The organism is Paenarthrobacter sp. 2TAF44 (assembly GCF_052114885.1).
In the GTDB taxonomy this organism is placed as follows: domain Bacteria; phylum Actinomycetota; class Actinomycetes; order Actinomycetales; family Micrococcaceae; genus Arthrobacter.
In genome coordinates this window covers 517400-564210 of record NZ_JBFRFP010000001.1, presented here as the reverse complement: position 1 = coordinate 564210, position 46811 = coordinate 517400, and the positions used below count along the sequence as shown (strand labels likewise).

The window sequence follows — 46811 nt, the reverse complement described above, 5'->3', positions numbered from 1 at the left end:
CGCGCGGGAGGCCTTGAAGACACTTCGTCGCGCCGTTGAGGCGCACTCGGATCCACAGCAGCCGGTGGAGATGAGGGTTACTGACGGCGGGCAGCTGGAGATGCCCCGTGCTGCTGCGGATCTGATGATGAGAATCCTTGGGAAGATGGCAGCTGGCCAGGGTGTCACGGTGGTCCCCATGAATGCCGAACTCACGACGCAGCAGGCTGCGGATATTTTGAATGTATCCCGTCCTTACCTGGTTGGGCTCCTTGAGTCTCAGGAAATTAAGTACCGAATGGTCGGAACGCATAGGAGGGTACTGACCGATTCGCTCTACGAATACAAGCGCCGCACCTCGGTGGTTCAGAAGGATGCCGCGGACGAATTGTCGGCGCTGGGCCAGGACCTGGGGATTATCTAGAGTGGTTTTCACGGTCATCTACGATGCGAACGTCTTGTATCCGAGCATGCTCCGCGATCTACTGGTCCGAGTCGCTCAGGCCGGGCTGGTCAGAGCGCGTTGGACGGAGGCCATTCTCGACGAAGCGTTTCGAAATCTGAAAGAGAATCGGCCGGATCTGGATCCGGCGAAGCTCGACCGCACCCGAGTGTTGATGTGCACCGCTGTACCGGATTGCATCGTAGGCGATTACCAGCCTCTGGAGCAGGTCTTCACGGACCTGCCGGATCCGGGGGATGCCCATGTGATGGCAGCGGCACTGAAGGCGCAGGCCCAGGTAATTGTCACCAACAACCTCAGACCTACAGGAATCCACCGGTGGACGTCAACGATGTCTTGGATCGGCTGGATTCGGAGGGAATGCCTCAAATAGCCGCAGCTCTTCGCCGGTAGAGCGGGGATGTTCCAGGCAAGCGCTCACGCAGGTTCCGAGTTGGGGATTACTGAGGGTCCCGCGGCCAGGTGCTGTGGGACCTTCGGCCATTAACCTCGGCTCGAACCATTCGGGATGTATCAGGGAGAACACTTGCTCGGGTCATGCGATCGTCGGTCGATCGGCCCCTCCCTCTGACGCGGGCCGCAGGGTGTGCCTGGCGCCCGGGTTGCCTCTTTCGGTTGTGGGGGAGTGGCTTCAAGGTCGTGGCTGGTGGCCCTCCGGTTGCTGGGGGTTGGGGCTATGCGGTCCTCTTGGTTCATCCGGTAGGTCGTGGTTGACCTATACCTCTTCACGGGTAGGAAGACTGAGCGCAACATGACTTCGAGGTCATTCGTTGAAGACCCTGGTTTCGACTCGCGGGCGTAAAACGGGTGCAAAGAACGCGGCGAGTTCGGTCGTTGCGGTAAGCGGCAGGATGTTTGCCACGTATTGGTCAGGGCGGACAATCACTATGAGGCCTCCGCGGTTGAGGCCACGCAGCTCGAAGATGTCCTCTGTCGGGTCTGTTGCGTAAACCTTTTCGTAGTCCGTGAGCCGGAACGGACCGACTTGAGGTTTAAATACTTCGGGAACGGCGTTGATGTCGACACCTGTGTGATCCTGCTGGTAGATCACTTTGACGTCGAACCACGCGTCAGGGTCGGCCCCCGACGGAGTGGCGGCAAGGGGGGAATCCGGCGAGTTGGTGATCCAGTTGGCGAACCGCTCGGTAGGCGAGTCGGCGCTGTGCGGCGCCGAGTCTGCGAAGACGTAGATTCGCCAGCGGCCGTCGGCCTTGGCGTGGTGGCCGAGGTGTACTCGATTGGCATCAGCGACTCGCACTACGGGTGCTGACTTGAAGCGCTTGCCGATGGTGAAGGCGGGGGCCAGACACTGGTGTTTGGCGGTGGCCACCAGCATGGACGGCGCGTACTCGGTCATGAACCCGGCCGGGAATTCGGCGGTGCGGACGTAGAAGTCCTCCAGCTCGGAGGGGTTTTCGAACTCCTCCGGTTTCCTGGCCATGAGGGTGGACCACTCTTTGTCGAAGTCGATGAGGTTCTTTGCCACTACCTGCCGCTCGGCGGAGTAGGTGGACAACAGGCTCTCCGGACTGCGGCCCTCAAGCACGTGCCCGAGCTTCCAGGCCAGGTTGAAGCCGTCCTGCATAGACACGTTCATGCCCTGGCCTGCTTTGGCGCTGTGCGTGTGGCAGGCGTCGCCAGTGATGAACACCCGGGGGATTCGGGTCCCGCGTTGCTCCGGCAGAACGTCGTCGAACCGGTCCGTGAGCCGGTGGCCCACCTCGTACACGCTATGCCAGGCGACATTGCGGACATCGAGGGTGTAGGGGTGGAGGATCGCGTTCGCCTTGTCAATGATTTCCTCCACGGACGTGCTGCGCACTGCGCCCTTGTTTTGGGCCTCTACCTCGCCGAGGTCAACGTACATCCTGAACAGGTGGCCGCCTTCGCGCGGGATCAGCAAGATGCTGCCGCCCATTCCGGACTGTATCGCGCATTTGAGTCGGATATCTGGGAAGTCTGTCACGGCCAGGACATCCATGACGCCCCAGGCATGGTTGGCCTGGTCTCCAGCGAGGGCGCAGCCAATGGACTCACGCACCTTGCTGCGCGCACCGTCCGCACCCACGACATATTTAGCCCGGACTACGCGCTCTTGCCCCGCATGCGGTCCGGAGGTGCGGACGAGGGTCACGGTGACGGGGTACTCACCCTCGTCCGAGACGCTCAGGGAACGGAACTCAAAGCCATAGTCAGGGGACATCCGTGTGGGCGAATTGGCCATGAACTCGGCGAAGTAGTCCAGCACGCGGGCCTGGTTAACGACGAGGTGGGGGAATTCGCTGATGTCGGCGGGATCATCCTGGGTACGGGCAATGCGAATGATGCGCGAGGAGTCCGCGGGGTCGGGCTTCCAGAATGCCGTCTCGGTGATCCGATATGCCTCGGCGGTGATCCGCTCGGCGAATCCGAAGGCCTGGAACGTCTCTACTGTGCGGGTCTGAATGCCGTCGGCCTGGCCAATGGCGAGCCTCGCGGGACGGCGCTCCACGATGCGCGTGGCGACACTTGGGAATTGGGACAGTTGCGCGGCCGCAAGCATGCCGGCGGGCCCGGTGCCGACGATCAGCACGTCGACCTCGTTCGGAAGTTCAACTGGCCGGTTGATGCCGACTCCTGCTGCCGGCTGGATCAGGGGGTCCCCGGATACATAACCGTGATGGTGAAACTGCACAGGAAATTCCTCACTTCGTTGTAAGTCGGTCAGCGTCGAAGCTCTTCAGAACTGGACGCGCTTGATGTACTCGTTCAGCTGGGTTTTAGCTTGTCCGTGGGGACTGCTGTTCCATTGACGCAACGAGGCGATGGCCGAATTCTTTGGCCACTTGGAGATGCTCGGGTTTCATCGTGCAGGATCTCAGGACAGTGGTGTAGTCGCTATCAACTGCGATCCAAGGATGGTTCCTCGCGAGCCACTTGCTGTCGACCCGATACAGTGCCAAGTGCCATCCGTCTTCGGCCAAGGCCGCGAACGCATCTTCTGTTGCCGCAGATATTTGCCCGGTGGTAGGACGTCGAGGGAAGGCGCAAACGATGTCCAGTTCGGGTTCGACCACGAGTTCGGCGCCGTCGGCGGCTCTGATGATGTCAGCTATTTGCAGCGCGGCCTTTCGGCCGTCGGCGATAATCGATCCCATTCCCTCGCGTGACAATCCCAGAGCTTCAACCGTGGTCCAAAATGCTGCCGCAGACGCTCCCGCTCTGGAGCACTCCAGACTGATCTCCCCAAGATGTAGGTCAGAAGAAGTGAAGTAAGTGTAGGGGGAATCGTGCGAGTAGAGCCTGCCGACAGATGGGTCAGCGAAGAGCACAGATCCGCATCCGTACGGTTGAAGTCCGTGCTTATGTGGATCTACGACGATTGAATCCGCCCGGCGTATGGCCAGGAAGGGGGCAGGATCAACCAGCGGTTCGGGACCAGTTGCCAGGAGAGTGTGGAATCCCCCGTAGGCTGCATCGATATGTAACCGGACTCCGAACTCGGCTGCCAGGTCCGCGGCCTCATGGACTTGGTCCAGCGCGCCAAGACCGGTCGTGCCTAAAGTGACGACAACGGTCCCGACCCCGCCTTGCGCGAGCCTGGTCCTGAGATCTGCCATTGAAAGACGGCCGAAGTTGTCTTCCGGAATGGTTTCGTGTGGGGTTCCGAGCAACCGGCACATGCGCTCGTGCGTGTAGTGGGCGTTCGTTCCGGACAGTATGACCTTGCCCGGATGCAATTCCCTGGCAACCCAAAGCGCCTCAAGATTTGCGATGGTGCCGGACGAGGTCAGATGGCCCAGATGTTCCTCATAACCGAACATTGCCGCAAGTTTGGCCACTACTTCCTTTTCCAGGACCGCGGTAGCCGGGCCTCCGTCCATGGCATGGTTGTTCGGATTGATCAGTGCTGTTATGGCCTGGGCAACCCAAGCCACAGGGTGCGGGGGCTTAAGGAGTTGGCCGATGTACTTCGCATCGCCGTATGGATACATGTTGGCCAGCCGTTCAACCAGGGAGGAAAGAGCAGCTGAGCCTGCTGAGTCAATTTCTGGGCCTCCGGCCCACAACGTGGAATACGCCTCCAAGTCTTTGGCGCGTTGCCTTAGCTCGGCGATCACGGTGTCGTCCAACCGGACGTCTTGAGCCCTCATGTGTATCTCCTATAGTTCTAGCTGGTTCGGGGAGCCGGGTGGTGCAGCAACAGCTTGCGCAGCAGTTGGGCCAGGATCGACGCTTCGGTTTCGGTGAGCCCCGCGGCCCAGGCTTGCTCGCGCTGGTTGTTGATCTGGAAGAGTTCGGCCAGCATTTGCTCGCCTTCGTCCGACAGCTGCACGACGGTTTTGCGCTTGTCCTCTGGATCCGGTTCTCGGGTAACGAGCCCGCTCTTCTCCAATGTATTGAGCAAGCTGGCTATGGAAGCTGTGGAAACGCTGGACAACCGGGCCAGCTCGTTTGGGTTAACCTGGCCCACCGACTTGATAGTGAACAGGAGTCGGTACCCTGCGAAGCTGATGCCCATGGGCCGGTGCACCGAGACTTCCATGTCCGTGGTCATCCTGTTTGCGGCTCGGATGAGATTGAAACACAACGCCATGGCGGGGGAATTGACGTCCGGGTACAGCTCAATGGCAGCGGCATGGGACAGTGATTCGTATTCAGAGGACCCGATGCGCTTCGCCTTCTGGACATTGGCAGTGATCCGGAAGGGTTCCTCAGCGGTTGCAGATTCCTCTGTGGCTTCAGGGATCACAGTTTCTCCAATAACGGTCAGAGGGTGGCAATAATATTGCTAGAAGTCTAGCTTAATATCATCGACCACGCCATCTAAAACCGACGGTAGTCGGGGAGGCTCGCCCGCCGCCGGCCCACTAGTGGGCGACGGAAAGCATCGAAATAGTTGTCAAACAACGGTAACTTCCCAAGCAATAATGCCTGCTGCTCTTCTGATGAATGCGGACACCCGGACGCGGCGGCTTCATCGAAGCATTGCGCCTAGGTAGCTTCCGGAATGCGAGTAAGCACGCTAGATCTCTAGTATCTGATTCGATAACCAGCGAAAGGTGAGCGTGGCGAGCGAGGCCTGATCCGGCCGCCAGGAGTGATGACAAATCCGTGATGCCCTGGTGCGGGCGGGCGTCTCCGGCCCGTTCCAACCGCTTGTGCGGTAAATCAGAATTTCGGATGGGAGCCAACAACATCATCACGTCGTTGCGTGGAAGTCACTCAGCCGCATACCGTGGGTCGGCGTGCCCATGCCTCCATGTGCACGCGGATACGCCATCTGATGTCGACCATCCTAAGGGCAATGAAGCTCTGGTCATGTTTCTTGGACTGCTTCAGTCCATGAAGGTTTGGAAGCGAGGTGATTCTGTGACATGGACGGGCACGACGGTGGGGCTTCCTGCGGTTGTCGCGTCGACGAGGGTATCGGCTTGGGCGGGAGGTGCTCGGGCACGCAAGGGTTGGTTCCTCTGCCTCACATTCCCCGGCTGGAGCCTGGCCGCCGGGGCTGGCCGGTTGAATTTGGGTGGGGGAGCGGGGGTCGGTGCCCTGGCTGGTGGGCGTTCCGCTTGCTGGGTTGTAGGGCACACACCTTTATGGCGGCACGGCGTCGTGGCTAAATGACTTCACGACGAAACTGTCCATCAGTATCAAGACACACTCACCGCGCTGGCACTCATGATGAGGGTGTTGGCATCGTGCCCACTCTGGCACCAAGGGGCGTCGTCCAAGACCGGTCTGGACATCCTGAATGTCCCATGTTTGGGGCTCGGCGCATCGCCCTGCGAAGGTCCGATGGGCGAAGGCCCGATTTCCTTCCAGTGGACACGGATGCCCGTCTCTTGTGCGAGTCGGCGGCAGCCTTCGACACGCGATCCGGCTCCTGACCGGTCCTGCCGGACCGGTTTCTTTGGTTTAGTTCAGGGCCGGGGTGTCCTTGGGGATGACGCCGGAAACGTACAGATCGGCGGCGAGATCCTGTAGGGCGCGCAAGGCGACCCGCTGGGTAAAGGGACCGTAGGAAACACGCGCAACGCCGAGTTCCTGGAGCTCGGCTGCGGGAAGCGCTCCGGGGGCGCCGATCACAGACAATTTGCCGTGTCCGAGGCCTGCGACGAGCGGCTCGATAACGTCGCGTGTCAGGGCGCCAGGGACGAATACCAACGCTGCTCCTGCATCCAGGAAGGCGCGACCACGGGCAATGGCGTCCTCAATGCTGTCCTTGATCGGGCGGTCGCCGCCCTTCGCAATGGCGTCGGTGCGTGCGTTCAGCTGGAACGCGATGCCCTCTCCGTTGGCGGCGTCGACGATCGCCTGCACTCGTGCGACGGCTTCATCGAAAGGACGCAAGCGGTCTTCGACGTTGGCGCCCACGACGCCGATGCCAATCGCCCGGCGGATGGTTTCGGCTGGGTCTTCATAGCCGTCGTCGAGGTCTGCGGTGACCGGAAGTTCAACCGCGTTGACGATCCTCTGCACGCCGTCCAGCGCGACATCGAGGGGCATGGTTCCATCGGCGTAGCCATACACGGCCGCAATCGAGTGCCCGGCGGTGGCAATGGCTTTCGTCCCAGGAAGGGCTGCCACGGTCGAGGCGCTGATGGCGTCCCACACGTTGACCACACTCAGGATTTCCGGGGCCTCATGCAGAGCCTTCAATTTCTCTGCCCGGGCATGGATACTTGATTCGGTCATGGTCGTCCTCCGTCGTCATGGTTGATCACTCGCCAAAGTCAGCCTAGACGTAAGGCGCTCTTCCAGGACAATGCGGGTGGAAAACGTAATGGGCGGCTCAGTACGAACCCGGGACGTGCAGCCCTCTGCGTGCCCGAACCCGGCTTCTGGCCCAATCAGTCAAGCGCTCAGGAATAGATGTCTGGGTTACCAATGAACAGCTGGACGAGGTGCTCCGCCCCCGGGCTTCCTCCAGTTATGGCATGCCAAGGTGGGTTTTGTAGCGGTGTCTTTGTTGGTGTTCCACCCTGCGAGGTTGCCGGCGCCGAGCATTTGGCCGCTAACGCGCGCGAAGCGTAATCGGGCTCTGTGTCCAGCGCCAGTTGCAGGTATTGGTGTGCCTTGCTGCCTCACCCCCGGCAAGCACCGCGTTCCCGACCGCGGCATCGGCCGGAACAACGCTTGGCTGCAGCTACGGACCGCGTGACTGAACCTGCGACGCCTGCTCGCCCTCGGACCGACAGAGAACTACAGATCATGGGCGCTGGGATAAACCGTTGCCCGGACCCCTGCCTATCAATAAAAATCACTGGATGGCGCTCCGGATCTGGACAGAATGAAGCCAAGCGGGCGGAATGACCCCTTTGTCGCACCCAAGGTGCTGACCAGAACACGCCGCTACACGGCCACTTGGTGGCGTTCCGCCCCGCCCCACAACCACGTTGCGCAGCAGCCTCCTGGGAACTCAACCTCTGGGACTGCTTCCCCATGCTCTTGACAAACGAGAACTACATATCAGATGTACAGAGTCAGGACGTCGGTTACATCTTGAATAGGTGAAGACTTCTCAGGTTGGTCCGTCGATCTTTGCGCAGCAGCTTGCTGCGCAAGGATCAGAGTTGCCGGGATAGGCGACGTCGGCAAGGACGCACAGGACTGACCTTTCCCGGACATACGCAAAAGCCGATAAGCGGGGGCTGGGCGAAGGGGCGGTACGCCACCTTGACCGGCAGGGGCACGTTGATGCCGAAGAGATGGATATCCGTCGGAATTGCGTGCAATTGAATATCCATCCCTTCGTTGTAAATGGCTGACTTCGTCAGGCATTCGGCATTCGCCTGAAGAGCAGCTGCGACAACACATCAAGGATGAGTTGCTGGTTGCACGGTCCCATTGTTATCTAGCTCGCGGGGCGGGGCGCTGGTGGGGTGGGGGGTGTCTGGTAGGAGTCGAGTTGTTCCGGGTCGAGCTCCGCGTATTCCATGCCCCACTTTTTGGCAATTTCGCTGTATTCGGGCAGTGTGGCCAGGTGTTTGATTGCCTGAACAAATGCTGGGGTGAGTTCTCCGTCGTGGGGGAGGCCCATGGAGAGGATTGATCCCGGGATGGTGGCAGCCAGATGAATATCATTCGGATTCTCTTCGGCTGCCCAGGCCACAGCGGGCCCGTCCATGAAGCCGGCGTCTACTTGCCCGCTCTTTACTTGGAGTAGTGCATCTTGCTGGTTCGGGACCGTGATCAGATTAATGGGGGCGGCACCGCGAGTTACACATTCTGCACTGTAGGCCGGCCCCTTGATGACTGCCTGGGTGCTTGCCAGCGTGACGGCGACCTTGCGCCCGCACATGGAATTTTCCCCGATGTTGAGGGGGTTTCCGGGTTTGGTTGCGATACCGTGTCCTCCACGGGCATAACCGACCATGTCGATCACTTTCAGCCGGTCCACCGTGACGCCCATGTCTGCGATGACAGCGTCAAAGCGTTTAGCCTGCAAGCCAGGAATCAGCGCGTCGAAAGTGGAGCCCTTGAAAGCAATTTGGATGTCGAGCACCCGCCCCAAGGCACGGGCGATGTCCGCATCCAGTCCGACGAACGTCGCCCCGTCGGAGCCTGAAAAGCTCGTAGGGGCGCCTCCTGAAGGATCGACGCCAAGGACCAGCACGCCTTTGTCGCGCAGATCTTTGGGAACGAGGGAGGACGCAGGTTCGAAAGCCTTGATGCTCTCGAGCGTGGTGTACTCCTTCACGCTCGACGGCGTAGCGGGTTCAGGAATCGCGCCCTGGACCTCAACGGATTTCTTGATGCCGGCAGCTTCGGGGGCGGCGGTGCCCCCACAAGCCGCCAGAGTCAGAATGACGCTCGCGAATCCGGCACTCAAGACAAGCCGGCGGTTGTTGGAATATTTCTGCTTCACAGTGGTAACACACCTAACATGATGGGCTAGTAGAAACTTTTGGTTGAAGACAGGGGAGCCGTCGGAGCGACGTTCCTGGATTGCTTTGCGTTCGCCTATAGCGAGACTTCTTCACCGCAGCAAGAAGGTCATCATCGACTTGTCGCTGGGGATGCCCGCTGACATGAAAACAGCGGCCCGGTTCGATCGTGGTGATCATCGGGACCGCCTACCAGTCCTTCAGAAACTCAGCCATGCCCCTCTTCCCGCGGCTGCTGCTTGCTCGGCCTTCGGCCTTTTGCCGGCGGGAGGAGGAGTTGCGCTGTTGACGTGCGCCTTCCAGCGTCGCGCTTGAGTTCTTGAGATGCCGCTCAACTTCGGCGAGATAGGCCTCCTCGTCCCGGGCATCGATAAAGTCGCGCAGCCGCTGGTGCTGGGCCAGGATGGTTTCCTTGCGTTCAAGAACGTATTGAAACTGCCGTACACACAGAAGCGTTTCGGCGGCCAGCGTCGAGAACATTCTTTCCAACCTGGGACTGCCTGCCGCCTGCACAATTGTTTGATGGAAGGTCACATCTGCTGTTGCAACGGCATGCCACGCGTCGTGTTCCAAGGCTTGAAACATGTCATCCAGGACAGCATCAAGCTTTGCGGTCAGCACGGTCGTGTCACCTCGGAGCACCAGACGGGCCGCTTCCCGCTCAATGGCGCCGCGGGCAATGTAGACATCCTCGATGTCCTCGGGGCCGAGCTCCACCACTGACGTGCCGCGGTTGCGTGTACTGACAAGGAGCCCCTCCTGCACCAGCCGTTGTACTGCTTCGCGGACTGGACTGCGGCTAATCTCGAGCTGGGCGGCCAGGTGGACCTCATTGATACTCGTCGCCGGAGCGAAGGTCCCGTCCAGGATCCGGTCGCGCAAGTATTCCGCGATGAGATCCGATGTTACTTTCCGTTGGAATGTATTGATAAGGCTCAGATAGGTGTTCGGCGTGTTCACGCTGGTGTCCGCCCTATATGCCCGCTGAACTGCTCCCCGTGCGATCCCGGCTGGGCGAGCATGCTGATGGATTCAAACATGGGTTCCTCAATGAGTCGCACTGAAACGATCGATTATCTTGGGACCGGAACGGGAGACTGATTCCATGTGGCTTCAGCCTCCCGTAACTATCTGAAGGCCGGCTACCCCCAAGGACATGCACGCATGCGTTTAGAGGTTCTGAACGAACCCAACCTTGCGAAGGGTGTCGTGAACAGTCCAACTGCCGCGCCATCCGGCCGGGGTGACAAACAGTGAACCCGGCCCAATGTCGAAGCTGCCACTATCGTCTGAAATGGTGGCCGTCCCACTCAGGATCACGCAGACCTCATTGAAACCTTCGCGAGTACTCGTGAATGTCCCCGGCGTAGCCTCCCACACTCCTGTGCGAGCACCGTTGCCTTCCCATACGGTAAAGGACACCTCGGTCTGGCCGGGTGTAGAGCTGGTTGCCTTGAGGACATGCGCTCCCAGATCCGCTGTCTGGACCTCGTTCAATACTTTGGCCTTAACCATGAATAAATCCGTTTCCGGGCACATTGCCCCTGAAGAAGTGTGCCAACCATTTTTGGCTTGAACGTGAAACCTTGAAGTTCCGCTGCAGACAAAATCTTGCTGGCCTAGCCAGCTGACTTAGAGAGCACGCCTATACGTCGATTCGACGTAAGGCTCACTTCCCAGTTTTGTCCTTCACGGGAGGTTCACTCCAATGTCCCACCAGGAGGATCAAATAAAAATGGATTCTTAAGCACACATGCGTGAGAAATATTCACCTGGTTTGCTCACTTCGCGAGCCTTCAGGAACGTACCTGGCTTCAGGGATTAGGAGTGGCGCAATTCCTCAATAAACCATTTGCGGAGTAGGTCAACCCTGGCGTCGGTGGGGTCCCTTGAAAGGAACACGTACTTGCTGCCATCTTCAACGAATCCAAAGGGTGCGACGAGACGGCCGTCGCGGAGGTCATCCGCGACCAGGAAGTAGGGGCCTATGGCCACCCCAACGCCCGCGACGGCGGCCTGCAGTGAGAGATAGAAGTGCTCAAAGGTCGTCTCACTTATGACTGGGAATTGGGATGCGGCGGCGTTTTCCTGCCAGTTCCTCCAGGCATCGGGCCGTGTAGCCGTGTGAAGGAGTGGAAGCGATCTGAGATCCTCGACCGACGAGATTTTGCTTGCCATCTGAGGACTGCAAACCGGGCCGATTCTTTCGGAAGTCAGGATGGAGCTGTTCATCTGGGGTGGCATCACGAAGTCGTTCCGGCGAACCGCGATGTCCACGCCTTGGCGGGCAAGGTCGATTTTGCCGCCTGCACCGGACAGGTGAAGATCAACGCCCGGGATGGCTTGGTACAGGGCCGGCAGCCGGGGAAGCAGCCATCGCATCAGCAGTGTGGGCTCACACGACAGGATAAGACTGTCTGTATGCCGGAGGCGCTGGACGTTCCTGGTTGCCGACGAGAGAAGGTTCAGGGCATCGGTGATCTGGGACGCATAGTCGGCCGCATCCTTTGTCGGCACGATCGCACGGTTCCGGCGCTCAAAAAGACTCAGACCCAGGGAACGTTCGAGGGCTTGGATCTGCCTGCTCACAGCGCCATGGGTTAGATGCAGTTCCGCGGCCGCCGCGGTGACGCTTCCCAGCCTGACTGCACTCTCGAAGGCAACCAGAGTTCCCAATGGCGGTAAGTCTGGCCACATCATTGAGTAATTCTCACACATGCGTGCTTAAGAATCCATTTTTATTTGGGGATCCCAGTGGGACATTTGAGTGAACCTAACGCGAAGGATGAAAAGTGCCGAACAGGGCAGTAAGTCGACGACGTCGACAATCGACTAGCAATACGGGAAGGACCACGAGCTGTGATTGACTTCAAGATCGGTGTTCTCGCTGACGATCTGACATCAGCGGGTGACGGTGCCGGCCCGTTCCGGGCGCTGGGAATCTCCGCCAGTATCTTCCTTGGCACTGTGGAGGGCGATCTCCGGGCAGGCGTCTCTGCAGTGGATGTGAACACCCGGTCCCAGGATGCTGGGACGGCCGTTTTCGAAACTGTCCGTTGTATACGGCGGATCAAAGATGCCGACGTCCTGTTCAAGACCGTTGATTCCACACTACGAGGACACGTGGTCGCCGAGATCGAGGCCGCGCTTGCTGAGAGTGGTCGAACGACCGCTGTGATTGCGCCCGCATTTCCAGCTGAAGGACGCACTACCCAAAGCGGTGTGCAACTCCTTGACGGCGTTCCGGTTTCGGATACTCATTTCGGGCTGGATGCTGCCAATCCCGCGACGGAGAGCAACCTCAAGAAGCTCTTTCCTCAGGCGAACTTGATCAATGCAAGCACCTCCTGGAACCACCGCATAGGTAAAGAACGGATCCTGATTGCGGATGCCCATTCGGACGCCGACCTCGACCTTCTGGTCGGACACCCGGATTCCCTTGCGGATGTTTTATGGGTTGGTTCGCCTGGGCTGGCAGCTGCCCTTGCCAAGAGGTGTGCCGCTTCATCACCAGTGGTGCCCGTGCCGGCCACCACACCGTCCGCGCGTGTGCTCATAGTAGTTGGCAGTCTCCATCCTTCGAGCAGGGAACAGCTTGATGTGGTCCTTGGTCTGACTTCTTCGGCGGGGCAACGCTCAACGACTGCCAAGACAGGGAGCAATGCAGGCGTGGTTGAAAGAGTCATGACGGAACTATCCGCCAACGGATATTCGGCCTTGCATGACCCTTTTGTCTCCCACACGACTGCGGAGGCCGACGACTGGCTGGCCTCGACGGTCCAGGAGCTGTTCGCCGCAGATGCGTTCGACGCGCTCATACTTACCGGTGGCCAAACCGCGCGAAGCGTGCTGGACAGACTGGGTTCACGCGAGATCGATGTCCTCTCAGAGCCCGAACCAGGCATCACTCTCGGAATCCTTGACCATCCCGCACACGTGCCGGTCCTGATAAAGGCCGGTGGCTTCGGAAATCCCCGGACCCTCATCAGGCTAAAAAACCTTCTGCTCGAGCTCCAAGACACTGAGGAAGAATCATGAAACCAATTGCGCTGACGATGGGGGACCCGTCGGGCATCGGCCCGGAGATCGTCATGAAACTGATGGCCGAGCCAGGACTGAACACCCCTGTACTTGTCATAGGTGACGTGGGCGTGCTGAACAGGGCTGCCGCGCAGAGCAACATCGCGTTGGAAGCCCGGGCCATCACCCTGTCCGAGTTCCGCCCGGATGCCGGTTATGTTCAGGTGCTTGCTGTTACGGAGTTGCCCGAAGACCTGCCCCTGGGGAAGGTCCAGGCACAGTCGGGCCAAGCGGCCTTCGACTATGTCAAGACTGGCATTGAAGCTGCCCTCGCGGGTGAGGTTTCCGCCCTGGTGACGGCTCCTATCCACAAGGAGGCGATGCGATTGGCGGGCCTTCCTTATCCGGGACATACCGAGATCCTGGCGGACCTCAGCCAGAGCGACGACTACACAATGATGATGTCCAGCGACGATCTTCGCGTGGTCCTTGTGACCATCCACGAATCCTTGAAGAACGCCATTGAGCTGGTCACCACGGAGAGCATTTTACGGTCGATCCGACTCGCTCACGCAGCCATGGTCAAGGCCGGGATCGCTGAACCACGGATCGGCGTGGCCGGACTGAATCCGCACGCCGGCGAGAACGGTCTGATGGGCACCGAGGAATTGGAGATCATTGAGCCGGCAGTCGACAAAGCCATCGCTGAGGGAATTTCTGCCTCCGGACCGTGGCCACCGGACACGGTGTTCCTGCGTGCACGCCAGGGCCATTTCGACGTCGTGATCGCCCAGTACCATGACCAGGGCCTTATCCCGTTCAAATACCTCGGCCTTGAACGTGGAGTCAACGTCACCATCGGGCTGCCGTTCGTGCGGACCAGTGTTGACCACGGAACAGCCTTCGACATTGTCGGTCGTGGCATCGCCGACCACCGAAGCCTGCTTGTAGCGCTTCAGCATGCTGTCCGGATGACTGGCCGGCAGTGACGCGGGGCGACACGGTCATCATCACTCGGAACCTGGCCTAAGGCCACATAGGGCGCCATTCCTGGCCCTCCCATTCACTATTTATCCCCTGAAAGGAAGTGACTCCTATGGAGTTTATCTTCATGCTCACCCGCGACGATCAGACCGTGAAGGACTGCCTCGACGTTCTGACCGAAATAGAGGACGTCCCCCTGAAGCACATCGGCTTCAAGGACATCGGCGTCACACCTGAGGTTCTCCGCGAGCTCCACACCCGAATCAAAGCCCGGGGTGCGGCCACCCACCTCGAAGTGGTCAGCACGGACCGCGACGCCGCCCTGCAGTCCGCCAAAATGGCAGTAGACCTGGGCGTGGATTATCTCCTTGGCGGCACCTTCGTCGAAGAGACCCTGCAGATACTCTCTGGGTCCAACGTGCAGTACCTCCCGTTCCCTGGAAAGCCGACAGGGCACCCCACGAAACTGGGTGGAACGGCGGAGGAAGTGGCCGCACAATGCACCGCATTTGAACAGGCCGGAGCTGCGGGAGTAGACCTGCTGGCTTTCCGTGCAACCGATGCAGATCCGCTGGACTTGGTACGGGCGGCCCGCAAAGCCACAGCTGGCATGCTCGTGGTCGCAGGAAGCATCGCATCCATTTCCCAAATCGAAGCACTCGCCGAAGCGGGCGCAGACGCCTTCACCATCGGACAGGCCGCCTTCACAGGACACATCTCTCCCCGGTTTGGTTCCCTGAGGAGCCAACTCCAGGAAGCCCTTACGGCGGCCGGAGCCACCACGACATCCTCCGCGCTCAACTGAGCACAAGGTTTCGCACCATGTGAAGCCGTCCGCACTAGCCACTGTTCGGGGGAAGTCGCTAGCGCGGCAACCGGACCTGCGAATGACAGTTTTCCAGGTCATATAAGTGCCTGATAAGGGCGCTTGGTTCAAGTAAAAAAATGATCAAATTTCGATTCATGGAGCCTATGCGCTCGATCGGCACCACGCAGATAAGGCACGGCAACTATGCATAGTATTCAAAGCAAAGAGAACAATCGGGATCAAGAGTCGCTGTCTCGGACGGAGGCTGCGGAAGAGTCATTCCCCATTGTTCGACAGCGCCACATCGCGAAAAAAGTGGCATCCGTCATTGTGGCAGGCGTGGCCGTCGCGATGCTCGTTTCCGTCCTGCTGAATGAGAATCTTCGCTGGGACGTGGTGGCTGAGTACTTCAAGGCCAAGACCATCCTTGAAGGCATATTTCTTACCCTCTGGTTGACGGTCGTCTGTATGGTGCTGGGGACCGTGCTCGGTGGCGTGATCGGCATCATGAGAATGTCAAGGAATAAGCTGCTAAATTCAATAGCCGGATTTTACGTGTGGTTCTTCAGGGCCACCCCTGTACTCGTTCAGTTGATCTTCTGGTTCAATTTGTCAGCACTCTATCCGACGTTGGGCCTTGAGCTTCCGTTCGGAATAACGTTCCTGCAGGTGGACACAAATACTGTCATGACACCCATTGTGGCGGCCATCCTGTGCTTGACGTTGAACGAGGCGGCCTACATGGCCGAGATCACCAGGGGCGGGTTCTTAGGCGTGGATCCCGGCCAAACCGAAGCAGCGAAAGCCCTCGGCATGGGCAGGTTGAGTACGCTCAGGATCCTCATACCGCAGGCCATGAGAATGATCATCCCGCCCACGGGTAACCAGGTCATTTCACTGCTGAAGGCCACCTCCTTGGTGAGTGTTGTTGGTATCGCTGATCTCCTGCACAGTGCACAGCTGATTTACGCCTCCAATTACCAAACCATTCCGTTGTTGACAGTCGCCGGACTCTGGTACCTGTTCATCACGTCGGTCCTGAGTTACTTCCAGAGCCGCATCGAACGGCGGCTTGCCCGGGGATTCACGCCTCGGAACGCTGTATTGAAACGGAAAACCGGCCAGCTGAGCGTGGCCCTTCAAGAAAGCAACAACAACTGATGACTGCCGATAAAGTTCTCGAAGTCAAGAACCTGCACAAATACTTTGGCGACAATACTGTATTGTCGGGGATCGATTTCTCGATGAACCGCGGGGATGTTGTCTGCCTGTTGGGGCCCAGTGGCTCCGGTAAATCCACGATGCTGCGCTGCATGAATCTTCTGGAAAAGCCAGACGGCGGAAGTATCTACGTCAACGGCGATCGCATGGGTTATGAGTTCAAAAACAACAAATACCATGAGCTGAACGAGAACGGCATCGCCCGACAACGTGCCCGCATCGGAATGGTGTTCCAAAAGTTCAACCTCTTCCCGCATATGACAGCGCTTGAAAACGTGTGCGTCGCTCCCGGCTGGGTAAAAAGGGAGAACAAGAGCGACGTCGTCAAAAATGCGCACGCCCTGCTGAAACGGGTTGGTCTGGAAAACAAGTCGTCCCACTACCCCAGCCAGCTCTCCGGCGGGCAACAGCAGCGGGTTGCCATTGCCCGGGCTCTGGCCATGAACCCCGAAATGATGCTCTTCGACGAACCAACCTCCGCACTTGACCCCGAACTCGTCGGGGAAGTCCTGGAAGTAATGAAGGAACTTGCCAGAGGAGGAACCAGCATGGTCGTCGTCACCCACGAAATCGGCTTCGCCAGGGAAGTGGGTGATGAAATCGTATTCCTCGACGGCGGAGTCATCGTCGAGAGAGGCAACCCCGCCGAGGTCCTGCTGAACCCCAAAAACATCCGGACCAGAGACTTCCTCAGCCAAGTCCTCTAGAACCTGTTAATTCCGCCGGGAAGTCATCGACGACTCTCCCGGCAGGCACCCCCTGCAGTTCGCATCCCCAACTAATTAGGCCTGATCCATGAAATTAATAAATTCCAATCGTCATAAGCTCGTCTTGACCGCCGGATTTGCCGCCGCCGTGCTCGCGCTGACAGCCTGCGGCGGAACCGCAGCCTCCACTCAGTCCGGCGGCTCCAGCAAGCGGATCGAAGTCCAGGGCGCGATGCCCGAGCCCGCTGATCCGTCGACGGTGAAGGAGTACACCAGCGTGGCCGGCATCAAGGCCGACGAATCTGTGGCTGCGCTCGTGCCCAAGGACATCCGCGATAAGGGCGTTATCGTTTTCGGTGTCAGCCCGACGGCTGCCCCCACCACCTTCGTCGGCTCGGACGGGCATAGTTATGTCGGGATGAACGCGGACATTTCGCGGGCACTGGGAAAGATCCTGGACATCCAGATTTCCCATAAGAGCACCACCTTCGATGCACTCATACCCGGGCTGCAGGCCAAACGCTTTGACGCTGCCATCGCCGACATGGGCGTGACGCTGGATCGCTTGAAGGTGATTGACCTGGTCGGTTACGCCCGCGGGGGGTTCGGAATTGCCACCAAGGTAGGAAATCCCCTCCACATCGGCGAGAAAACCATGTGCGGGCACAAGATTGCCGTGACCCTGGGAAGCACCCAGGCGGTAACGAAGGGACCGGCCTACAGTGCAGAGTGCGAGGCCAACGGTAAACCCGCCATCAACCTTATCTCTGTACCGAATCAGCAGGAGATGTACCTTCAGCTGCGCAGCGGCCAGGTCGATGCGGCGCACACAGACGCGGTAAGTGCAGGCTGGGCAGCCAAACAGGACCCCAACGAGGTCGAACTGGGAGCCAGAATCCCCGGAACCGTACTCTCCATGGCGCTGCCGAAGGATTCGGAACTGACCCCGGCGATCGTCGCAGCCATCAAGCACCTGTCCACCCTGCCTGAATACAAGGAGATTCTGGCCAAATGGGGCATGGAATCCGCTATCCTCGACGCCCAATACCTCGACTCCTACAAAGAAATTCCGAGCCCTCCCCTCCCACCGCAGCCGGCAAAGTAGCCAAACAGGAGGGCCACACCAGGGATAGGAGTGATGAATTGGAGGATTCATTGGCATTCGAAACTAATGCGATTAAAGGGAGACCTGAGCTCATGATCCAGTGCAATGCGGTGATGGCATGAGTCTGCCGCTACCCCGCACCACAAAAGAGGGCCCAGCTGTGGATCGGCTCCGCACCCTGGGTCTGGAGCTTCCCAGCCTCGCTGATAACCCGTACTACGTGCACCACCGGGCTGTGGATTCCAGCATCCACATCGCGGGCCAGCTGCCTTACAAAGACGGCGTGCTGCTGGGCACGGGGGTTGTGGGCCGGGACGTTGAGCTGGAGACGGCGCAAGAGCTCGCGCGCCATTGCGTGCTGAACTGCCTCGCTGCCGCTGTGCATGCAGTGGGGGATCTGGACCGTGTCCGGATAGTGCAGATGCTGGTCTTCGTCGCCAGTCTGCCGGACTTCGGTCTGCAGTCACGGGTGGCGGACGCGGCCAGTGGCCTGCTCATCGAAGCGTTGGGTGAGAACGGGCGGCACGCCCGCACGGCGATCGGAGTCGCCGGGCTGCCGGCCAACACTCCGGTCGAAATCCAAATGATCTGCACGGCCGTATAGCCAAGGGCGCGACGGCGGCACTGGGCTTCCTCGACTCATTAACAGAACTACAAGGAGCAGAGCGTGAACCGCATTCAACGAGCACTCGAAGGTATCCTCGAGCGGATCGACACCCCCGCACCGATCGTGCTTGCAGATGTGATGCAGGAAAACATCGACAGGATGCAGGCCTTCGCCGCCCGGAACAACCTGGACGTCCGGCCACATGTAAAGACGCACAAGTGCGTCGAAATCGGCCGGCGCCAAATCAAAGCCGGGGCGGTCGGAATCACAGCGGGCAACGTGGGTGAGGCCGAGGTCTTCGCCGCGGCCGGATTCGACGACATCTTCATCGCCTACCCGATTTGGGCCGCGGGAACGAAAGGGCCGCGGATCCGCAGGCTCGCCGAGACCACTCGGCTGCGGGTCGGCGCCGACAACCTTGCGGCGATCAATGCTCTCGCCGACGCGATGGGGGACGAACCTGGGCTGCTGCAGGTCGTGATTGAGGTCGACTGCGGTGCCCGTCGTTCCGGGGCTTCTGCCGAGGCCGCGGGCGAACTGGCCCTTGCCGCGCGCAACCGCGGTCTGGTCCCGGCCGGCGTCTTTACCTATCCGGGCCATGGCAGCGCAGGGCCGGGCGCCCGCAAGGGGGCCGCGGACGACCAGGATGCCGCGCTCGTCACGGCGGTGCGCAGTCTCAGCGCAGTGGGGATCACTCCAGAGGTGGTCAGTGCTGGCTCCACACCCACCGTGGAGTTCGCCACCAACAGCGTCATCACCGAGATCCGCCCCGGCGAATACGTGTTCAATGACCTCGGCAACGCCCGGCTCGGTGCCTGCACGGAGGACCAGATCGCACTGTTCGTTGCCGGCACGGTAGTCAGCGACTGGGTCCCCGATCAGGTTCTTTTGGATATCGGAACCAAAGCCCTCGGCCGAGAAGGCACCCCCGAGATCGGCTACGGCGGCATTGCCGGCACCTACGCCGTCCTGTCCAGGCTCAATGAGTATCACGGGTTTCTCCCCCTGCCCGACGGAGACTTCTGCCCCGGTGTCGGGACCGTGCTTCCCGTGGTGCCCAACCATGTCTGCCCGGTAGTGGTCAATTTCGAGGAATACATCGTCACCGACAGCACTGGCACGATGCTGGAACGGTGGCGAGTCGACGCCAGGGGATTCCTCAACTGACCACACGTCTGCAATGCAGTATCCCCGCCTACAGCTCAAAGAAACTACGAAGGAAAGTCTGACATGAGACTTGATAAGACCACTGCCTTGGTTACCGGTGCCAACAGCGGAATCGGGCAGGCAGTATGTTCGCACTTCCGTAATGAAGGTGCGCGGCTGCTGCTCACCGGCCGCAGGGAGCAAATCGACAGCGCCCAGCCTGATGACCTGTATGTCCCGGGAGACCTTAACAACGAGGAGTTCGTCGAAAGCCTGGCCCGGCAGGCGGCCGAGTCCTTCGGCACCGTCGACGTCGTCGTCCTTAACCACGGCCTGCAGGTCAGCAGCCCGCTGACGGAGATGGCCTATGAGGATGCGAAGAACGTGCTGCACAGCAACCTGCTCAGCTCCTTCCTGGTGATGAAGCACTTCGCGCCGCTGATGCCTGCAGCCGGTGGCTCGTTCGTCCTCGTCAGCTCACGGCTCGGCATGGTGGGCATCACTGATCAGGTCCTGTACTCCGCAGCTAAGGGAGGGCTGATCATGCTCGCCAAGGGCGCCGCAATCGAGTGGGCCTCACGCAACATCCGCGTCAACGTCGTCGCACCAGGCCTGACGGCCACCCCTATCATCGAAGCATCAATCCAGCGCAGGGACGACCCCCAGGCCTACCGCGCCCAGCGTGAGGGCCAGATCCCGCTCCAGCGTCTGGCCACCCCCGAAGAGATCGCCGACGCCGTCCTCTTCATGGCGTCGTCGGAATCCTCCTACATCACCGGAGCAACCCTCCCCGTCGACGGCGGATATACCGCCGCCTGACAATTGGAAAAGGCAAACCAGTTCAGCGAGCCGGACGCCCTCCAGGCGCCTGCAAAGACCAGTACTTCATCACGGAAAGCAAGGTAGGACCATGACAACACTCGAAACAGACGTCGTAATCGTCGGAGTCGGCTCTGTAGGGAGCATGGCGAGTTGGCAGCTCGCCTCCCGTGGTCAACGAGTTATCGGGGTGGACCGTTTTTCAATCCCCGGCCCCTTTTCTGGCTACGCCGGCGAATCACGTGTCTTCCGCAAGATCTACGCAGAGGGCGGGCATTACACCCCTCTCCTGCGGAGGGCACAGGATCTCTGGCGTGATCTGGAGAAGGTCAGCGGAACGCAGCTGCTTAAGACCACGGGTGCTGTCAGTATTCTCAACGAGGACAATCCCAGGTTCGCAGTGCTCATGGCAGCCGGGAAAGAGCATGGCCTCGACTACGAAATTCTCCGGGGCGATGAGGCCAGGACTAAGTATCCCGATCATGTGATCAAGGACACGGATGTCACGATCTTTGATCCTGAGGGCGGCTACCTGAAGTCTGAGAGGTCAGTGACGGCGGCCCTGGCGGAGGCCGCCCGGCTTGGTGCCAAATTCCTGGGAAACCGGAAAGCGCACAGCGTTGAAGCGTACGGTGACCGGTACATTGTCCGGACCGATCAGGAGGAAATCATTGCGTCCCGGGTGATCGTCTCGCAGGGCACTGGTGCGGGACCAGTATGCAAGGAACTCGGGGTTCATCTTTCCGTTCGTCCTCAGGTGCTGACATGGTTCCCGGCTGTGGACCCGTCAATGTGCAGGGAAGACCTGCCCGTCTTCCTCCGGAGGGCGGAGGATGCGGGAAGGTCGGACCGGGCCCTTTTCTACGGGTTCCCGAGCGCTGATGGCTGGACAGTAAAAGTCGCAGGGAGCGTTTACATGGACGAAGTCGAGTCCATGGAGAAGCCTCGTAGTTGGGATCCACAGTATTTGGACCCGATCCGGGCATGGGTCAAGGAATTCATTCCGGGACTGAATCCCGAACCGGTGCGGGTGGCTTTGTGTGCCGACGGTTATACGCCGGACGACACCGGGCTGCTGGGGGCGGTTCCCGGGATGGAAGGCGTTGTTGTGGCGGCTGGCTTCTCCGGCCACGGCTTCAAGATGGCCTCTGCCCTGGGGGCTGTTGCCGCCGACCTCGTGCTGGACGGAACAACGGCCACAGATGTCAGCTTCATGGACGCCGCCAGGTTCCTCGGACCGGACACGCGGCTCACGTCAATGGCTCTAAGCTGAGTTGGGGCCGTGAGTAACTCTGAAAAGACCCGAAGTTCGTTGCCCCATCCAGGACAAGCAACGAAACCCCGCGTCGTTATCCTCACCGCTCCCGGGCAGCCTCTTCCTTACAATCTGGAAGAAATCAGGGCAATTGCCCACGTCACGCTCACGGACGCAGACGGTTTGGCCGAGGCTTCGCGCGGTGCCGCTGTCCTTTTCCTGTGGGACTTTTTTTCCTCGGCGCTCCAGCAGGCCTGGCCCGAAGCTGATGCGCTCCAATGGGTGCATGTGGCTGCAGCAGGTGTGGACGCCATGATGTTCGAGGAACTGAGCGCCTCACAGGTGCTGGTGACAAACGCCCACGGCATATTCGATCAACCGATTGCGGAATTTGTGCTTGCTTCCGTGCTCGCACACGACAAGCAGCTCCACGTGAGCAAGCATCTCCAACAGCAGAACGTTTGGCGGCATCGCGAGCTTACCCGCACTAGCGGCACACAGGCGCTAGTGGTGGGTACTGGAGGCATTGGCCGTGCAATTGCCAGGCTGCTAAGGAACGTCGGTATGCAGGTAGCGGGTGTCGGACGTACAGCGCGCACGGGAGATCCAGATTTCGGCACGGTCTACCCAAGCGCCGAGCTGGCCGAACATGCACGAAAGGCCGATCACCTGGTCCTGATCGCACCGCTCACAGAACAGACTAAACACATGGTGGATCGCGACGTGCTGGCAGCAATGAAGACGTCTGCACACCTCATCAATGTGGGCCGTGGGGCCCTGGTTGACGAGTCGGCACTCATCGCGGCGCTGCGTGAGGGGCGGCTTGCTGCTGCGTCCCTTGACGTATTCAGTGAAGAGCCGCTGGCGCAGGACCACCCCTTCTGGGGCATGGGCAACGTGCATATGTCCGCCCATATGTGTGGCGACGTGGTCGGCTGGCGCGATGCGCTGGCCCGCCAGTTCCTGGAAAATCTACGCCGCTGGACGGCTGGCGAGGCACTGGCCAATGTAGTGGACAAGAGACGCGGCTACGTCAGCACTAGCTCGGCCTGATTAATTGCGCAACACATGAACCTACCCAGAAAGGTCTTTCCAGGCCATGCCCCTGAATATCTCCGATACCCCTTCTCTAGCTGCGCTGCCCTTGGCCGATCGTGCAGCCAACCTCGTCGGCTCAGTCATCGACTCCAGCACGTCGCTGCTGGCTGCGCAGACGCACGACATCGTCCGCTTCGCCATGGGGTCTCCCGCGGATGAGGCAGTGCCGCTGGCCGAATTCCGGGATATCGCTGAAAAGGTCATCGACCACAGCTCCATGACCTACGGTGCCACCGAGGGCGAGCCGGTATTGATCAAGGCGCTTGTGGACTACCTCGCCGGCACGTCAGATCCCACATCCGCCGAACGTGTCACCATCACATCCGGCGGTATGCAGGGACTTGACCTGGCCTGCAAGATCTTCATCAACCCGGGCGATCTCGTAATTGTGGAGAGTCCCACCTACACCAACGGCAGTGCCACTGCACTCAGCTACGGCGCTGAGCTGCTCGAAGCGCCCACCGACGAGAACGGCCTCATCGTCGACGACCTGCCTGGCCTCGTTGCCGCCGCGGGCCGCACGCCCAAGGCCATCTACACCATCCCAAACTTCCAGAACCCGTCCGGGACCACCCTGTCCCTGCCGCGGCGCCAGCGGCTACTGGAGCTGGCGCACGAGTGGAACGCCGTCATCATCGACGATGACCCCTATGGTCTGCTCCGCTTCGAGGGTGACGACCTTCCGTCCTTCCAAGCCCTGAGCCCCGGGGACCCCCTGATCTTCTCCGTCCGCACTTTCTCCAAGATCCTGGCCCCGGGCCTTCGCGTGGGCTGGATGGACACTGATCCTGCGATTCGCCAGCTTGCCATTAATGCCAAACAGGCGATGGATACCAGCACGAACGTTCCCGCTCAACACATTGTGGCGGAATACATACGGCGGGGCTGCCTGGACAAACATCTGGCCGGTCTGCGCACGGACTACAAGCGCCGTAAGGACTCGATGCAGGCAAGCATCCGTCGGCACCTGGGTGACCGGGTAACCACCACCGATCCCGAGGGCGGCTTCTTCATTTGGCTCACGCTCCAAGGCGAAGACGCCGCAATCTCCACGCGGAAGCTCTTCGAGACTGCCCTCGCAGAGGGTGTCGCATTCATCCCGGGCTCTGCGCTGTCCCCAGGTGGAAGGTTCGACGACGCGTTGCGGCTCTGCTTCGCGTCCACCACTCCCGAACGGGCCGAGGAAGGCATTGTCCGCCTTCGCCGGGCGATGAACCTTGAGCTTGCCAAAGCAGAGCGCGTTGAGCCGAACAGTACAAAGGAACGTTATGCAAACGGATTTTGACGTCGCGGTAATAGGCCTGGGTGCCATGGGCAGCATGGCACTCTGGCAACTCGCCGAAGACGGATTGAATGTCATTGGGTTCGAACAGTTCGGAGTAGGCCATGATCGCGGAGCGGTGGGAGGGGAGACAAGGCTGTTCCGCCGGATGCAGACCAGCCGGCCTGACTACACTCCCATCATCGATATCGCCCGCAGGCAATGGCATAATCTGCAGGAATTCTCCAGCGTCCAGCTCCTCACTGAGACTGGTGGTTTGACGGTTGGTCCCGCCAACGACCCAAGGCTGATCGCCTTCCGGACGGCAGCACGGGGAGCCGGTGTCGAGACGGAGACACTTGACCGCAAAGAAATGAATGATCGGTTTCCCGAACACTGGCTTGACCACGATGAGGTGGGAATTTTCGATCCAACGCAAGGATTCATCCGCTGCGAACAGGCAGTACTAACCGCCGTCGCGCGAGCACGGGCGTTGGGGGCCAACGTCCAGGACTATTCGAAAGTCCGCATCGAGCACTCCACGGCGGATGGGGTGATCTTGACTGACGGCCCACGTGAGTGGAAGGCCAAGAAGGTAATCATCACCACCGGCTCCTGGTCCGGGGATCACCTTGATGCAGAGCTTCGGGGCAGGAGCCGTCCGGGACGTATCAGGTTAACGTGGTTTACCCCACTGCCCGGACACGACTTCGGGCCGGCAACCTTTCCAGTCTTCGACCGTCTCGTGTCGGACGGGATTCTCTATGGAGCGCCGAGCCTCGATGGAGGTGGGTCCGTTAAAATCGCGCCGGGCGGTGCACCCACCGACATCTCGGATCCGGATGACTACCTCCGCGGGCAGAGTGTTGATGAGATCCGATACATGGAAGAGCATGTAGCGCGGTATTTTCCGGGACTCCATCAGAGCCCAATCCGGGCCTGCGCTTGGACGGACTTCTATGTGGATGACTGGATTCCTTTCCTCGGTCTTCTGCCAGGCAGCGAAAATGTTGTGCTCGCAAACGGATTTGCCGGCTTCGGCTTCAAAATGTGCCCTGCAATTGGACGAATTGCCGCAGACCTGGTCCAAGGAAAGATCGAAACAAAGTTTCAATTTATGGACCCGTCACGCACGATAGTCACCCGTTTGACTCAAGCAGGTCCTATGCTCAGGTGATGGAGAACTATTTGTTGCAGGGACGCCGCTAGCGGATTGCAGCTTCAGTGATAGCTGATTCTCCCAGGCCCCAGTAGTCCAGGGACTTCTTGTATTCCGGGGATTCCAGAACGGACTGGATGGCTGCCTGCAGGGCCGGTGTCAACGGGGAGCCCTTCTTTAGCGCCATGGCGACGGTGGTGTTTGTGCGGGTATCCATCCTCGGCTCCAGGACGGTGAAGTGGTTGGGATGCTGATCATTGGCCCAGGCCAGGGCACTGGCATCGTAGAAGACGCCGTCGACACGCTTGGAGTCCAGCTGTGTCAGGGCCTCCTGGATGGTGGGCAGTGTTACAGCGTTGATGGCGGGCTGGCCCTTTTCCTCACAGGTCCACTTTGAGACGTTCGGCAGGTGGTTCAGCTGCTGGGTGGAGCCTTTGGCCACGGCGATGTTCTTGCCGCAGAGCGTATCGTTGGTCAGCTTGAGCGGATTGCCGTGGGGTACCGCCACGGCCGAGCCGCCCTTCAGATAGTTGATCATGTCCAGGACCTTCAGCCGCTGTTCCGTGGCGGCCATGGTGGTGGCGGTGAAGTCGTAGCGGCCGCCGTCGATACCGGGAATGATGGTGTCGAACGCCGTGTTTTGGAACGTCAGTTTCAGCCCCAGTTTTTTGGCCACCAGGCGGGCAAGGTCCGGGTTCACGCCGATCGGGGTTGTGTTGTCCTCGGCGAGGAACGTCATTGGCGGGGAGCTGAGGTCCATCGCGACCGTTAGCTCGCCCTTGTCCTTGATGGCCTTCGGCAGCAACGCCACTGCGGCGGCGTCCGGCTGGACACCCTCTGAGATGTCACGAGTGTTCTGCGTCTTGGGGATATCCGTTCCCTGGGTGCCCGTTGTTGCCGTGCCGCCACAAGCGGTGAGGGCCAGCAGGACGGCCAGCCCGAGAGCGGCAGTCTGGATCTTGGTTATGGACTTCATGGGTGCTTCCCTTAAACGGGCTTCAGGTGAAAGTTCTGGTTAATGGATTATTCGAGGAGTCCGGCCAATCTGCTGCCGAATAAAGGCCAAGAGTGACTTGGTGGAATCCCTGAGGTCTTCCCATTGGTCAGGTGACGAAGTACCGGTACCTGCCGTGGACATCAACCAAGCGAAAGTGTCAGAGTAGTTTGTGTTTTCGTCATCTATATGCTACATCGCCAGACGTGCGCTTTACGTAAACCTCCAGCATTCAGCCGCATTGGACCAAGTCCGGCTTGCGCGTCCCAGCCGTTACAGGCATTCCCCTATCGCTTTTGAAGCGCCGATAACCGTGGCTCGGTCAAGCTGGCCACTCAGCCCGCTTTACCTTGACCTGTGCAGCCGGGAGTCTCATGCTTGGTACCTGATTGCATAGAGCCGAAATGGGGCCGACCGTGAACATCACTCACACCACGCCGATGCTAACCCGCTTTCGTTATCCGCTGGCCGCCTTTGCAGCAATGCTGTTGACGCTCCTCGGCCTCCCTGCGGAGGCCGCAACAGCCCCCGGCCCAGGCAATGACGTCTCATGGCCGCAATGCGGCAAGGCGCTGCCTAAAGGCCAGACCTTTGGAATTGTTGGCGTCAACAATGGCACCGCCAACACGACCAATCCCTGCCTCGCGGCTGAGCTTTCCTGGGCGGGCTCATCAACTGGCGCTACGGCGCAACCCAAGGTGGCGCTTTACGTAAATACTGCTAATCCGGGATCGGCCGGTTCCTGGTGGCCCACAAGCAATTCATACGGCGGAACTACTGTCAGCAACCCCTATGGCCAGTGCACGAGCGGATCTTTTGGAGCGGCCTGCTCGTATATGTACGGGTATGCCAAAGCATATGACGATGCAAACATCCGAGGCGTGAGCAGTCCCGGCTCATACGTCTGGTGGCTCGACGTCGAAACCGGCAACAGCTGGTCCGCGGACAAGGATGCCAACCGCGCGGATCTAGAAGGAATGGTGGCATATTTCGCAAGCATCGGAGCAATGACCGGAATCTACTCCACCACCAGCCAGTGGTCGCAAATAGCGGGCACAACTCCATCATCAAGCCCGCTTTACACGGCCAGAAGCTGGCTCGCCGGCGCGAGTTCGCTGACGTCGGCCAAACGTATGTGCGCTGCTGCGCCGCTGACTGGAGGAGGCAAAGTCACCCTTACGCAATATGCCTCTCGTGGCTTCGATTATGACTATTCCTGCGTCTGAATCCGGAAAACATCTCCGGCTCCACCTTCAGCCCCTGTGAACTGCCTCGTGCAGGGAATGCCGGCCCCGTCGCGGCAGGGGGTTCTCCCGCCTAAGGCGACGTGACCTTATACTCAGCAACTAACCGATGGTGCGATGGCGACCGTTTTCAAAGGAGAACCCGGAGGATCCATGGCGGAGGAACAGCATGAAGATCTGCTGACTCAGGCGCTGCTGCTGGATGAGATCGGCCAGTCGGTGATCGGGATGGACAGCCACTGGAAGATCACTTACTGGAACCGCGCCTCTGAACGCCTGTACGGTTACCGGGCGTCTGAAGTTCTGGGGGTTACCATCGTCGATTTGGGAATCGTCGGCCATATGGCGGCTGTCCCTGGACCTGGTCCCACAGAAAAAGAGATCGTCGGGAGGATAGCCCGGGGCCGGGACTGGGCCGGAGAGTTGTGGATGCGGGACAGGACCGGAAGGGATTTCCCGGTCCATGGGACGATCAGCCCGATCAGGGGCAGGCACACCGTACCGGTGGACATCGTGGCCATTTCGAAGGACATCACAGACAGGAAACACACCGAGGCGGTCCTGCGTCGGCTCTCGGCAATGGTGGAATCCTCTGGCGATGCGATCATCGGCGCAGACATGGACGGGAAGATCACCAGCTGGAACGCAGGCGCGGTCAGGATGCTTGGCTGGAGCCCGGCGGAAGCGATCGGGCGGACGTCCGAGCTCTTCACCATCCGGACGCCCGAAAACGCCGATGACCGTGTTGCTGAACGGATCCGCAGCGGCGCTTTCGTCCCCGGAGTGGAAGCCCAGTGGCAGCGTAAGGACGGGTCGGTCATTGATGTGGAATTGACGGTGTCACCGGTGTATGGGCAGGACGGGATACTGGCCGGGGCCTCCGGGATCGCCAGGGATATCACAGAGATCAAACGCTTGCGGGAACAAGCCGCCGTGGAGCGCCGCCGGCTCCTGGCCGCACAGGAGATGGCACATGTTGGCAGCCTGGAGTACTCGGTCGTGACCGGGGAGATCTGGCATTCCGAGGAATTCGCCCGCATCGTGGGCCTGGGGCCGGAGGAGTCTTTGTCCTGGGAGTGGATGCTGGAGCGGACCCATCCCGAGGACCGCGACCATGTCCGCCACGTCTGGAAAAGCCTTCTTGGAGGCTCAGGCTCGGCTGACTTCGAATACCGGATCATCAGAGGCGGGGCTGAGCAGCGGTGGCTGCACTCGAGGATACGAAGCGTGGATGGCCCCGATGGGAAACCTCTACGGCTTCTTGACACAGTACTGGACATCACTGAACGGAAGAACGCTGAACAGGTGCTGTGGTGGCAAGCCCGCCATGACGCCCTCACCGGACTGCCGAACAGGTACCTGATCACCGAGGTGCTCCAGGATTTCCTGGGCCGGGGCTCACGGCCCGCAGTGATGTTTGTTGACATAGACCGGTTCAAATTGGTCAATGACGGCATCGGTCACCGAGGTGGGGACAGGATCCTGAGGCTGCTGGGTCAACGACTCCTGCTGGCGGTCAGGTCCGGCGACACCGTTGGCAGGTTCGGGGGTGATGAATTCGTCATCGTCTGCGAGAACATGGGGATGCAGACAGCGAAGGTATTGGCCGGACGCATTCGCGATTGCATCAGGGCGCCATTCGAGATTGAGGAGCGGCAGGTTTTTCTCAATGTCAGTGTCGGCATCGCTCTGGCCGGACCGGATGACACGGCGGAGTCCATGCTCGGCGGGGCTGATACGGCGATGTATCGGGCCAAATCAACTGGAGGGAACGCTTCGGTGGTTTATCACTCTCAGATGACTCAGCGGGCAAGCGGGCGGTTGGGCTTGGAGTCGGACTTGCGGCTGGCGCTGGACCGGGGAGAGCTTCACCTGCACTATCAGCCAATCATCGACCTTGGCACGCACGCGCCGCTGGGGTTTGAAGCGCTGCTGCGGTGGAACCACCCCCACCATGGTCTCATCCCACCGGCAACGTTCATCCCGGTTGCCGAAGAGACGGGTCTGATCGTCCCGATCGGAACCTGGGTCCTGCAGGAAACTCTGCGCCAGGTGCAGCAGTGGCGCCAGGAAGTGGAGGGGGCCGCGGACCTTTCAGCCGCCGTGAACATCTCCGGACGGCAGTTGGTGATGAAGGATTTCCCGGACCTTGTGGAGGGAGCAATTCTGGCGTCCGGTATGGACGCTGCGGCTGTTCAGTTGGAACTCACGGAGACTGTTTTGATGGACGAGCCGGACCTGCCCAAGGAAACCCTTCAGCGGCTTTCTCGTCTGGGCGTCGGCCTTTCCATTGATGATTTCGGGACCGGCTACTCCTCCTTGAGCTACCTCAAGTGGCTCTCGGCGCGGACGCTGAAAATCGATCGCGTCTTCATCAGGGAACTGGGGGAGGACCCCCACGCGGGCACGGTCATCGAACTTGTCCTGGGCATGGCCAAGAGCCTCAAACTGAACGTTATTGCAGAAGGCGTCGAAACGCGCGGGCAGCTCAAGGAACTTCGCCGGTTGGGGGTCACCCGCGCCCAAGGGTACCTCTGGAGCAAACCAATTCCCTCAGATCGCGTCTCCACATGGTTGAACGGCCGGTTACGGCAACCCGCACAACAGCAGTAACGACCCCACAGTTGAACGGCCTGCTTTACGTGCGAACTTGGGGGGAGACTTAGAGGATGACTAGTGGTGGACCGTATACACATGGAAAATATTCACCACACGGCAGATACTCACCGTTGATGGACGCCAGGCAGGACTGAACAATGAGAGTGGGACTGCGGCTACAGGGAACCAGTTGCCGGAGCGTTGTGCTGGACGGGCGGACTGTAGTTTCCGCCGCTCGGGAGGTACACGCGGGCAGCTTGCAGGAAGCATTGGAATTGTCCCTGTCAGGGCTCCGTCGGGAGTTCAAGTCAGGCATCTCGGAGATCACTGCCAACGTCGGGCGGGTCTTGGCGGAGCGGAAACTGGACGACGTCGTCGCCATCCGCATCTCGCCCCGTCCCCCTGCGGACGCCTTCCATATGACAGTGCTGCCACCCATTGTTGAGCCTGCAGTGACCCGGACGGTTCATGTCCGTGGTGGTCACGACCTGCGGGGAAGGCCTCTGGCCCGGTTGGGCATGGAGGGGTTCCTGGCCGATCTCCCCGGCATCCTCTCCGGTGGCGTACGGAACGTGGCGATAACTTCCGTCGGTTCGACGTCGTCAAGGGACCATGAAACGCGCATAGCCGATGCCATCCTCAGCAACGACACAGATATGCGGATCAGTATTTCCAGCGACTTCTATTCCAGCGTTTTCCGAGACCGGGACTACACCGCCATCCTCAATAGCGCCCTGATGCAGACGGGGGAAGAGCTGGCTGTCATGCTTGAGGAGGCAGGGCGGCGTCAGTTCCCGGCCACTCTCTTGTCGTTTGCAAAGAACGACGGCGGCCGCGCACCTCTGTCACGGCTGGCCCTGACGCCTGTGCACGGGTTGCGCGCCGAGTCCGCGATGGGAATCCTTGGAGCGGCCACGTTGGCCAGGATCCCCGAAGGGGAAGTCATTCTCTGCATGGAAGATGGGGCCACCGTGGGTCACATCCACGGAGGCCTGCCCTTCGCCAGAAGCCTCATTCGCCAAGGATTTGACGCAAGCCTCGCGAGCAACGCCGCCATTCTTGAGCCGTACACCGCCCACCATCCGGTTCGCGCAGACATTCCATCCGTGATTGCCGACCTCCGCGAGCGCCAGGACACCGCTCTGCCATTCGGGCTGGTGCCCACTCTGCCGGCGGCCCAGGACGCCGCGCTGGTAGGATCTGCCGCGGCGCCGCTGACAGCTTGGATCGACAGGCTCGAGACCGTCAGCGGCCGGGTTGACCTGAAACGCGTACAGAACCTCGCCGAAGACGACGCCCACTCAGCGGCGGTCCAGTTAGGCGCCAGCCCCGGGCAAACCCACATCATCGAATCGAACGTCTATGCCATGCCCTACGGCAACCCCGGAATCGTTCGAATCCGGGTCCAAGCGGCGGGAGAAACGTCCGCCAACGAAGAACACGTGCTGCCCACAGCCGCGCGGGGAGCCACCCCATGAGTACCGTACTCACTACCGAGGACGTCCGGAACCTGCGCACCGGGGCCCACTTCCTGACCTGCACCATCGATCCGACGGCGATCTACATCTACGCAGAAATGATCCAACGGGCGATGGAGGACCGGTCATTGGAACTCATCACGGTCGACGAACTTGCTCCCGACGATCTGGTGGTGGCGGTCGGAATGGTAACGCAGGGCCTTTTCATCGCCGACATGCCTCCCGTGGGTGATGAGTTCCTCGGCTGCATCCGTGCCATCGAGGCCAGTCTCGGCCGCTCGGTGCGGGCGATTTATTCGCTCGCTGCCGCAAACATCAACGGAATCGTCCCACTCATGGTTGGGCTGCAGTCTTCGCTGCCCGTCATCGATTCCGACCCCATGGGCCGCGTCTTCCCCTTGATCAGCCAAACGACGCTGAACATTGGAAACGTGGCGATCGGCCCCGTCGCGCTCATGGGAGTAACCGGGGAACGGGCGCTGGTTGAGGTCCAAAGCGCCCAGCGGGCCGAAACGCTGGTGCGCGCACTGGTGACCGAACTCGGTGGCTGGGCAGCTACCGCCATGTATCCGTGTTCCGCACGCCAGCTGATGGAGCATGGCGTCCATGGCTCCATCAGCCGAATGATCCGGATCGGGCAAATCCTCGACGCGAGCATCCCCGTTGAGAGAAAGCTGTTGTTGCTCGCCGACCTCCTCGGCAGCACTCGTATCGCCCGGGCCCGCGTGAGCCACATCGAAAGCCTCTCCCGGCCCACAGACCTTGGCCTGCCGGCGCAGCCGTCCAGCCTAACGCTGGAAGACGAAGGGACCGGACGCATCGTCCGTCTTGAAATCCAGAATGAGATCCTGCTGGTCCTCGTGGACGGTGCGGTAACAGCAGCTGTCCCCGACATGGTGACGCTGCTCAATGCCGAGCAGGGCACGGTGGTCAACATCGACGACGTCCAGGTGGGCGACGTCATGGACATCCTGAAGATCACGGCAGCGTCGCAGTGGTACACGGAGGCGGGGCTTGATCTCACCGAGCCAAAGGCCTTCGGCATTCCGATGGTGCACCCAAGGCGGCGACATGCGTAGATCGAAAAATGAAACGCGGCTGGATGTCGCCGGCCTGTTGGCGCACGGCTCCCTACGTGGCACCGCGCCGCTATATCTCACGCCATCCAGCGGGTTGATAGAAGGTGTTGTTCTCGTCTCCCAGCTTGAGGCAATCCGGCAGGTGCGGCCCAATACTCTGGTCGTCCTGTCCTCAGAGATGGGATCAGGGGGCTGGCTCGTGTCCGCAGCACTGCGACAGGCCTGGGAGCGGAAGGCCAGCGCCGTCGTCGTGGCCGGCAGCGCCTATGCAAGCGCGGCGGTCGGACTGGCCGAGCGGTTGGGCATCACCCTGTTGGCCACCGACGGGGACCCTGCAACGCTGGCACTGGCATTGGCGGCCGAGATAGGAGCGGCCCTGTCAGTGGTCGATGTGGAACTGGCCAGGGTCGCCCGGGCAGTCGCCAAGGACACCTCACTCGGTGATGTCCTCAAGACGATTTCCAAGGAGATGGACGGGGTTGGAGTTTCGCTGGAGTACGACGGCGTGGTTCTGGCCTCCGCCGGAATGCCTTCACGGGAGACTGACGAAGTCATCACCGTGGAAGTCGATGAGCCCAAAAGCGCCGTCCGTTTCACTCTCATGGCCCGGGTGCCGGCTTCCGGCGTCCACAACCTGCGGCTGGTGCACTCTATCCTTGAGGTGGCCACCCCCGCGGTGAAGGCTGCCTGGCTGTTGGAGGACCTATTCAGCTCTGCCCGGGCGGTTCCCACAGCAGCGATCGCCGGGTTGGATCAGGACCCCCAAGCGTCAGGCACGGAGTTCGAGGAAAAACACCGACAGCTGCTGAACCAGTTGGGCTGGCGCGAAGGGGAGCCGTACGTTGCCGTGTGGTTCCGCAGCGGGCAGGTCCAAGACCATCGGCCCGAGCTGACGGCCGTGTTGCGCCTGCTCTGGCGCAAGGTCGCACTACGCAGCCCCTTGGCCGAGGTTCAAGGCGGTTGGCTGACTCTCGTACCGGCCGGGGATCAAGACCTCTCGACCCAGCTCGAAACCCGAATCAGGACACGTCTGGGGCCAGCTCTTGCAGAGCTTGGAATGGTGGCGGGACTGTCCCGATGGCAGGAGGATGCCCCGGCGCTGGCGTCGATCGTGCGTGAAGCGCGGCTGGCGGCTGAATCCGCCCGGTCAACGGGGCCTGGCACGTTTCTGGGCTTCGCCAGTCTCGGGGTGGTCGCCGCCACGACGTTCGTCGACATGGACGCCGTCGCGCTCGTAGCTGAACTAACGCTGCCGCGACTGATGACCTCCCCTGACCGCGACGTGGTCATTACCGCGCTGGCGTCCTTCCTCGATCACCGCGGCTCTGTCAGCCTGGCAGCGAAGTCCCTCAACCTGCACCGGAACACCCTCCAGGCCAGGCTTAACCGGGCAAGGGAACTCGGTGTCCCGCTTGATATCCCCTCTGAGCTGTTGTCCGTCCACCTCATCGCCAAAGTGCTGCAGCGATCCATGCCAGACAAGACGACTTCCGAAGACCCGGTCGAAAACCAGTAAGGACTCCGCTGAGTTTCCACTTTTGATTCCTTCAATTGCTGGCGAACCCCCGAGGAGACCCTCGCCTGCGTCGACCGGGGGATGACAAGGCAAGCGAGGGTCTCGGGTTACCTCCGCCCAAAGAGGCTGTAGGGGGTGGAGGGGCTCGGTGACGCGCCGGCAGTCGGCGTGACGGGCCGGCAATGTATTTACGCGGACACCGTCGTCATTGACACTATGTGCTTTGGTTCGAGAGCAGGGAAGAACCGCTGGCGTTCTTGGGCCGTGGGCCCGTCGTAGCCCAGGCGCTTGCTGTGCGTCCAACCGAACCGACGGACCGAGTCGACGAGCTGCTCGGCATGTTTGAGCGGGGCCACAGTCGCGTCGATCACGGGTACGCCAATTTCCTCCTGAACCGTTCGGAAGAATCCGAATTCGGCCGTACAGCCGAGGATGACCACGTCTGCGCCGTCCTGCTCCACAGCCTTGCGGGCTTCGGTCATGATCCGCTTCTCCGTGAGTACCGGGTCCGCTTGGAAGTCATCGACGCCCATCTCAAGCACGCCCCATGAAGCAAGACGCTCTGATGCGCCGCAACGATGGACGTTCTCGGCCATCTCGGGAATCCACTTTTTCCGGCCGACGAGGATGGAAAATCGCTCTCCCAGACTGCCGGCGATGCTCAGGGCCGAGTGCGCCGGGCCCACCACCACCATGCGATCGGTGATTTCACGGGCCGCCCGCAGCGCCGGGTCGTAAAAACAACCGATGACGGCGGCGTCATAGCCTTCTTCTTCCGCCCACCGCACCGTGCGCAATAGCTGTGGAAGCATGAGTGCTTCGAAAGCGTTGTATTCCACATGGGAGGGGCCCTCTCCCTCAAGGGAGACGACGTCAACCTCGGTGCCGGGACGGACTATCTGGCGGAAGGATTCCGCCATCGCCCGGTTGTACACGTCGGTGTAGAGCGGGTTGATCCATAGGATTCGGACGTTCTGCGAGAGAGCGTCGAGATTGTCGGTTGGGGTGATCATTCCAATTCACTTCCTTCGGTTTCGGGCAAGAACAGGCCAAGGATGACTGTGGCAAACAAGAACATGTTGATAAACAGAATTGTCGAGGTAGCTCCGGTGGCGGATGCCAGGAGGAAACCGACAAGACTTGGTGCGACCGTATTTGCGACGCGCTGACCGAAAATCCCGAACCCGTAACCAGAGCCACGAAGCGCGCTGGGATAAAGCTCGCCCAGCCACGTGTCCCAGACACCCCAGGCACCCAGGGCGAAGAACGCCAGAGAGAACATGCCGATATACATCTCGGTCTCGGTCGAGGCTGTTCCGAAGAAGAATCCGCCGGCAGCCGCCGCCAGGACGTAGATCGTGAATATCCATTTACGGCCAAAGCGTCCGGTCAGGTAGGACGCCGTCATGTATCCGGGGATCATGAGGACGGCGCTTAGGGCGATGAAGGAAAAGCTTGATGAGGCACTCAGTCCTCGCCCTTCAAGCAATGTTGGCATCCACGATTGAAGTCCCCAGTAGCCCCAGGAGAAGGTGAAGTTGATGAGGACCTGAATGATCGTGATCCGGCCCATTCGCTTTTTGAAGAGGCCCCAAATGGACTGCTTCTCGTCCTCCGCCACGGTGAAAATGGTGCCGCGGGAGATGCTGGCTGCCCCCAGACGGTCAAGGACATCATGCGCGTCTTCGTTCCGCCCCCGCCTCGCGAGCCAGTACGGGGATTCTGGAACCACCTTGTACAGAACGATGCCCCACAGGCTCGCAAGTGCGCTAACGGCAATGACCCAGCGCCAGCCGTGCCCTCCGATCAGAGCAGCGGTGCCGAGGGCGGCCAGGATACCAATCGGCCACCCTGCAGCAAGATAGACCGTCGCCCTTCCGCGGACCTTAACCGGGAGCAGTTCTTCAAAATAGGGGAAAGTCACGGTGAAGACGCCGGAGAACAACAGCCCGGAGAGGAAGCGAGCCACCGAGAGGGTCTCAAAGTTTGGTGCGAAGCAACTCAGCAGGGTGAAGACACCATAACCGGCGAAGCTCCAGGCGCACGTGGCTTTCCGCCCGATCCGGTCAGAGATGGGCCCCCAAATCAGCGACCCTGGGATCATACCCAGGAAGAGTGCCGAGATGGCGATTCCTACCTCCGTCATGCCGACCTGCAGGCTGGTAGCCAGATCACCAGCAACATAGGTGAGCATGAGCATTTCCCAGGCTTCGATTGCGAAGGCGAAGAAGAGGACCGCGCAGATCTTCAAGTGGATGGACCCGAAAGGCATGTCGCGGAACGCGTGCCCTACGGCCATGGAGCGAGGTGGGCTCGCCGTCCCGGGCGCTTGCCCTGAAATGAGTGGGTCGATACTGGACATGTCTTGACCTCCGATATTTTGGACGGGATAAGAAGTACACGCAGTGATTCTGTGCACGGAGAACAGTCCGGATATCAAGGAAGTCACCTCGGAGCAGCTCATCCAAGCCTCCACTCGGAGCAGGCCGTCCTAGCCTCCGGCCGAGTGATTGCAATCACAGTACAAACGAGGGGCGCTCAGGCAGTGTTCACTTTGCACTTTTTTGATTCGCCCGTTTGGGCGTAAAGCACTGCCCTTCTCAACGGGCACCGCTCAGTCGAGGTGGAAGAGGCTTGTTGCGGATCTGAGCAGGGCGTACCTGCCAAGCGCCTTTATGCACTCTGCCCGTTCAGCCATAGCCAAATCATGCAGTATGCCCACCTGACTGGTGGGCTGCATATGTAGCGTGATCTCTCACACACCGTTCCATTCCAGAACCATGAGGAGAAACACATGCCGAACTACAGGGTGTCGATGGATATCGGCGGAACCTTTACGGACATTGTGGCGTACGACCAGGACGCCGGAACCTACGCGGCTACGAAAGCGTCCACCACGCCGGGGAACTTGAGTGCCGGAGTAATCTCAGGCCTCGAATCCATAGTTGATGATCTATCGGACATCGATTTCCTGGTGCACGGCACTACCCAGGGCCTGAATGCATTCCTGGAACGTCGGGGGGTTCCCGTGCTACTGCTGGCCACGGCCGGCATCGAAGATACCTATCACATTGCCCGTGGCCCCCGTCTTGAGCTCTACAATGCCCAGTACCGCAAGCCTGCCCCGCTGGTCGAGCGCAAGGACGTCATCGGCGTCGGTGGCAGGCTGGACAGTCAAGGCCAGGAACTCGTGCCCTTGGACGAACTGGCAGTCCGCCAGGCCGCACGCCGGGCAGTGGAGGAGGGCTACGGCGCCGTCGCCGTTGCATTCCTGTTCAGCTACAAGAACCCCTCACACGAACTCAGGGCCCGCGAAATCCTGATCGAGGAACTCGGCGAAGACTTCACAGTCTCCCTTTCGCACGAAGCAGCCAAGGAATGGCGCGAATACGAACGCACGTCTTCCGCCGTCGTCGAGGCCTACACGGGACCGGTGGTACGCAATTACCTCCTGGACTTGGAAGAAAAACTCGCTGACCGGGGAGTGGAAGCCCCGCTGCACATCATGCAGTCCTCGGGAGGTGTGCTCACGGCCGAGTCCGCCCGTAAGCGTCCTCTGCAGACACTGCTTTCGGGCCCGGTCGGCGGTGCCATGGGCGATGTCGAACTGGCGGGTGTCTCGGGAAACCGCAATCTCATCGGCGTGGACATGGGCGGCACATCCTTTGACGTTTCCTTGGTGGTTGACGGCAAACCGGATGTCTCCACGGAGGCCCACCTTGAAGGTCTGCCCATGCTCATGAGCGTTGTCAACATCCACACCGTCGGCGCTGGTGGCGGTTCCGTCGCTTGGCTCGAAGCCGGCGGCCTGCGTGTCGGACCGCGTTCTGCAGGAGCAAACCCCGGACCGGCCTGCTACGGCCGCGGCGGGACGGAACCCACCGTTACCGACGCCAACCTCGTGCTCGGCCGTGTCGACCCCGACTGGTTCGCCGGGGGACAAGTCGCCTTGGACCGTGAAGCCGCGATAAAAGCCCTGAAAACAGTAGGTGACCAGCTCGGCCTGGACCCCATCGCCATGGCCGAAGGCATCTGCGACGTCGCCAACTCGCAGATGGCACAGGCCATCCGGACCATTACCATCTCCCGGGGCATCGAACCCCGCGACTTCTCCCTCGTGGCCTTCGGTGGAGCCGGCCCCATGCACGCCGTCTTCCTCGCTAAGGAACTTGGCATCCCGGAAACGATCGTTCCGCGCTTCCCGGGCGCTTTCTCGGCATGGGGCATGCTGCAAACCAACATCCGTAAGGACTTTTCCGAGCCCTACTTCTACCTCGACGAAGACATCGATGTGGCGGACATGGCCGGCATCCTGCGCTCAATGGAGGTCGAGGGCCTGTCGTCACTGGTCTCGGAAGGGGTCCCGGAGGAAAGCCGCGCCACGACGGCGTCCGTGGACGTCCGTTATCAATCGCAGGAGTTCTCCCTCAACGTTCCGCTGACGTCCGCTGACGAACCCGAGTCTCCAGACTTCGTCGCAAACCTCGCTGTTCGCTTTTCCGCGATGTATCACGAGCGCTACGGCCACTCCAACCTCGGCGCCCCGATCGAAATCGTCACGCTGCGGACGCAGGCCGTCGGTGACCTTGGACGATTGGAAGCTCCCAGTCACGTCACTGCACAGGGCCCGGAGTTCAAGCACGAAATCCGCCGTGTGGTCTTTGACCACGTCGAGCACAACACCGTCGTGGTCCGCCGGGACGACCTCGGCGCCGGCCACACATTCGAAGGGCCCGCCATCATCGTGGAGCAGACCGCCACCACCGTGGTTCCCCCCGGGTTCAACGTCAAGGTCGACGAGTTCGGCTCACTAATCATCCGCTCAGAAGATGTCGAAGGAAACTGAGGTACCAAAAAAATGACACTTGAAGCAGTCAAAACCCTGGATCCCGTCACCGTGGAAATCATCCGCAACGCTCTCACCAGCGCAGCCGATGACATGAACGCCACACTGATCCGTTCCGCCTACTCACCCATCCTCTATGAGGGCGGGGACTGCGTCGTGGCCCTCCTGGACACCGAACACCGCGTGCTCGGACAGTCCGCTGGCCTGCCGCTGTTCCTCGGCAACCTCGAAACCTGTTCGATCGCTGTGGAGGAGATGTATGGCCGCGCGGTCTGGCAGGAGGGAGACATCTGGATCCTCAACGACTCATACCTGGGCGGCACCCACCTGAACGATGTGACCCTTTTTGCTCCTATTTTCGACGAAGGCGCAGTGGTCGGATTCGCGGCCACGCGTGCTCACTGGATGGACATGGGATCCAAGGATGTCGGCGGCTCGATGGACTCGACGGATATCTTCCAGGAAGGCTTCAGGATGGGGCCTGTGAAGCTGGTCGAAGCCGGAATCGAGACTTCGGTTGTGGACCTGATCCGGACCAACGTGCGTTTCCCCTACCAGACCATTGGTGACATGCACGCGATGATCGCAGCCCTTCGAATGGGGACCACCCGGATGAAGGAGCTCGTGGGCAGGTACGGAATGGAGCAGCTGGATGCCGCCCGGGATGAGATCTTCCGCCAAACGGAGGAAATTGAGCGTGCGACGGTCCGCAATATCCCGGACGGGGTCTACGAAGCCGAGGGTTTCCTGGACAACGACGGCATCAATCTGGACACTCCCATTCCGATCAAGCTGCGGATCACTGTAGCCGGCGACACCGTTGACTTCGACGTCACCGGATCGGCGGACCAGACCACGGGGCCGGTTAACTGTGGTGCCGCCCAGGCTGTCTCGGCACTGCGCGTGGGCTACAAACTCCTTGTCAGCCCCGAGTCCAACTCCAACGGCGGTTCCTTCCGGCCAATGACCACGCAGGTTCGGTCCGGCTCAGTGCTCGGCGCCGTGACGCCAGCTCCATGCCAGTGGTACTTCTCCCACCTTGGGCTGCTGATCGACCTCGTCTCAAAGGCAATGGCCCCTGCCATGCCGGACCGCGTCGCCAGCGCCAGCCACGGCGACTCAATGATCATCACCGCTGCCGGTTTCGACGCCCGCTTCGGCCGGAACTTCGTCACAATGGAGGCAACTCTGGGCGGCTGGGGTGCCTGGCAGGGCACGGATGGGGAATCAGCCATGATCAACAACGTCAACGGCTCCCTCAAGGACCTTCCCATCGAGATGCTGGAAACGCGCTACCCGTTCCGGATCAACGAGTACTCCATCCGCCCCAACTCCGGGGGCCCCGGACAGTACCGCGGCGGCAACGGCGTGGTACGCGAATACGAATTCCTGGCCGACTGCGTGGTCGGACTCTGGTTCGAACGGTCAAAGACCCCCGCCTGGGGGCTCTTCGGCGGATCAGACGCCCAGGGCCCGGAAGTTGTGATCAACCCCGGCCGCGCTGATGAGATCCGCACGCTGAAGGCGAACGCCCACAAGATCAAAGCCGGCGACGTCGTCCGCCTCGCCGTGGGAGGGGGCGGCGGCTTCGGAGACGTCTCCAAGCGCTCCCGCGAAGACATCACCCATGACATCGTCAACGGCTTCATCACCGAGGACTTCGCCAAGACGCACTACGGCTACTAAGCAACGCCAGTGGATGGGTTCCCATCAAGAGAAAGAAGGGACTTTATGAGTTCTCAGTTTGAATCCTTTGACGACGTGTACGCCCACGCCCGGGAAGCAGTCGGCGTCACGCTCTTTACCGCCTCCGTCATTGCCGATAATGGCGCCAGTATGGCCCGCGTCTACACCACACATCCGGATGTCTATCCGGTGGGCGGGAGGAAGACCCTTGCGGGGGACACGAACCGGCTGTGGCTGGAGCAGGTGATCAATGGACAGCAGCCGTTCCTGGGGGCGGACAAGGAAGCGGTCCGCACGTTCTTCTTTGATTCGGCAACCATCGAGTCACTGGGTTGCGGCGCTATTGTCAACATTCCGGTCGTGAGCAACGGCCAGACTATCGGATCGATGAATTTCCTCGGCCCTGACGGCACTTATGACCAGAGTTCGGTGGACGCAGCCTTGGAGGTCGCAAGGCGGTCTGTCCATCTGCTCGAAGAAGCCCTTACCACCGCCAACTAGCTCCTTCGCGGGCGGGCACCATTGGGGGCCCGCCCGCGAAGGCAATACGAAGGGAACAACACGTGACCACTTCCGGAATTCTGACAGTACGGAACGCCCTGATCTTCGACGGCGAATCACCTGACCTGTTTGAGGGCTCTATCAGCATCCGGGACGGCCGGATTACAGCCATAGGGCGGGAGGTGGATGAGACCGATGTCGTCCTTGACGCTGGCGGCCGAACCGTGATTCCAGGACTTATCGATGCGCATTTTCATGCCTACGCCCTTAGCCTGACGTCCGCCAGGAACGAGACGGGTCCACTGAGCTATTCCGCACTTGCCGGCGCAAGGCGCCTCGCGGCTGCACTGCTCCGCGGCTTCACTGCGGTTCGTGACGTTGCCGGTGGGGATATTGGCCTTGCCAACGCCATCGAGGAGGGTCTGTACCCCGGGCCACGCTACTTCTTCACGGGCCCGGCGCTAAGCCAAACAGGCGGCCACGGCGATATCCGGGCCGCGAACGACGGGGGATGTTTCCATGGCGGGCACATGTGCGAAGTGGTAGATGGCGTCGATGACCTGCTGCAGGCCGTGCGTCATCGATTCCGCACAGGTGCGTCCGCCATAAAGCTCATGACTTCAGGAGGGGTCGTTTCCCCGGTCGATCCGATTCGGATTCCGCAGTACAGTGCGGAGGAAATCCGCACTGTCACGGAGGAGGCTTCCCGCCGGGGCAGCTACGCCACGGCTCACGCCTACTCGCCCGAGGCCATCCGCCATTCAGTACTTAACGGGGTTCGCTGCATCGAACACGGTAACCTGCTGGATGCGGAAACCGCCCGGTTGATGGCCGACAACGACGTCTATCTGGTCCCCACCTTGGTGACCTACGAGGCCATGGACCGGCGTGGAGAGGAAGTCGGCCTCACCAAAGTGGGAGCGGAAAAGAACCGGGAAGTGCTGGAGGCCGGGAGGAACGCCGTGGCACTGGCCCGAGATGCCGGGGTCCGGATTGGGTTTGGAACAGACCTCATGGGTGAGCTGGAGGATGAGCAACTGGCCGGACTCCGCCTGCAGTGTGAAGTTCTTGGCGTCTACGCCGCACTCCGGTCGGCAACATCAACCAACGCGGCCTTGCTTCGGCGTGGTGACCTTGGACGCATTGCCCAGGGGTCCTGCGCAGACTTGGTGGTGCTGGACGGTAATCCCTTCCACGAACCCTCGGTCCTCTGGGACGAAAGCAGGACGCGTACCGTCATTAAGGACGGGCAGATCATCTCCGCCGGTGCCCTTTGGGCCGCGGCGGACATGCCGTGAGCAACCGATCCATATTCATGGCCTCCGCAGCGTTGCGGCTCAAGACATCATCGGCTGAGCATGTCGAGATCGACGAGTTTGCCAATAAGGTTCCTTCCGTCACGCTAGCGAGTCAACCCGCCTTACCTTGACGCGTGCTGGCGGGAGTCTCATGCTTGGTACCTGATTGCATAGAGCCGAAATGGGGCCGACTGTGAACATCACCCGCACCACGCCGATGCTAATCCGGTTTCGTTATCCGATGGCCGCCTTTGCAGCCATGCTGTTGATGCTCGTCGGCGTCCCTGCGGAGGCCGCGACACCCCCCGAAACAGGCAATGACGTCTCATGGCCGCAGTGCGGCAAGGCGCTGCCTAAAGGCCAGACCTTTGGAATTGTTGGCGTCAACAATGGCACCGCCAACACGACCAATCCCTGCCTCGCGACCGAGCTGTCCTGGGCCGGTTCATCGACTGGCGTTACCGCGCAACCCAAGGTCGCGCTCTACGTAAATACTGCCAATCCGGGATCGGCCGGCTCCTGGTGGCCCACAAGCAATACTTATGGCGGAACTACTGTGAGCAACCCCTACGGCCAGTGCACGAGCGGATCTTTTGGGGCTGCCTGCTCGTATATGTATGGGTATGCCAAAGCATATGACGATGCAAACATCCGAGGCGTGAGCACTCCGGGCTCATACATGTGGTGGCTCGACGTCGAAACGGGCAACAGCTGGTCCGCCGACAAGGCTTCCAACCGTGCGGATCTGGAAGGAATGGTGGCCTATTTCGCAGACATCGGTGCAACGACCGGAATCTACTCCACCACCAGCCAGTGGTCGCAAATAGTGGGCACAGTTCCGCCGTCAAGCTCGCTTTACACGGCCAGAAGCTGGCTAGCCGGCGCGAGTTCGCTGACGTCAGCCAAACGTATGTGCGCCGCTGCGCCACTGACCGGAGGAGGCAAAGTCACCCTTACCCAGTATGTCTCTCGTGGCTTCGACTATGACTACTCCTGCGTCTGAATCCGGAAAACCTCGCCGGTTCCGCCTCCAGCGGCCGGTGTGAACTGCCTCGAACAGGGAATGCCGGCATGGCCGCGGCAGGGGGATCTCCCGCTTAAGGCGACGTGACCTTATACCCAGCAACTAACCGATGGTGCGATGGCGGCCGTTTTCAAAGGAGAACCCGGAGACTCCATGGCGGAGGAACAGCATGAGGATCTGCTGACTCAGGCGCAGCTGCTGGATGAGATCAGCCAGTCGGTGATCGGGATGGACAGCCACTGGCGGATCACTTACTGGAACCGCGCCTCTGAGTGCACGTCCAGCAAGTGACGCTCCACACGATATAGCTCTTGAGTTGTAGAACGCCTGAGTTGTACCATGGATTCGATGTGGAATGTTGACGTGGGACTCGTTGAGACGTGGCTGTTAGATCTTGACCAAGACTCGTATGAGCAGATAGTTGCCGCATTGGAGCTTCTCGCTGAGCGCGGACCTCAACTTGGTCGACCGTTGGTCGACACAGTGGTTCGTTCACGGCACAAGAACATGAAGGAGCTGCGGCCGGGATCCAGCGGGCGTTCGGAACTGCGAATCCTGTTTGCCTTTGATCCAGAGCGGCGGGCGATCCTGCTTGTCGCTGGGGACAAAGCGGGCAACTGGAGCAAGTGGTACAGGACGAACATTCCGGTTGCTGATGACCTGTTCGATTATCATATGAGGATTCTGAAAGGAGGCGCATAATGGCGAAGTCCATGGAGGAACTACTGGCAAAGCGTCCCGTTGACCGGGCAGCTGTGAATGCCCACAAGAAGCGCATGCTCGATGAGGTACGGGCCTACCGGCTTCGGGAGCTCCGCGAGGCCTCTGACCTGACACAGGTCGAGCTGGCCGACCGCCTGCACGTCAGCCAGAACAGGGTGTCCCGCATCGAGCACGGTGACATTGATCGCGCCCAGGTCGACACTTTGCGAAAGTACGTCGAGGCCTTGGGCGGCCGGCTGCGTGTCGAGGTTGAGCTAGGCGATGAACGAATCCAGATAGCATAACGAAAGCGACTCGAAGACGGCTCCGCCTTGACGGGTCCTGCCCGTGCCGGCCCGCGAGGTGGGAAATGCGGGAGCAGGAGGTGCCTAATTTCTGTACCTTGGGCTCCGGGTTCTCTCATGCTGCTGTCGGACGGGCCCCGGCTCCATATGTTTCCTGTTGCTACATCTCCAGGCGTGCGCTTTACCTAAACCTCCAGCATTCAGCCGCATTGGACCAAGTTCGGGTTGCGCGTCCCGGTCCACCAGTGTTGATTTCCGTTGGGCGTGCACGAGGCACCGCTGAACCGCGGTCTCACTCCAGCACTCGGACAGGGCCGCCATGATCCCGGAGCCGCCACCGGTGACCACGATGGTCGGGGAGGGGAGCCGGGCGAGCAGGGCAGGTCATGCGGCCTCTTTCTCGGTATTGCACCACTGCCAGCCCAGAAACGCATCCAATTCAGCCCGGCGGCTTACATCAGGACTCACCAGGGCGGCCCACCCCGCACTCCAGGCACCGGTAACGGTGCTTACCGGCACCGGTTTTCCCGTTCCGAACCATCCCGCAGCCACAAATCAAGCATTCCAGAGATGTGCAAGCACCCCAGCTACCCTAAGCTTCAAAAGCTTAGCTACTCCGGATTTTCCGCGCGATCACTGGAAAGCAAGCTCGTCCCATACACACGTTTTGTCCTATAACCCCTGCCCGTCAGCTGGACACAGCGGCGTCGCCGGGGTCATTGGCATCAGGGTGGTGCCAATGGTCTGCAGGGCAGCGTCCAGACGTTCAGCATGCAGCAGCAGCCGTTGGCTAGGAGATATGCGCTTCCTGGGCAGGCCCGACTCGTCGGCGAGCAGTGACAGGGTGATCGTGGAGGCACTTCCAACGCGGTTCGGCGTCGAACTTCCAAATTCATCGAGTTGTCTGGTTAAACATTCGACAGTGCTTGAGATGCTCCGCTCTGCGCTCCCCAGTCGGGCAACCTGTGGGACGTCCGAAACCCGCTCGACCAAGGCCGCGAGGCTTCGGGCGTGGTACCCACAAGCATCCAAGAGTCCGATCAGGGCGCGGGCACGGGCCCGCCGTCGGCGTTGCGGATTGGCCGGGTGGGCAATCGGCAGGCAGGACCTGCGGAAGGCCTCCAGCGTTTGATCGAGTTCCCGCAGATCCTGGGACAGCCCCCGGGCAAGGTGCCTGTCGTCGAGGCTGCCAATGGCGTGACGGGTGACGCGGCGGAGTGCGCGCATAAGCTCGACCAAGCGGTCGTTGCTCACTCGTTGAGCACTGATAGGCAGGATAAGGACCGCAGCGATTACCCCGCAGGCGACGCCGAGCGCTGTCTCCTCGATGCGCAGCACGAGCAAACTAATCGTGAAGGTATGGAGGAGCGAAATGAGCACGCTAAGCGCGCCGGTGATGAAGAAGGTCACAGCCCAGTAGGCGGCCGGAGGCGTGTAGAACATCCCGAAGAGGCACAGCAGGAGCAGGCACAGCCCGCTGGAAGAGCTACCGCTGGACAGGACCGCGAGCCAGAAGCCGAACACCACGCCCAGGATTGTGCCAGCCAATCGCCTGGCGCCTTGAAGCAGGATCTCCCCGGTGCTCTCCACCCTGATGAAGACCACCCAAACTGTGGCGACGGACCAGTACCATAAATCCGGTGAGAGCAAGGTTCCACCGGCTCCGGCGAGTGCAGTAGCCGCCGCGAGCTGGAACGATTGACGGGTGGTTCGACCCTCTGCGCGGGCTCGCCGCGGCTTGCCGGTAGCCCCCGCTGCGGCAGCATCTGGTGCCGAGTGATGGCCGAACACCATCAGAGCCAGCTCGCCTACTCCCTGATAGCTGTGTTGCAGTTCCGGAGGGGCGAATGCCGGCGGATGCGCCGAATAGTCCAGCAGCCGTTCGCGTACTCCTCCGTATGAGGCTTCATCGGAGTTCACCAAGCAGTCATACAGGGCCCGTATCTCGCGAACCAGATGCTCGCGGGTGTGGGCTTGCCCATCGCTGGGCAGCTGGGGCATACGCGTCAAGCGCATTGCAAGAACGGCAAGCCGGCGC

Annotated in this window: 41 protein-coding genes (1 of these 41 cut by a window edge); 28 read left to right on the top strand and 13 right to left on the bottom strand. The window is 60.6% G+C overall.

Annotated features, from left to right (window positions below; genetic code table 11):
- A partial coding sequence (locus AB4Z15_RS02440; protein ID WP_442015900.1) for an excisionase family DNA-binding protein occupies window positions 1–403 on the top strand: 403 nt, incomplete at its 5' end.
- Window positions 354–815 (top strand): PIN domain-containing protein, encoded by a 462-nt coding sequence (locus AB4Z15_RS02435; RefSeq protein WP_442015899.1) that lies wholly within the window; start codon window positions 354–356, stop codon window positions 813–815. The genes AB4Z15_RS02440 and AB4Z15_RS02435, both read left to right, overlap by 50 nt.
- Window positions 816–1205: 390 nt before the next feature.
- On the opposite strand, the gene AB4Z15_RS02430 is transcribed toward AB4Z15_RS02435, so the two are convergent.
- The 8 genes from AB4Z15_RS02430 to AB4Z15_RS02395 all read right to left on the bottom strand — a co-directional run bounded on the left by AB4Z15_RS02430 (window position 1206) and on the right by AB4Z15_RS02395 (window position 12012).
- Window positions 1206–3116 carry an FAD-binding monooxygenase gene (locus tag AB4Z15_RS02430; RefSeq protein WP_442015898.1) on the bottom strand — a complete coding sequence of 637 codons (1911 nt, stop codon included), beginning with the start codon at window positions 3114–3116 and terminating at the stop codon, window positions 1206–1208.
- Window positions 3117–3201: 85 nt separating this feature from the next.
- Entirely contained in the window at window positions 3202–4575 is a 1374-nt protein-coding gene (locus AB4Z15_RS02425; RefSeq protein ID WP_442015897.1) for a pyridoxal phosphate-dependent decarboxylase family protein, read from the bottom strand.
- 17 nt (window positions 4576–4592) lie between these two features.
- Entirely contained in the window at window positions 4593–5174 is a 582-nt protein-coding gene (locus AB4Z15_RS02420; protein ID WP_442015896.1) for a MarR family winged helix-turn-helix transcriptional regulator, read from the bottom strand.
- Between the two features lie 1166 nt (window positions 5175–6340).
- On the bottom strand, window positions 6341–7120 hold the full coding sequence (locus tag AB4Z15_RS02415; protein WP_442015895.1) for an isocitrate lyase/PEP mutase family protein: 780 nt from the start codon (window positions 7118–7120) through the stop codon (window positions 6341–6343).
- Window positions 7121–8279: 1159 nt separating this feature from the next.
- Complete coding sequence (locus AB4Z15_RS02410; RefSeq protein WP_442015894.1) at window positions 8280–9293, bottom strand: transporter substrate-binding domain-containing protein; 1014 nt, start codon at window positions 9291–9293, stop codon at window positions 8280–8282.
- A 208-nt stretch (window positions 9294–9501) separates the two neighbouring features.
- Entirely contained in the window at window positions 9502–10272 is a 771-nt protein-coding gene (locus AB4Z15_RS02405) for a GntR family transcriptional regulator (RefSeq protein WP_442015893.1), read from the bottom strand.
- A 210-nt stretch (window positions 10273–10482) separates the two neighbouring features.
- Window positions 10483–10827 (bottom strand): cupin domain-containing protein, encoded by a 345-nt coding sequence (locus tag AB4Z15_RS02400; protein ID WP_442015892.1) that lies wholly within the window; start codon window positions 10825–10827, stop codon window positions 10483–10485.
- A 306-nt stretch (window positions 10828–11133) separates the two neighbouring features.
- Entirely contained in the window at window positions 11134–12012 is an 879-nt protein-coding gene (locus AB4Z15_RS02395) for a LysR substrate-binding domain-containing protein (RefSeq protein ID WP_442015891.1), read from the bottom strand.
- 159 nt (window positions 12013–12171) lie between these two features.
- Between AB4Z15_RS02395 and AB4Z15_RS02390 the strand changes: the two genes are divergently transcribed.
- The 13 genes from AB4Z15_RS02390 to AB4Z15_RS02330 all read left to right on the top strand — a co-directional run bounded on the left by AB4Z15_RS02390 (window position 12172) and on the right by AB4Z15_RS02330 (window position 25520).
- Complete coding sequence (locus AB4Z15_RS02390; protein ID WP_442015890.1) at window positions 12172–13350, top strand: four-carbon acid sugar kinase family protein; 1179 nt, start codon at window positions 12172–12174, stop codon at window positions 13348–13350.
- Window positions 13347–14321 carry a 4-hydroxythreonine-4-phosphate dehydrogenase PdxA gene (gene pdxA, locus AB4Z15_RS02385; protein ID WP_442015889.1) on the top strand — a complete coding sequence of 325 codons (975 nt, stop codon included), beginning with the start codon at window positions 13347–13349 and terminating at the stop codon, window positions 14319–14321. Before AB4Z15_RS02390 ends, pdxA begins: the two co-directional genes overlap by 4 nt.
- Before the next feature lie 107 nt (window positions 14322–14428).
- On the top strand, window positions 14429–15121 hold the full coding sequence (locus tag AB4Z15_RS02380; RefSeq protein ID WP_442015888.1) for a hypothetical protein: 693 nt from the start codon (window positions 14429–14431) through the stop codon (window positions 15119–15121).
- 318 nt (window positions 15122–15439) lie between these two features.
- Window positions 15440–16285 carry an amino acid ABC transporter permease gene (locus AB4Z15_RS02375; protein ID WP_442015887.1) on the top strand — a complete coding sequence of 282 codons (846 nt, stop codon included), beginning with the start codon at window positions 15440–15442 and terminating at the stop codon, window positions 16283–16285.
- Window positions 16285–17052, top strand: a complete 768-nt coding sequence (locus AB4Z15_RS02370; protein WP_442015886.1) for an amino acid ABC transporter ATP-binding protein — start codon at window positions 16285–16287, stop codon at window positions 17050–17052. The genes AB4Z15_RS02375 and AB4Z15_RS02370 overlap by 1 nt, the downstream gene beginning before the upstream one ends.
- An 88-nt stretch (window positions 17053–17140) precedes the next feature.
- The gene (locus tag AB4Z15_RS02365) at window positions 17141–18157 is read left to right on the top strand and encodes a transporter substrate-binding domain-containing protein (protein WP_442015885.1); all 1017 of its coding nucleotides are present in this window, start codon (window positions 17141–17143) and stop codon (window positions 18155–18157) included.
- A gap of 118 nt (window positions 18158–18275) precedes the next feature.
- On the top strand, window positions 18276–18761 hold the full coding sequence (locus AB4Z15_RS02360) for a RidA family protein (RefSeq protein ID WP_442015884.1): 486 nt from the start codon (window positions 18276–18278) through the stop codon (window positions 18759–18761).
- Window positions 18762–18824: 63 nt separating this feature from the next.
- On the top strand, window positions 18825–19931 hold the full coding sequence (locus AB4Z15_RS02355; RefSeq protein ID WP_442015883.1) for an alanine racemase: 1107 nt from the start codon (window positions 18825–18827) through the stop codon (window positions 19929–19931).
- A 63-nt stretch (window positions 19932–19994) separates the two neighbouring features.
- Window positions 19995–20729: an SDR family NAD(P)-dependent oxidoreductase gene (locus AB4Z15_RS02350; protein ID WP_442015882.1), complete on the top strand. Its 735-nt coding sequence runs from the start codon at window positions 19995–19997 to the stop codon at window positions 20727–20729.
- A 91-nt stretch (window positions 20730–20820) separates the two neighbouring features.
- A complete protein-coding gene (gene solA, locus AB4Z15_RS02345; RefSeq protein ID WP_442015881.1) occupies window positions 20821–22002 on the top strand; it encodes an N-methyl-L-tryptophan oxidase in 1182 nt (393 codons plus the stop codon).
- Between the two features lie 9 nt (window positions 22003–22011).
- Window positions 22012–23037: a D-2-hydroxyacid dehydrogenase gene (locus tag AB4Z15_RS02340; RefSeq protein ID WP_442015880.1), complete on the top strand. Its 1026-nt coding sequence runs from the start codon at window positions 22012–22014 to the stop codon at window positions 23035–23037.
- A 46-nt stretch (window positions 23038–23083) separates the two neighbouring features.
- Window positions 23084–24367 (top strand): aminotransferase-like domain-containing protein, encoded by a 1284-nt coding sequence (locus AB4Z15_RS02335; RefSeq protein ID WP_442015879.1) that lies wholly within the window; start codon window positions 23084–23086, stop codon window positions 24365–24367.
- Window positions 24351–25520 (top strand): FAD-dependent oxidoreductase, encoded by a 1170-nt coding sequence (locus tag AB4Z15_RS02330; RefSeq protein ID WP_442015878.1) that lies wholly within the window; start codon window positions 24351–24353, stop codon window positions 25518–25520. The genes AB4Z15_RS02335 and AB4Z15_RS02330 overlap by 17 nt, the downstream gene beginning before the upstream one ends.
- 28 nt (window positions 25521–25548) lie before the next feature.
- On the opposite strand, the gene AB4Z15_RS02325 is transcribed toward AB4Z15_RS02330, so the two are convergent.
- The gene (locus AB4Z15_RS02325; protein ID WP_442015877.1) at window positions 25549–26478 is read right to left on the bottom strand and encodes an ABC transporter substrate-binding protein; all 930 of its coding nucleotides are present in this window, start codon (window positions 26476–26478) and stop codon (window positions 25549–25551) included.
- Window positions 26479–26936: 458 nt separating this feature from the next.
- On the opposite strand from AB4Z15_RS02325, the gene AB4Z15_RS02320 reads away from it, so the two are divergent.
- The 5 genes from AB4Z15_RS02320 to AB4Z15_RS02300 all read left to right on the top strand — a co-directional run bounded on the left by AB4Z15_RS02320 (window position 26937) and on the right by AB4Z15_RS02300 (window position 34411).
- Window positions 26937–27722, top strand: a complete 786-nt coding sequence (locus AB4Z15_RS02320; RefSeq protein ID WP_442015911.1) for a hypothetical protein — start codon at window positions 26937–26939, stop codon at window positions 27720–27722.
- 171 nt (window positions 27723–27893) lie between these two features.
- Window positions 27894–30353 carry a sensor domain-containing protein gene (locus AB4Z15_RS02315; protein WP_442015876.1) on the top strand — a complete coding sequence of 820 codons (2460 nt, stop codon included), beginning with the start codon at window positions 27894–27896 and terminating at the stop codon, window positions 30351–30353.
- 143 nt (window positions 30354–30496) lie between these two features.
- A complete protein-coding gene (locus AB4Z15_RS02310) occupies window positions 30497–31816 on the top strand; it encodes a hydantoinase/oxoprolinase N-terminal domain-containing protein (RefSeq protein WP_442015875.1) in 1320 nt (439 codons plus the stop codon).
- Complete coding sequence (locus tag AB4Z15_RS02305) at window positions 31813–32895, top strand: DUF917 domain-containing protein (RefSeq protein ID WP_442015874.1); 1083 nt, start codon at window positions 31813–31815, stop codon at window positions 32893–32895. The genes AB4Z15_RS02310 and AB4Z15_RS02305 overlap by 4 nt, the downstream gene beginning before the upstream one ends.
- Window positions 32888–34411: a PucR family transcriptional regulator gene (locus AB4Z15_RS02300; RefSeq protein ID WP_442015873.1), complete on the top strand. Its 1524-nt coding sequence runs from the start codon at window positions 32888–32890 to the stop codon at window positions 34409–34411. Before AB4Z15_RS02305 ends, AB4Z15_RS02300 begins: the two co-directional genes overlap by 8 nt.
- A 188-nt stretch (window positions 34412–34599) precedes the next feature.
- On the opposite strand, the gene AB4Z15_RS02295 is transcribed toward AB4Z15_RS02300, so the two are convergent.
- Window positions 34600–35424, bottom strand: a complete 825-nt coding sequence (locus tag AB4Z15_RS02295) for an aspartate/glutamate racemase family protein (RefSeq protein ID WP_442015872.1) — start codon at window positions 35422–35424, stop codon at window positions 34600–34602.
- Entirely contained in the window at window positions 35421–36773 is a 1353-nt protein-coding gene (locus tag AB4Z15_RS02290) for an MFS transporter (protein ID WP_442015871.1), read from the bottom strand. The genes AB4Z15_RS02295 and AB4Z15_RS02290 overlap by 4 nt, the downstream gene beginning before the upstream one ends.
- Window positions 36774–37205: 432 nt before the next feature.
- Between AB4Z15_RS02290 and AB4Z15_RS02285 the strand changes: the two genes are divergently transcribed.
- The 8 genes from AB4Z15_RS02285 to AB4Z15_RS02250 all read left to right on the top strand — a co-directional run bounded on the left by AB4Z15_RS02285 (window position 37206) and on the right by AB4Z15_RS02250 (window position 44773).
- A complete protein-coding gene (locus AB4Z15_RS02285) occupies window positions 37206–39257 on the top strand; it encodes a hydantoinase/oxoprolinase family protein (RefSeq protein ID WP_442015870.1) in 2052 nt (683 codons plus the stop codon).
- A gap of 12 nt (window positions 39258–39269) precedes the next feature.
- A complete protein-coding gene (locus AB4Z15_RS02280) occupies window positions 39270–40943 on the top strand; it encodes a hydantoinase B/oxoprolinase family protein (RefSeq protein ID WP_442015869.1) in 1674 nt (557 codons plus the stop codon).
- A 45-nt stretch (window positions 40944–40988) separates the two neighbouring features.
- Entirely contained in the window at window positions 40989–41444 is a 456-nt protein-coding gene (locus AB4Z15_RS02275) for a GAF domain-containing protein (protein ID WP_442015868.1), read from the top strand.
- Between the two features lie 62 nt (window positions 41445–41506).
- Window positions 41507–42742 carry an amidohydrolase family protein gene (locus AB4Z15_RS02270; RefSeq protein ID WP_442015867.1) on the top strand — a complete coding sequence of 412 codons (1236 nt, stop codon included), beginning with the start codon at window positions 41507–41509 and terminating at the stop codon, window positions 42740–42742.
- Between the two features lie 241 nt (window positions 42743–42983).
- Window positions 42984–43745: a hypothetical protein gene (locus AB4Z15_RS02265; protein WP_442015866.1), complete on the top strand. Its 762-nt coding sequence runs from the start codon at window positions 42984–42986 to the stop codon at window positions 43743–43745.
- Window positions 43746–43919: 174 nt separating this feature from the next.
- On the top strand, window positions 43920–44057 hold the full coding sequence (locus AB4Z15_RS02260) for a hypothetical protein (RefSeq protein WP_442015865.1): 138 nt from the start codon (window positions 43920–43922) through the stop codon (window positions 44055–44057).
- 48 nt (window positions 44058–44105) lie between these two features.
- Window positions 44106–44468 carry a type II toxin-antitoxin system RelE/ParE family toxin gene (locus AB4Z15_RS02255; protein WP_442015864.1) on the top strand — a complete coding sequence of 121 codons (363 nt, stop codon included), beginning with the start codon at window positions 44106–44108 and terminating at the stop codon, window positions 44466–44468.
- On the top strand, window positions 44468–44773 hold the full coding sequence (locus AB4Z15_RS02250; RefSeq protein WP_442005023.1) for a helix-turn-helix domain-containing protein: 306 nt from the start codon (window positions 44468–44470) through the stop codon (window positions 44771–44773). Before AB4Z15_RS02255 ends, AB4Z15_RS02250 begins: the two co-directional genes overlap by 1 nt.
- Window positions 44774–45230: 457 nt before the next feature.
- Here AB4Z15_RS02250 and AB4Z15_RS02245 read toward each other — a convergent pair whose 3' ends face one another.
- Window positions 45231–45332, bottom strand: coding sequence for an IS1/IS1595 family N-terminal zinc-binding domain-containing protein (locus AB4Z15_RS02245; RefSeq protein ID WP_442015863.1), 102 nt, complete (start codon window positions 45330–45332; stop codon window positions 45231–45233).
- 113 nt (window positions 45333–45445) lie between these two features.
- On the bottom strand, window positions 45446–46811 hold the 3' portion of the coding sequence (locus AB4Z15_RS02240; protein WP_442015862.1) for an FUSC family protein. It continues 752 nt past the right edge of the window; only the last 1366 of its 2118 coding nucleotides appear in the window; the start codon falls outside the window, past its right edge; it ends in the stop codon at window positions 45446–45448.

Excerpts from the sequence above, each read along its gene's own strand:
- AB4Z15_RS02435 (WP_442015899.1), top strand. The coding sequence starts at position 354 with ATGCCGCGGACGAATTGTCGGCGCTGGGCCAGGACCTGGGGATTATCT.
- AB4Z15_RS02425 (WP_442015897.1), bottom strand. The coding sequence starts at position 4,575 with ATGAGGGCTCAAGACGTCCGGTTGGACGACACCGTGATCGCCGAGCTA.
- AB4Z15_RS02415 (WP_442015895.1), bottom strand. The coding sequence starts at position 7,120 with ATGACCGAATCAAGTATCCATGCCCGGGCAGAGAAATTGAAGGCTCTG.
- AB4Z15_RS02400 (WP_442015892.1), bottom strand. The coding sequence starts at position 10,827 with ATGGTTAAGGCCAAAGTATTGAACGAGGTCCAGACAGCGGATCTGGGA.
- AB4Z15_RS02395 (WP_442015891.1), bottom strand. The coding sequence starts at position 12,012 with ATGATGTGGCCAGACTTACCGCCATTGGGAACTCTGGTTGCCTTCGAG.
- pdxA (WP_442015889.1), top strand. The coding sequence starts at position 13,347 with ATGAAACCAATTGCGCTGACGATGGGGGACCCGTCGGGCATCGGCCCG.
- AB4Z15_RS02380 (WP_442015888.1), top strand. The coding sequence starts at position 14,429 with ATGGAGTTTATCTTCATGCTCACCCGCGACGATCAGACCGTGAAGGAC.
- AB4Z15_RS02370 (WP_442015886.1), top strand. The coding sequence starts at position 16,285 with ATGACTGCCGATAAAGTTCTCGAAGTCAAGAACCTGCACAAATACTTT.
- AB4Z15_RS02365 (WP_442015885.1), top strand. The coding sequence starts at position 17,141 with ATGAAATTAATAAATTCCAATCGTCATAAGCTCGTCTTGACCGCCGGA.
- AB4Z15_RS02360 (WP_442015884.1), top strand. The coding sequence starts at position 18,276 with ATGAGTCTGCCGCTACCCCGCACCACAAAAGAGGGCCCAGCTGTGGAT.
- AB4Z15_RS02350 (WP_442015882.1), top strand. The coding sequence starts at position 19,995 with ATGAGACTTGATAAGACCACTGCCTTGGTTACCGGTGCCAACAGCGGA.
- solA (WP_442015881.1), top strand. The coding sequence starts at position 20,821 with ATGACAACACTCGAAACAGACGTCGTAATCGTCGGAGTCGGCTCTGTA.
- AB4Z15_RS02335 (WP_442015879.1), top strand. The coding sequence starts at position 23,084 with ATGCCCCTGAATATCTCCGATACCCCTTCTCTAGCTGCGCTGCCCTTG.
- AB4Z15_RS02330 (WP_442015878.1), top strand. The coding sequence starts at position 24,351 with ATGCAAACGGATTTTGACGTCGCGGTAATAGGCCTGGGTGCCATGGGC.
- AB4Z15_RS02325 (WP_442015877.1), bottom strand. The coding sequence starts at position 26,478 with ATGAAGTCCATAACCAAGATCCAGACTGCCGCTCTCGGGCTGGCCGTC.
- AB4Z15_RS02320 (WP_442015911.1), top strand. The coding sequence starts at position 26,937 with ATGCTAACCCGCTTTCGTTATCCGCTGGCCGCCTTTGCAGCAATGCTG.
- AB4Z15_RS02315 (WP_442015876.1), top strand. The coding sequence starts at position 27,894 with ATGGCGGAGGAACAGCATGAAGATCTGCTGACTCAGGCGCTGCTGCTG.
- AB4Z15_RS02310 (WP_442015875.1), top strand. The coding sequence starts at position 30,497 with ATGAGAGTGGGACTGCGGCTACAGGGAACCAGTTGCCGGAGCGTTGTG.
- AB4Z15_RS02305 (WP_442015874.1), top strand. The coding sequence starts at position 31,813 with ATGAGTACCGTACTCACTACCGAGGACGTCCGGAACCTGCGCACCGGG.
- AB4Z15_RS02300 (WP_442015873.1), top strand. The coding sequence starts at position 32,888 with ATGCGTAGATCGAAAAATGAAACGCGGCTGGATGTCGCCGGCCTGTTG.
- AB4Z15_RS02295 (WP_442015872.1), bottom strand. The coding sequence starts at position 35,424 with ATGATCACCCCAACCGACAATCTCGACGCTCTCTCGCAGAACGTCCGA.
- AB4Z15_RS02290 (WP_442015871.1), bottom strand. The coding sequence starts at position 36,773 with ATGTCCAGTATCGACCCACTCATTTCAGGGCAAGCGCCCGGGACGGCG.
- AB4Z15_RS02285 (WP_442015870.1), top strand. The coding sequence starts at position 37,206 with ATGCCGAACTACAGGGTGTCGATGGATATCGGCGGAACCTTTACGGAC.
- AB4Z15_RS02280 (WP_442015869.1), top strand. The coding sequence starts at position 39,270 with ATGACACTTGAAGCAGTCAAAACCCTGGATCCCGTCACCGTGGAAATC.
- AB4Z15_RS02275 (WP_442015868.1), top strand. The coding sequence starts at position 40,989 with ATGAGTTCTCAGTTTGAATCCTTTGACGACGTGTACGCCCACGCCCGG.
- AB4Z15_RS02265 (WP_442015866.1), top strand. The coding sequence starts at position 42,984 with ATGGCCGCCTTTGCAGCCATGCTGTTGATGCTCGTCGGCGTCCCTGCG.
- AB4Z15_RS02260 (WP_442015865.1), top strand. The coding sequence starts at position 43,920 with ATGGCGGAGGAACAGCATGAGGATCTGCTGACTCAGGCGCAGCTGCTG.
- AB4Z15_RS02255 (WP_442015864.1), top strand. The coding sequence starts at position 44,106 with ATGGATTCGATGTGGAATGTTGACGTGGGACTCGTTGAGACGTGGCTG.
- AB4Z15_RS02250 (WP_442005023.1), top strand. The coding sequence starts at position 44,468 with ATGGCGAAGTCCATGGAGGAACTACTGGCAAAGCGTCCCGTTGACCGG.